General features: G+C 67.8%; 59 protein-coding genes, 1 tRNA gene and 1 pseudogene (2 of these 61 running past the window's edge). 26 read left to right on the forward strand and 35 right to left on the reverse strand.

Features of this window, described 5'->3' with window-relative positions:
- Positions 1-508: the 5' end (the start) of a gamma-glutamyltransferase gene (ggt, locus tag DM480_RS10895; RefSeq protein WP_405053270.1), read on the reverse strand. It extends 1250 nt beyond the left edge of the window; the window shows 508 of its 1758 coding nt (coding positions 1-508); the start codon lies at positions 506-508; its stop codon lies beyond the left edge, outside the window.
- A 188-nt stretch (positions 509-696) separates the two neighbouring features.
- Positions 697-1749, reverse strand: coding sequence for a quinone-dependent dihydroorotate dehydrogenase (locus tag DM480_RS10900; RefSeq protein WP_115378964.1), 1053 nt, complete (start codon positions 1747-1749; stop codon positions 697-699).
- Positions 1750-1916: 167 nt separating this feature from the next.
- On the opposite strand from DM480_RS10900, the gene DM480_RS10905 reads away from it, so the two are divergent.
- From DM480_RS10905 to DM480_RS10945, 8 genes are all read left to right on the forward strand, one after another.
- The gene (locus DM480_RS10905; protein WP_115378966.1) at positions 1917-2372 is read left to right on the forward strand and encodes an SUF system Fe-S cluster assembly regulator; all 456 of its coding nucleotides are present in this window, start codon (positions 1917-1919) and stop codon (positions 2370-2372) included.
- 1 nt (position 2373) lies between these two features.
- Positions 2374-3837, forward strand: a complete 1464-nt coding sequence (sufB, locus tag DM480_RS10910) for a Fe-S cluster assembly protein SufB (protein ID WP_115378968.1) — start codon at positions 2374-2376, stop codon at positions 3835-3837.
- Between the two features lie 237 nt (positions 3838-4074).
- Positions 4075-4914 carry a Fe-S cluster assembly ATPase SufC gene (gene sufC / locus DM480_RS10920; RefSeq protein WP_115378972.1) on the forward strand — a complete coding sequence of 280 codons (840 nt, stop codon included), beginning with the start codon at positions 4075-4077 and terminating at the stop codon, positions 4912-4914.
- Entirely contained in the window at positions 4911-5288 is a 378-nt protein-coding gene (locus DM480_RS10925) for a hypothetical protein (RefSeq protein ID WP_115378974.1), read from the forward strand. Before sufC ends, DM480_RS10925 begins: the two co-directional genes overlap by 4 nt.
- On the forward strand, positions 5285-6346 hold the full coding sequence (locus tag DM480_RS10930) for a SufB/SufD family protein (protein WP_115378976.1): 1062 nt from the start codon (positions 5285-5287) through the stop codon (positions 6344-6346). The genes DM480_RS10925 and DM480_RS10930 overlap by 4 nt, the downstream gene beginning before the upstream one ends.
- A gap of 169 nt (positions 6347-6515) precedes the next feature.
- Positions 6516-7724 (forward strand): aminotransferase class V-fold PLP-dependent enzyme, encoded by a 1209-nt coding sequence (locus DM480_RS10935; RefSeq protein ID WP_115378978.1) that lies wholly within the window; start codon positions 6516-6518, stop codon positions 7722-7724.
- Between the two features lie 9 nt (positions 7725-7733).
- Entirely contained in the window at positions 7734-8189 is a 456-nt protein-coding gene (locus DM480_RS10940) for an SUF system Fe-S cluster assembly protein (RefSeq protein ID WP_115378980.1), read from the forward strand.
- Between the two features lie 118 nt (positions 8190-8307).
- Positions 8308-8658 carry a HesB/IscA family protein gene (locus tag DM480_RS10945; RefSeq protein WP_115378982.1) on the forward strand — a complete coding sequence of 117 codons (351 nt, stop codon included), beginning with the start codon at positions 8308-8310 and terminating at the stop codon, positions 8656-8658.
- 103 nt (positions 8659-8761) lie between these two features.
- Here DM480_RS10945 and DM480_RS10950 read toward each other — a convergent pair whose 3' ends face one another.
- Positions 8762-9916, reverse strand: a complete 1155-nt coding sequence (locus tag DM480_RS10950) for an N-acetyltransferase (protein ID WP_115378984.1) — start codon at positions 9914-9916, stop codon at positions 8762-8764.
- A gap of 155 nt (positions 9917-10071) precedes the next feature.
- On the opposite strand from DM480_RS10950, the gene DM480_RS10955 reads away from it, so the two are divergent.
- On the forward strand, positions 10072-11166 hold the full coding sequence (locus DM480_RS10955; protein WP_115381197.1) for a fatty acid desaturase family protein: 1095 nt from the start codon (positions 10072-10074) through the stop codon (positions 11164-11166).
- Positions 11167-11234: 68 nt separating this feature from the next.
- Positions 11235-11780: a hypothetical protein gene (locus DM480_RS10960; protein ID WP_115378986.1), complete on the forward strand. Its 546-nt coding sequence runs from the start codon at positions 11235-11237 to the stop codon at positions 11778-11780.
- Positions 11781-11784: 4 nt separating this feature from the next.
- On the opposite strand, the gene lptG is transcribed toward DM480_RS10960, so the two are convergent.
- The 14 genes from lptG to hspQ form a co-directional block, all read right to left on the reverse strand.
- The gene (gene lptG / locus DM480_RS10965; RefSeq protein WP_115378988.1) at positions 11785-12876 is read right to left on the reverse strand and encodes an LPS export ABC transporter permease LptG; all 1092 of its coding nucleotides are present in this window, start codon (positions 12874-12876) and stop codon (positions 11785-11787) included.
- Positions 12873-14066: an LPS export ABC transporter permease LptF gene (gene lptF / locus DM480_RS10970; protein ID WP_198665802.1), complete on the reverse strand. Its 1194-nt coding sequence runs from the start codon at positions 14064-14066 to the stop codon at positions 12873-12875. The genes lptG and lptF overlap by 4 nt, the downstream gene beginning before the upstream one ends.
- Before the next feature lie 169 nt (positions 14067-14235).
- Positions 14236-16110, reverse strand: coding sequence for an ATP-binding protein (locus DM480_RS10975; protein ID WP_115381201.1), 1875 nt, complete (start codon positions 16108-16110; stop codon positions 14236-14238).
- Positions 16111-16233: 123 nt separating this feature from the next.
- On the reverse strand, positions 16234-17490 hold the full coding sequence (gene spt, locus DM480_RS10980) for a serine palmitoyltransferase (protein ID WP_115378990.1): 1257 nt from the start codon (positions 17488-17490) through the stop codon (positions 16234-16236).
- The gene (locus DM480_RS10985) at positions 17487-17738 is read right to left on the reverse strand and encodes an acyl carrier protein (RefSeq protein WP_115381203.1); all 252 of its coding nucleotides are present in this window, start codon (positions 17736-17738) and stop codon (positions 17487-17489) included. The genes spt and DM480_RS10985 overlap by 4 nt, the downstream gene beginning before the upstream one ends.
- Before the next feature lie 43 nt (positions 17739-17781).
- Complete coding sequence (locus DM480_RS10990) at positions 17782-18681, reverse strand: NAD(P)H-binding protein (protein WP_232833968.1); 900 nt, start codon at positions 18679-18681, stop codon at positions 17782-17784.
- A 139-nt stretch (positions 18682-18820) separates the two neighbouring features.
- A complete protein-coding gene (gene proB, locus DM480_RS10995) occupies positions 18821-19921 on the reverse strand; it encodes a glutamate 5-kinase (RefSeq protein ID WP_115378994.1) in 1101 nt (366 codons plus the stop codon).
- Positions 19922-19988: 67 nt separating this feature from the next.
- Positions 19989-20165: a hypothetical protein gene (locus tag DM480_RS18095; protein ID WP_157968787.1), complete on the reverse strand. Its 177-nt coding sequence runs from the start codon at positions 20163-20165 to the stop codon at positions 19989-19991.
- A 117-nt stretch (positions 20166-20282) separates the two neighbouring features.
- On the reverse strand, positions 20283-21329 hold the full coding sequence (gene obgE / locus DM480_RS11000; RefSeq protein ID WP_115378996.1) for a GTPase ObgE: 1047 nt from the start codon (positions 21327-21329) through the stop codon (positions 20283-20285).
- A gap of 58 nt (positions 21330-21387) precedes the next feature.
- Positions 21388-21981, reverse strand: a complete 594-nt coding sequence (locus DM480_RS11005) for a helix-turn-helix domain-containing protein (RefSeq protein ID WP_232833969.1) — start codon at positions 21979-21981, stop codon at positions 21388-21390.
- 76 nt (positions 21982-22057) lie between these two features.
- Positions 22058-22606 carry a GNAT family N-acetyltransferase gene (locus tag DM480_RS11010; RefSeq protein WP_198665803.1) on the reverse strand — a complete coding sequence of 183 codons (549 nt, stop codon included), beginning with the start codon at positions 22604-22606 and terminating at the stop codon, positions 22058-22060.
- Between the two features lie 176 nt (positions 22607-22782).
- Positions 22783-23052, reverse strand: coding sequence for a 50S ribosomal protein L27 (gene rpmA / locus DM480_RS11015; protein WP_115379001.1), 270 nt, complete (start codon positions 23050-23052; stop codon positions 22783-22785).
- A 30-nt stretch (positions 23053-23082) separates the two neighbouring features.
- The gene (gene rplU, locus DM480_RS11020; protein WP_115379003.1) at positions 23083-23379 is read right to left on the reverse strand and encodes a 50S ribosomal protein L21; all 297 of its coding nucleotides are present in this window, start codon (positions 23377-23379) and stop codon (positions 23083-23085) included.
- Between the two features lie 140 nt (positions 23380-23519).
- Complete coding sequence (gene hspQ / locus DM480_RS11025) at positions 23520-23900, reverse strand: heat shock protein HspQ (RefSeq protein ID WP_115379005.1); 381 nt, start codon at positions 23898-23900, stop codon at positions 23520-23522.
- A gap of 128 nt (positions 23901-24028) precedes the next feature.
- On the opposite strand from hspQ, the gene DM480_RS11030 reads away from it, so the two are divergent.
- Positions 24029-24118 (forward strand) — tRNA-Ser (locus DM480_RS11030).
- A gap of 79 nt (positions 24119-24197) precedes the next feature.
- Here DM480_RS11030 and DM480_RS18525 read toward each other — a convergent pair.
- Positions 24198-24838: pseudogene (locus DM480_RS18525) on the reverse strand (IS6 family transposase).
- Between the two features lie 183 nt (positions 24839-25021).
- On the opposite strand from DM480_RS18525, the gene DM480_RS11040 reads away from it, so the two are divergent.
- Positions 25022-25798, forward strand: a complete 777-nt coding sequence (locus DM480_RS11040; protein WP_115379007.1) for an IS5 family transposase — start codon at positions 25022-25024, stop codon at positions 25796-25798.
- A gap of 90 nt (positions 25799-25888) precedes the next feature.
- Here DM480_RS11040 and DM480_RS11045 read toward each other — a convergent pair whose 3' ends face one another.
- The 5 genes from DM480_RS11045 to DM480_RS11065 form a co-directional block, all read right to left on the reverse strand.
- Complete coding sequence (locus DM480_RS11045; RefSeq protein ID WP_232833970.1) at positions 25889-26722, reverse strand: phosphate/phosphite/phosphonate ABC transporter substrate-binding protein; 834 nt, start codon at positions 26720-26722, stop codon at positions 25889-25891.
- A complete protein-coding gene (locus DM480_RS11050) occupies positions 26719-27621 on the reverse strand; it encodes a fatty acid desaturase (RefSeq protein WP_115379009.1) in 903 nt (300 codons plus the stop codon). The genes DM480_RS11045 and DM480_RS11050 overlap by 4 nt, the downstream gene beginning before the upstream one ends.
- Before the next feature lie 113 nt (positions 27622-27734).
- Positions 27735-28964: a dicarboxylate/amino acid:cation symporter gene (locus DM480_RS11055; RefSeq protein ID WP_115379011.1), complete on the reverse strand. Its 1230-nt coding sequence runs from the start codon at positions 28962-28964 to the stop codon at positions 27735-27737.
- On the reverse strand, positions 28961-30001 hold the full coding sequence (locus DM480_RS11060; RefSeq protein WP_115379013.1) for an LLM class flavin-dependent oxidoreductase: 1041 nt from the start codon (positions 29999-30001) through the stop codon (positions 28961-28963). Before DM480_RS11060 ends, DM480_RS11055 begins: the two co-directional genes overlap by 4 nt.
- On the reverse strand, positions 30001-30909 hold the full coding sequence (locus DM480_RS11065; protein WP_115379015.1) for an ATP-grasp domain-containing protein: 909 nt from the start codon (positions 30907-30909) through the stop codon (positions 30001-30003). The genes DM480_RS11060 and DM480_RS11065 overlap by 1 nt, the downstream gene beginning before the upstream one ends.
- Before the next feature lie 294 nt (positions 30910-31203).
- On the opposite strand from DM480_RS11065, the gene DM480_RS18530 reads away from it, so the two are divergent.
- Positions 31204-31335, forward strand: a complete 132-nt coding sequence (locus tag DM480_RS18530) for a hypothetical protein (protein ID WP_405053269.1) — start codon at positions 31204-31206, stop codon at positions 31333-31335.
- Between the two features lie 57 nt (positions 31336-31392).
- Here the strand turns inward: DM480_RS18530 and DM480_RS11070 are convergent, their stop codons facing one another.
- The 3 genes from DM480_RS11070 to DM480_RS18265 all read right to left on the reverse strand — a co-directional run bounded on the left by DM480_RS11070 (position 31393) and on the right by DM480_RS18265 (position 34823).
- A complete protein-coding gene (locus DM480_RS11070; protein ID WP_115379017.1) occupies positions 31393-32037 on the reverse strand; it encodes a TetR/AcrR family transcriptional regulator in 645 nt (214 codons plus the stop codon).
- 64 nt (positions 32038-32101) lie between these two features.
- Positions 32102-34054: a TonB-dependent receptor gene (locus tag DM480_RS11075; RefSeq protein ID WP_157968788.1), complete on the reverse strand. Its 1953-nt coding sequence runs from the start codon at positions 34052-34054 to the stop codon at positions 32102-32104.
- 418 nt (positions 34055-34472) lie between these two features.
- Complete coding sequence (locus DM480_RS18265) at positions 34473-34823, reverse strand: hypothetical protein (RefSeq protein ID WP_198665804.1); 351 nt, start codon at positions 34821-34823, stop codon at positions 34473-34475.
- An 11-nt stretch (positions 34824-34834) separates the two neighbouring features.
- Here DM480_RS18265 and DM480_RS18270 point away from each other — a divergent pair, with 11 nt between their 5' ends.
- The 5 genes from DM480_RS18270 (at position 34835) to DM480_RS11105 (ending at position 39185) form a co-directional block, all read left to right on the forward strand.
- Positions 34835-35041 carry a glycoside hydrolase family 3 N-terminal domain-containing protein gene (locus tag DM480_RS18270; RefSeq protein ID WP_198665805.1) on the forward strand — a complete coding sequence of 69 codons (207 nt, stop codon included), beginning with the start codon at positions 34835-34837 and terminating at the stop codon, positions 35039-35041.
- A gap of 685 nt (positions 35042-35726) precedes the next feature.
- Complete coding sequence (locus DM480_RS11090; RefSeq protein WP_157968789.1) at positions 35727-36812, forward strand: glycoside hydrolase family 3 C-terminal domain-containing protein; 1086 nt, start codon at positions 35727-35729, stop codon at positions 36810-36812.
- A 23-nt stretch (positions 36813-36835) separates the two neighbouring features.
- Positions 36836-37750, forward strand: coding sequence for an alpha/beta hydrolase (locus DM480_RS11095; protein WP_125471501.1), 915 nt, complete (start codon positions 36836-36838; stop codon positions 37748-37750).
- A gap of 51 nt (positions 37751-37801) precedes the next feature.
- Positions 37802-38758 (forward strand): hypothetical protein, encoded by a 957-nt coding sequence (locus DM480_RS11100; RefSeq protein WP_115379027.1) that lies wholly within the window; start codon positions 37802-37804, stop codon positions 38756-38758.
- A gap of 28 nt (positions 38759-38786) precedes the next feature.
- A complete protein-coding gene (locus DM480_RS11105; RefSeq protein WP_125471503.1) occupies positions 38787-39185 on the forward strand; it encodes a hypothetical protein in 399 nt (132 codons plus the stop codon).
- A 170-nt stretch (positions 39186-39355) separates the two neighbouring features.
- Here DM480_RS11105 and DM480_RS11110 read toward each other — a convergent pair whose 3' ends face one another.
- On the reverse strand, positions 39356-40297 hold the full coding sequence (locus tag DM480_RS11110; protein WP_115379031.1) for a GlxA family transcriptional regulator: 942 nt from the start codon (positions 40295-40297) through the stop codon (positions 39356-39358).
- A gap of 114 nt (positions 40298-40411) precedes the next feature.
- On the opposite strand from DM480_RS11110, the gene DM480_RS11115 reads away from it, so the two are divergent.
- Positions 40412-41209 carry an SDR family NAD(P)-dependent oxidoreductase gene (locus DM480_RS11115; RefSeq protein WP_115379033.1) on the forward strand — a complete coding sequence of 266 codons (798 nt, stop codon included), beginning with the start codon at positions 40412-40414 and terminating at the stop codon, positions 41207-41209.
- Between the two features lie 224 nt (positions 41210-41433).
- On the opposite strand, the gene DM480_RS11120 is transcribed toward DM480_RS11115, so the two are convergent.
- The 3 genes from DM480_RS11120 to DM480_RS11130 all read right to left on the reverse strand — a co-directional run bounded on the left by DM480_RS11120 (position 41434) and on the right by DM480_RS11130 (position 43761).
- Complete coding sequence (locus tag DM480_RS11120; protein ID WP_198665807.1) at positions 41434-41880, reverse strand: MarR family winged helix-turn-helix transcriptional regulator; 447 nt, start codon at positions 41878-41880, stop codon at positions 41434-41436.
- Positions 41873-42301 (reverse strand): ester cyclase, encoded by a 429-nt coding sequence (locus DM480_RS11125; RefSeq protein ID WP_115379037.1) that lies wholly within the window; start codon positions 42299-42301, stop codon positions 41873-41875. Before DM480_RS11125 ends, DM480_RS11120 begins: the two co-directional genes overlap by 8 nt.
- A 674-nt stretch (positions 42302-42975) precedes the next feature.
- Positions 42976-43761, reverse strand: a complete 786-nt coding sequence (locus tag DM480_RS11130) for a BPL-N domain-containing protein (protein WP_198665808.1) — start codon at positions 43759-43761, stop codon at positions 42976-42978.
- Between the two features lie 221 nt (positions 43762-43982).
- On the opposite strand from DM480_RS11130, the gene DM480_RS11135 reads away from it, so the two are divergent.
- Positions 43983-45503, forward strand: coding sequence for a L,D-transpeptidase family protein (locus tag DM480_RS11135; RefSeq protein ID WP_198665809.1), 1521 nt, complete (start codon positions 43983-43985; stop codon positions 45501-45503).
- 20 nt (positions 45504-45523) lie between these two features.
- Positions 45524-45892, forward strand: coding sequence for a hypothetical protein (locus tag DM480_RS11140; protein WP_125471505.1), 369 nt, complete (start codon positions 45524-45526; stop codon positions 45890-45892).
- Positions 45893-45896: 4 nt separating this feature from the next.
- On the opposite strand, the gene DM480_RS11145 is transcribed toward DM480_RS11140, so the two are convergent.
- The 4 genes from DM480_RS11145 to DM480_RS11160 all read right to left on the reverse strand — a co-directional run bounded on the left by DM480_RS11145 (position 45897) and on the right by DM480_RS11160 (position 49621).
- Positions 45897-46481, reverse strand: a complete 585-nt coding sequence (locus DM480_RS11145) for a hypothetical protein (RefSeq protein WP_232833972.1) — start codon at positions 46479-46481, stop codon at positions 45897-45899.
- Positions 46482-46541: 60 nt separating this feature from the next.
- Positions 46542-47498, reverse strand: a complete 957-nt coding sequence (locus DM480_RS11150) for a 50S ribosomal protein L11 methyltransferase (RefSeq protein ID WP_115379043.1) — start codon at positions 47496-47498, stop codon at positions 46542-46544.
- Positions 47488-48183, reverse strand: a complete 696-nt coding sequence (locus DM480_RS11155) for an SDR family NAD(P)-dependent oxidoreductase (protein WP_115379045.1) — start codon at positions 48181-48183, stop codon at positions 47488-47490. Before DM480_RS11155 ends, DM480_RS11150 begins: the two co-directional genes overlap by 11 nt.
- Positions 48184-48259: 76 nt before the next feature.
- Entirely contained in the window at positions 48260-49621 is a 1362-nt protein-coding gene (locus DM480_RS11160; protein ID WP_232833973.1) for a methyl-accepting chemotaxis protein, read from the reverse strand.
- A 172-nt stretch (positions 49622-49793) separates the two neighbouring features.
- Here DM480_RS11160 and sdhC point away from each other — a divergent pair, with 172 nt between their 5' ends.
- From sdhC to DM480_RS11180, 4 genes are all read left to right on the forward strand, one after another.
- Positions 49794-50234, forward strand: coding sequence for a succinate dehydrogenase, cytochrome b556 subunit (sdhC, locus tag DM480_RS11165; protein WP_115379049.1), 441 nt, complete (start codon positions 49794-49796; stop codon positions 50232-50234).
- Positions 50234-50617 (forward strand): succinate dehydrogenase, hydrophobic membrane anchor protein, encoded by a 384-nt coding sequence (gene sdhD, locus DM480_RS11170; RefSeq protein ID WP_115379051.1) that lies wholly within the window; start codon positions 50234-50236, stop codon positions 50615-50617. The genes sdhC and sdhD overlap by 1 nt, the downstream gene beginning before the upstream one ends.
- Positions 50617-52419 (forward strand): succinate dehydrogenase flavoprotein subunit, encoded by a 1803-nt coding sequence (sdhA, locus tag DM480_RS11175; protein ID WP_115379053.1) that lies wholly within the window; start codon positions 50617-50619, stop codon positions 52417-52419. The genes sdhD and sdhA overlap by 1 nt, the downstream gene beginning before the upstream one ends.
- Before the next feature lie 171 nt (positions 52420-52590).
- On the forward strand, positions 52591-53505 hold the full coding sequence (locus DM480_RS11180) for a glycoside hydrolase (RefSeq protein ID WP_232833974.1): 915 nt from the start codon (positions 52591-52593) through the stop codon (positions 53503-53505).
- Between the two features lie 2 nt (positions 53506-53507).
- Here DM480_RS11180 and DM480_RS11185 read toward each other — a convergent pair whose 3' ends face one another.
- Positions 53508-53777, reverse strand: coding sequence for a hypothetical protein (locus DM480_RS11185; RefSeq protein WP_115381213.1), 270 nt, complete (start codon positions 53775-53777; stop codon positions 53508-53510).
- Between the two features lie 150 nt (positions 53778-53927).
- On the opposite strand from DM480_RS11185, the gene DM480_RS11190 reads away from it, so the two are divergent.
- Positions 53928-54709: the 5' portion of a succinate dehydrogenase iron-sulfur subunit gene (locus DM480_RS11190; RefSeq protein WP_115379055.1), read on the forward strand. The gene runs 4 nt beyond the window's last position; 782 of the gene's 786 nt are visible here — the first part of the coding sequence; it begins with the start codon at positions 53928-53930; its stop codon lies beyond the right edge, outside the window.

Here is a 54709-nt window from a genome sequence, read left to right on the forward strand (position 1 = left end):
CGTAGCGCGGGCTCGCTTGGAACCCGTCGCGCGCCAGCCGGATCGCCGGTTCGAACAGCTTCGCCCAAGGCAGCTTGCCGCCGCTGCGATGCGCCAGCGCCATGCCGCGGATCGCGCCGGGGACGCCGACGCTGCGGCCGCCGGGGACGGCGGCGTCATGGCTCAGCGGGGTGCCGTCGGCGGCGTAGAACCAGGTCGGGCCGGCGGCGGCGGGCGCCGTCTCGCGCGCGTCGATCGCGTCGACCTTGCCGGTACGCGCGCTGTGCCGCACCCAATAGCTGCCGCCGCCCAGCCCCGAACTCTGCGGCTCGACGACGCCGAGCGCGAGCATCGTCGCGATCGCGGCGTCGGTGGCGGTCCCGCCCGCCTTCAGGATCGCCGCCCCCGCCGCCGCGGCGCGGGGATCGGCGGCGCTGACCATGCCCTGTACGGTCGGCGTTGACTTGGCGGGGGAGGCGGCGGGAAGCAGCGCGGCGGAGGCGGCAAGCGCGGTCAGGAGCGTCTTCATCGCACCAAACCGTAGCGGCATGACGGGGGAGGGCAAGGGCGGAAGTTGCCGTCTTCACCAGCCGCCGTCACCACCCTCCGGTACCGTCATCCCCGCGAAGGCGGGGATCCATACACGCTGTGGCGCATGATCCGCGCAACCTGCGCGTCTGGATGCCCGCCTTCGCGGGCATGACGGATGAGGCTTCATCAGGCGGCCGTGCCCACCGCCGCCGCGGCGCTCGCGAAACCGTCGCGGGCGAGCAACGCGTCGAGGTCGCGCAGGATGCGCGCCGGCAGGCCGGGGCCCTCATAGACCAGCGCGCTATACACCTGCACCAGGCTCGCGCCGGCGCGGATGCGGGCATAGGCCTCCGCCCCGCTGTCGATCCCGCCCGCGGCGATCAGCGGCAGCGCCGCCCCCGTCGCGGCGCGAAAATCGGCGAGCCGCGCCCTCGCGAGCGGTGCGAGCGGTGCGCCCGACAGGCCGCCCGTCTCGCCCTTGCCGGGGGAGGACAGGGGCGGGCGGCCGGTCGTCGTGTTGCCGATGATGATCGCATCGACGCCGTGATCGATCGCCGCGCGCGCGACCCCGTCGATGCCCGCGGCATCGAGGTCGGGCGCGACCTTCAGGAACAAGGGCGTCGCGCGCTTCACACCCGCGCAGGCGGCCAGCAGTTCGGCGAGCGCCGCGCCATGCTGCAGATCGCGCAGGCCCGGCGTGTTGGGGCTCGACACGTTGATCGTGACATAGTCGGCGTGGCGCGCGGCTGTGGTGACGCCCGCGACGTAATCGGCGACGCGGTCGCCCGCATCCTTGTTCGCGCCGACGTTGATGCCGATCAGCGCCGGGACCCGCCGCCCCTTCCCCCGCCGCCTCGCCGCCCGGACGTTGGCGAGCCCGGCGGCGAGACCATCGTTGTTGAACCCCATGCGGTTGATGACGCCGCGGTCGGCGACCAGCCGGAACAGCCGCGGGCGCGGATTGCCCGCCTGCGGCAGGGGGGTGAGCGTCCCGATCTCGACGCTGCCGAAGCCGAGCGCGGCGAGACCGTCGATCGCCTCGCCGTTCTTGTCGAGACCGGCGGCAAGGCCCACGGGATTGGGAAAAGCGAGACCCGCGACACGCGTCGCCAGCCGCGGAAAGGCGTCCGCGCGCACCCCGCCGGGCAACCGGCCGCGCAAGCGTAGCGCTGCGATCGTCAGGCCATGGGCGCGCTCCGGATCGAGCTTGAACAGCAGCGGGCGAGCGGCATAGGTCATGGCCACGCGCCTTCGCATCGCGTCCGGGCCGGTTCAAGCGTTTCGCACGTGCCATCCCGTCCACGCTGATCGGTTTTTCCGCGGTTGACCTGTGGCCCCGAACGCCTATCTGGCCAATCGGAACGATTTTGTCCGATTTGCGACGCGTTCGCAACTGGAAAGGAACGATGCGGCTCTCCAGCCTCGCCGATTATGCGGTCGTGTTGATGACCGCCGCCGCGCGCCTGTCGGACGCGGGGCGGCTCAACGCGACGCGCCTGGCGGAGGAGACGGGGGTGCCGTTGCCCACCGCGCAGAAACTGGTCAGCCGGCTGTCGGCGGCGGGGCTGCTCGCCAGCGCGCGCGGCACCGGCGGCGGCGTCGCGCTGGCGCGGCCGGCGGCGGCGATCAGCCTTGCCGACATCGTCGAGGCGGTGGAGGGCCCGATCCAGATGACCGCCTGCGTTGACGGCGCCGCGCTGGATTGCGCGATCGACCATCAGTGCCACGTCAAGCCGCATTGGGGCGTCGTCAACGCCGCGGTGCGCGGCGCATTGGCCAACGTCTCGCTGGCCTCGCTCAGCGGCGCAGCCTCCCCTTCGGCTTCCAACAGGACCCCGGCCTTCGCCGGGGCGGATGAGTGATATGGCGACCAAGAATGCCGAGGCCTATGAGGCCGTTTCGAAAAAGTACGAGTGGGGCTTCGCCACCGACATCGAACAGGACTTCGCGCCCAAGGGGCTGAGCGAGGACACCGTCCGCTACATCAGCGCCAAGAAGAACGAGCCCGAATGGATGCTCGACTGGCGGCTGAAGGCGTTCCGCCTGTGGCAGACGCTGGAGGCGCCGGACTGGGCGAAGCTCGACGTCCCGCCGATCGATTACCAGGACGCCTATTATTACGCCGAGCCCAAGGCGAAGGCGACGATCGCCAGCCTCGACGAGCTCGATCCGGAAATCCGGCGGACGTACGAGAAGCTCGGCATCCCGATCGCCGAGCAGGAAGTGCTCGCCGGCGTCGAGGGCGCGCGCCGCGTCGCGGTCGACGCGGTGTTCGACAGCGTCTCGGTCGCCACCACCTTCCGCAAGGAGCTGGAAGCCGCGGGGGTCATCTTCCGCTCGATCAGCGAGGCGATCCGCGAATATCCCGACCTCGTGAAGAAGTGGCTCGGCAAGGTCGTGCCGCAGCGCGACAATTACTTCGCGACATTGAACAGCGCGGTCTTCAGCGACGGCACCTTCGTCTACATTCCGGAGGGCGTGCGCTGCCCGATGGAGCTGAGCACCTATTTCCGCATCAACGCCGAAAACACCGGTCAGTTCGAACGGACTTTGATCGTCGCCGACAAGGGCGCGTACGTCTCGTACCTCGAAGGCTGCACCGCCCCGATGCGCGACGAGAACCAGCTGCACGCCGCGGTCGTCGAACTCGTCGCGCTCGACGATGCCGAGATCAAATACTCGACCGTCCAGAATTGGTACCCCGGCGACGAGAACGGCAAGGGCGGCATCTACAACTTCGTCACCAAGCGTGCGCTGTGCCAGGGCAAGAACAGCAAGGTGTCGTGGACGCAGGTCGAAACCGGCAGCGCGATCACCTGGAAATACCCGAGCTGCGTGCTCGCGGGCGACGGCTCGGTCGGCGAATTCTACTCTGTCGCCGTCACCAACAACCGCCAGCAGGCCGACACCGGCACCAAGATGATCCACCTCGGCAAGAACACGAAGTCGACCATCGTGTCGAAGGGGATCAGCGCCGGCCGCTCCGACAACACCTATCGCGGCTTGGTGCGCGTCGCGCCGACCGCGGAGAACGTCCGCAACTTCACCCAGTGCGACAGCCTGCTTTTGGGCGACCAGTGCGGCGCCCACACCGTGCCGTACATCGAGGTCAGGAACCCCAGCGCGCAGATCGAGCACGAGGCGACGACGTCGAAGATCAGCGAGGACCAATTGTTCTACGCGATGAGCCGCGGTCTGGATCAGGAAGCCGCGGTCGCGTTGATCGTCAACGGCTTCGCCCGCGAAGTGCTGCAACAGCTCCCGATGGAATTCGCGGTGGAAGCGCAGAAGCTGTTGGGGATTTCGCTGGAAGGCAGCGTTGGGTGATTGAGGCTGCTCTCTACATTTTGTTCTTCGCCGCGGTGGCGAGCTTTATGTGGTGGCGCTTCTACGTGTCAGTCCGGGATAAGATCGCAATTGTTAAATGGGCGAGATACTCTCGGTCCGACGAGCCGATTGTTTATTGGTTTTCGACGTCGATGATGATGATAGGAGCTTTGCTCACGTCATTGATCGCAGTGATTTTTGGATATGGCCTGTTCGCGGGCTTCATCGGATAAGAAGATGCTCAAGATTGAAAACCTCCACGCCGAGATCGACGGCAAGCCAATTCTCAAGGGCCTCAGCCTCACCGTCAACGCGGGCGAGATCCATGCGATCATGGGCCCGAACGGCGCGGGCAAGTCGACGCTTGGCTACGTCCTCGGTGGCCGTCCCGGCTATGAGGTGACCGAGGGCTCGATCCTCTTCCGCCCCACCGCCGTCACCCCGGCCTTGAGCCGGGGTCCCGCTTCTTCGGGCGCGGGCGAGGAAAGCGGGACCCCGGATCAAGTCCGGGGTGACGATGAATGGATCGACCTGCTCGCCCTCGAACCCAATGAACGCGCCGCCGCCGGCCTGTTCCTCGGCTTCCAATACCCGGTCGAAATCCCCGGCGTCAGCAACGTCCAGTTCCTGCGCGAGGCGCTCAACGCCCAGCGCGCGACCCGCGACGAAAAGCCGCTGTCGGGCGCCGAATTCCTGAAGCTCGCCCGCGCGCAGGCGGCGTCCCTGGAGATGGACGCCGAGATGCTCAAGCGCCCGGTCAACGTCGGCTTCTCCGGCGGCGAGAAGAAGCGCAACGAGATGGTCCAGATGGGCATCATCGACCCCAAGTTCGCGATCCTCGACGAGACGGATTCCGGCCTCGACATCGACGCGCTGCGCATCGTCGGCGACGGCATCAACCGCATCATGCGCAAAGCCGACAAGGCGGTGCTGCTCATCACCCACTATCAGCGCCTGCTCGACTACGTGCGGCCCGATTTCGTCCACGTCCTCGCCGACGGCCGCATCGTCCGCTCGGGCGGCCCCGACCTGGCGCGCGAATTGGAACGCGAAGGCTATGCGGGGGTCGTTGCGTGATCTTGCTCGCGCTTGCGATCCAGGCGGTGACGCCCGCACCCGCGCCTGAGAGCGACATCGTCGTCATTGGGCGCAAGCTCGACGCGTGGCGGTCGAAGCTAACCTCCGAGAAGGGGCGCGTGACCTGCGTCACAAAGGTATCGACCGGCGACGCCGAGATCGACGCGATCGGCTGCACCGTGATGACCGAATGCTTTCCTAAGTCGCGGTCTGCGTTCGAAGCAACCACTGCGAAGGGCCTTTCGCGCGGTGAGCGCAAGCGGCTGATGACGGTCGCCGAGCAGGCGATGCTTGCCTGTGTGATGCCGCGCCGCGACGAACTGGTCGGCGATTTGGTGGCGCGTCGCCGTGCGGTGGAAGGGCGGGGGGCATGAGCCTGATGGAATTTCCCACCACCCGTGACGAGGCGTTCCGCTGGGCCGACATGCCCGCGCTGGAGGCGGCGCGCGCGCTGCCGTCGACGACCGCACCGATCCCGGAGCCGATCCTCACCGACGCCGTCCGGCTGGTCTTCGTCGACAGTTTTCTGGTCGACGAGCCGGCCGGCCTCGGCATCGCGGCCACGACGCTTGCCAGCGATCATCCGCTCGCGCGCCACGCGGCGGGGCAGGGCTATGCGATCACGCTTCCTCCCCGCAGCGTCACCCGGATCGAGATCGTCCGCGCCAATGCGGGCGGCGACAGCCATACGCCCATCAGCATCACGATCGGCGAGGATGCCGTCCTCACTTTGGTCGAGACGTTCACCGGCGCCGGCTGGACCAACACGCTGACCCGGTTCGATCTGGGCACGGGCGCACGCGCGATGCGCGCGGTGCGGATCGTGCAGGACGCCGGCTTCGTCTCGACACGCGACGAGGTGACGATCGCGCGGGCCGCCAGCTTCGTCTCGGTCGCGCTCGGCGCCACGGCGGCGGGCACGCGGCTCGACGCGGCGCTGACGCTCAACGGCGACGGCGCCTATGCCGAACTCGGCGGCGCGCTGCTGACCCGGGGCGACCAGCGCCAGGAATGCGCAGTGCGCGTCCGCCACGCCGCGCCCAACGGGCAGAGCCACCAACTGTGGCGCGCGGTCGCGGCGGATCGTTCCACCGCCAGCCTCGTCGCCGCGGTCGAGGTCGCGCGCGACGCGCAGAAGACCGATGGCGAGCAGAGCCTGCGCGGCCTGCTGCTGCAACGCTCGGCGACGGTGAATTTGAAGCCTGAACTGGAGATTTTCGCCGACGACGTGAAGTGCGCGCACGGCGCGACGGTCGGCGAACTCGACGCCCGCGCGCTCTTTTATATGCAGAGCCGCGGCATCCCAGCAGCCCGCGCCAAGGCGCTGCTGACGCGCGCCTTCGTCGCCGACGCGCTCGATCGCATTGCGGACCAGGCGGTGCGCGAGGTGTTCGCGGCGGATGCGGATGCGTGGCTGGAGCAGGCGTTGTGATGGTGGGCGCAACAAAGCCCCTCCCCCTTAGGGGAGGGGTAGGGGTGGGGGCCGCCGCTGCCGGTCTCGGTGAGACACGCCCCACCCCTTCCCCCTCCCCTAAAGGGGAGGGGCTTGAAGAGCTACGTACCTTCCACTTCGTCCACTTCCGCGGTGCCGGAGCCCTCGCATGACCGCCGCCGAAGCCCCGCTCGACGCACTCGCCGACTTCCCCGCCATCCCGCAGGGCTGGGCGTATCTCGACACCGCCGCGACCGCGCAGAAACCGCAGGTCGTCGTCGACGCGATCGCGCGCGCCTATGGCGAGACCTACGCGACGGTGCACCGCGGGGTGTACCAGCGTTCCGCCGACATGACGGTCGCCTATGAGGCGGCGCGGCGGAAGGTCGCGGACTTCATCGGCGCCGGTTCGCCGGACGAGATCGTCTTCGTGCGCGGCGCGACGGAGGGGATCAACCTCGTCGCGCAATGCTGGGCGGCGACGCAGCTCAAGGCGGGCGACCGCATCCTGCTTTCCGCGCTGGAGCATCACAGCAACATCGTGCCGTGGCAGATGGTGGCCGAGCGCATCGGCGCGGGCATCGACGTCGTGCCGCTAACCACGGATCATCGTATCGACCTCGACGCGATGGCGCGCATGCTGACGCCGCAGCACAAGCTCGTCGCGCTGGCGCACGTCTCCAACGTGCTCGGCTCCGTCCTCGACGTGACGCGCGCGACGCAGCTGGCGCATGATGTCGGCGCGAAAATCCTGCTCGACGGGTGCCAGGCGGCGGCGCGCATCGCGCTCGACGTCGCGGCGATCGGCTGCGACTTCTACGTCTTTTCCGGCCACAAGCTCTACGGCCCGACCGGCATCGGCGTGCTGTGGGCGCGGCCCGAACTGCTCGATGCGATGCCGCCGTGGCAGGGCGGCGGGTCGATGATCGACCGCGTCACCTTCGCGCGCACCACCTACGCGCCGCCGCCGGGGCGGTTCGAGGCGGGGACACCGCATATCGTCGGTGCGCTCGGCCTCGCCGCCGCGATCGATTATGTCGAGGGGATCGGGCTTACCCGCATCCACGCGCACGAAACGGCGCTGGTCCGCGATGCCCGCGCGGCGCTGTCGTCGCTCAATTCGGTCCGCCTGGTCGGGCCGGAGGATGCGGCGGGCATCGTCTCCTTCACGGTCGAGGGGGTGCATCCGCACGACGTCGGCACCATATTGGATGAAGGCCGGGTGGCGATCCGCGCGGGGCATCATTGCGCGCAGCCGCTGATGGAGACGCTGGGCGTCGAGGCGACCGCGCGCGCCAGCTTCGGCGTCTACAATGGGCCGCAGGATATCGCGGCATTGGTGCGCGGCATCGAACGCGTCACGCGGATTTTTGGGTAGGAACGACGAATGAGCGACACGATCCGGGTCGAAGAGGTGGAGGCGGTGTCGCCGCCGCCGCGCGCGCGCGTCGAGGATGCGGCCGGCGAACCGCGCCAGCGCGATTACCTGAGCGGCTTCCTCCAGCAGCAGCCCGCGGGCGACGCGGCGCACGAGCCCGGCGGCGCGCTGTACGAAAGCGTGATCGACGCGCTGAAGGAAATCTACGACCCCGAAATCCCGGTCAACATCTACGACCTCGGGCTGATCTACGGCGTCGAAATCACCGCCGACGGCCATGCCGCGGTGATGATGACGCTGACCACGCCGCACTGCCCGGTCGCCGAATCGATGCCGGGCGAGGTCGAGTTGCGCGTCGGATCGGTCCCCGGCATCGCGATCGCGGACGTCAACCTCGTCTGGGACCCGCCCTGGGACCCGCAGAAGATGTCGGACGACGCGAAGCTCGAACTCGGGATGCTGTAACGAACAAGCCCCTCCCCTTCAGGGGAGGGGTCGGGGTGGGGGCGCCGCAAGCGACATGCTCTGCAAGGCTCTTCCCACCCGCTGCGCCCCGGAGGAAGGGGCCTGGAGAAGAGACGAGATGACCACGCTACGTCAGCGGCCCGCGCCGCTCATTCTGACCCCGAACGCCGAGGCGCGGATCGCCGCGCTGATGGCCCGCGCCCCTGAAGGCGCGACGGGCGTCAAGCTGTCGACCCCGCGCCGCGGCTGTTCGGGCCTCGCCTATTCGGTCGATTACGTCACCGACGCCAAGCCGTTCGACGAGAAGATCGAGACGCCGGGCGGTACGCTCTACGTCGACGGCGGGTCGATCCTCTATCTCGTCGGATCGACGATGGACTGGGTCGAGGACGATTTCACCGCGGGCTTCGTCTTCGCCAACCCCAATGCCAAGGGCGCGTGCGGGTGCGGGGAGAGCTTTACGGTCTAGGCGCGCTCACCCTCACCCTTCCGGCGCTTCGCGCCTCCCTCCCTCTCCCGCTGGGAGAGGAAAGGGGCCCATCGCCGAAGGCGATGGGAAGGGTGAGGGTGGCCTACAGCGCCTTCTCGTACACCACGTACGTCTTGTTGACCCGGCTCTGGATCGTCTCGGCGATCGATCGCATCCCCTGATTGTCCTCGAGAATCCAGCCGATCTCGCCGCGGCTCGCGCCGTAATGCGTCACCGAGGCGCGGCGGATGTATTCGATCATCATGAAGGCGAGCTGGCTCGCCATCCGCGACGATTGCAGCTCCTTGACCACGCCCATCAGCGGCACGCGCATCGTGCGCACCTTGGGCCTGCGCAGCCACAAAAGCAGCTTCGCCCAGCCGAAGGGCAAAAGGCTGCCGTTCAGCGGCTTCAGCGGCTCGTTGAGGTCGGGCAGCGTGATCATGAACGCGACCGGCTTGCCGTCCAGTTCGGCGATGCGGATCAGGTCGTTGAACACGATCGGCTTCAGCTTGACGCCAACGTCCTTGATCTCCGGCGGGGTGAGGGGCACGAAACCCCAGTTCGCTTCCCAGGCATCGTTCAGGATCGACAGGATGATCGCCGCCTCTTCCTCGAACTTGGTCTTGTCGACCTCGCGGATCCGGATGCGCGGATTGCTTTCGCCCGACTTGATGATCCGCTTGACGATCGGCGGGAACTCCTGCGTGATGTCCAGCTCGTACGTGTAGAGCGTCTTGGCCGCGGCATAGCCCGCGCGCTCGATCCACCCCTGATATTCCGGGCGCGCATGGCCCATCATGATCGTCGGCGGATGGTCGAACCCCTGCACAAGCAGGCCCGGCTCTTCCCAGATCGATTGCGAGATCGGGCCGAGCGCGCGCGTCATGCCCTGCTCGCGCAGCCAGCCTTCCGCCCTGGCGAGCAGCGCGACGAAGATGTCCTCGCGTTCCGCATCCATCAGCCCCCACTGGCCGGTGCCGGGGCCGAAGCCCTGTTCGGCGGGCATGGCCAGCGCCAGCGTGTCGATATGCGCGGAGATGCGCCCGACGACGCGGCCCTCCTGCTCGGCGAGGAACAATTGCGCCTTGGCATGGCTGTACCAGCCGTTCTTTTCCGGCGTGATTAGGCCGAGCGCCTCGCCCTTCAGCGGCGGCACCCAGTTGGGATCGTCGCGGTACAGACGGAAGGGCAGGTCGACGAAGGCCTTGCGGTCCTTCTTCGTCACCACGGGCCTGATCGTGAAGTCGTTCGCCATTATGTCCTCCCTCCGGCGCGTCAGCCTCTAGCATCGCAGGCCGATTTGACGAGTGACTATTGCGTCATCACTGATCGGAAAACTCGCGGATGCCGCCGGTTTCGCGCCTGTAAATGCCACGCTGTCGCCACTATCTGCAGGCAATGGACAAGGTCATGGACAGCAGTCTTTCCCTTTCGCGCGGTGTCGCGCCGGCGGCGACGCCCGCGCGCGCGACGACGATCCGCATCGCCGACGACAAGGCGATGCTGCGCACCGCGGCGGAACTGACGCGCGACCTGATCGCGCCCAGCCCGCGCATCTATTGGGCCGACCTGATCGCGTCCGCCGCGATCGGCTACGGCGCGCTCGCCGCGGCGGTGACGGTCAGCGGCACCGGTTGGGTCGTGCTGTTCGCGGTGATATCCGCGCTCGCCCTGTATCGCGCGCTGAGCTTCATCCATGAAGTCAGCCACATGAAGCACAGCGCGCTGCCGCGGTTCCGCGGCGGCTGGAACGCGCTGGTCGGCGTGCCGATGCTGACGCCCAGCTTCATGTATGAGGGCGTGCACAATCTGCATCACGCCAAGACGCGGTACGGCACCGTGGAGGATCCGGAATATCTGCCGCTCGCGCTGATGAAGCCGTGGACGCTGCCCGCGTTCGTGCTGATCTCGGCGCTCGCGCCCATCGGCCTGCTGATCCGCTACGCCGTCCTGTCGCCGCTCTCGCTGCTGTCGCCCAAGCTGCGGGCGATCGTCATGGAGCGCTATTCGGCGCTGGCGATCAATCCGCAATTCCGCCGTCGCGCGCCGGAGGGCGAGGCGCGTGTCCTGTGGAACCGGGTCGAGGCGGCGGCGAGCCTGTGGGCGATCGCGATCGTCGTGCTCACCGCGACCGGTGTCTTTCCGCTGCGCGGCGTGTTGATCGCGCTGGCGATCGGCTCCGGTGTCGCGGTGGTCAACCAGGTGCGCACGCTCGTCGCGCATCTGTGGGAAAATGACGGCGAGCCGATGAGCGTCACCGGCCAGTATCTCGATTCGGTAAACGTGCCGCCGCCGGCGCTGCTGCCTGCGCTGTGGGCGCCGGTCGGCCTGCGCTACCACGCGCTGCATCACCTGATCCCGGCCTTGCCCTATCACTCGCTGGGCGAGGCCCACCGCCGCATCACCGCCGCGCTGGAGGCGGGCTCGCCCTATCACAAGGCGAGCTATACGGGGCTGCCGGGGCTGGTGAACAAGATTTTCCGCAGTACCCTCATCCGGCGATAGGCGCGGGCCGCGTGCCGTCCTAGGATCGCGCGATCCCGCCATGCCGGCGGACGACGAGGGACACGGCGATGGCGGCGACGATGATAGGGATCGGCCTGGCGCTGGCAGCGCAGGGGGTGCCGGATACCGCCCCGACGGGATCGGGAACGATCACCGTCGCCGTTGCGCAGGACAGCGGCCTCGCCACCCCGGTCGCGCAGGCGCTGGCGGAGGGCGTCGGGGACGCCTTGGCCGAGCGGGCCTTTCTCGTCCTCCCCGGCCAGGGCGTCGGGCGCTATACCGCGATCGTCACGCTTCAGCGTCGCGCGCAAGGATCGGTCGCCGCGCCGGGGTCGAGCGTCGCATCGACCGATACGGGAGTCGGCAACTGGGGGGCGAGCGCGCGCGTGACGCTGCCGACGCGCAAGGAGGGTATCCATGCGCTGATGCTGTCGACGCTGACGCTGCGGATCGTCACGCGCGCCGACGGCCATGACGTGTGGACCGGCAGCGCGCTGACCGCGCAGGTCGACGGCAGCGCGGCCGACGCACCGAATGCGCTGGGTCTATCGCTGACGCGGGCGTTGCTGTTGCGCTACCCGCAGCCCGTCGAGGGCATCGTCTCGGTGCCCTGAGCGGCTATTCCTCGGTACGGATCAGCACCGCCTCGCCGATCAGCAGGAACAGCAGGAAGGGCGCCCAGGCGGCGAGGAAGGGCGGGTAGGCGCCCAGATTGCCCATCGCCAACGCGAAATTGTCCGCGACGAAATAGGCGAAGCCCAGCGCCATGCCGATGACCGCGCGGACGAACAACTGGCCCGACCGCGCGATGCCGAAGGCGGCGACGGCGCCCAGCAGCGGCATCAGCACCGCCGACAGCGGCCCCGACAATTTGTGCCAGAGCGTGCTTTCGAGCGATTTGGTCGGCCGGCCGGCGTCGCGCAGGTCGCCGATCGCCGCGTCCAGCGCGGAAAAGGAAAGACCATCGGGATTGACGTCGCCGAGCGTGAACTGGTCCGGGCGCACGCCGGGGGCGACCACCACGTTGCCAATCGCCTGCTGGCGCGCGGTGGCGACGTCGAACCGTGTCGCAGGGCCGATCTGCCAGCCCTTGCCGACATAGCGACCGCGCGGTGCGGTGGTGATCGCGACCAGGTTGCCGCCCGCGCGATCGTAGATGGTGACGTCGCCCAAGACGACCGCCTTGCCTTTGCCGCGTACCTGACCGACCGCGATCAGATCGTCGCCGTCGCGGACCCAGACGTTGGACCGATCGCCGCGATCGATCGGCAACGTGCCGTAATCGACCGCCTTCCATTGGTCGAGCGTGGCGGTAGCGCGTGCGACGACGCGCTCGTTGAACGCGAAACTGACCACCGCGACGCCGAAGCTCGCCACCAACAGCGGTGCGAGCACCTGATGCGCGGACAGGCCCGCCGCCTTCAGCGCGATGATCTCGCTGTTCTGGTTCATCGTGAAGAAGGTCGCGATCGCGCCGAGCAGCACCGAAAACGGCAGCAGGAACGCGATGATCTGCGGCGCGCGCAGCGTGACGTAGGTCCACACCTGGTCCTGCGTGTTGCCGGGATGCGCAAGGATCGCGCCCGATTCACCGAGCAGGTCGAGCGTCTGCAGGATCAGCACCAGCGCGGCGAGCAGGCCGAAGGTCCGCGTCAGGAACAGTCGCGCCATGTACCAGGACACGACGCGCGACGGAAAGAAGGCCTTCATGCGACGCCCTTCTTGCGGCCACGGCCGGGGATATAGCGGACGATCAGCTTGCCGAGCTTGCCGAACGCGCGCTCGATCGCGCCGATCGGCTGGCCGCCGGGGACGTAGGCGATCGTATAGTACATCCAGATGATGATCCCTGCGAACAGCAGGAACGGCGTCCACAGGGCGATCAGCGGGTCGATCCTGCCGAGCTCGCCGATCGACGCGGCATATTCGTTGACCTTGTGATAGGCGACGATCATCACGATCGCGAGGAACACGCCGACGCCGGACGAAGATCGCTTCGGCGGCACGCCCAGCGCAATGGCGAGCAGCGGCAGCAGGAACATCGTCGCCACCTCGACGAGGCGGAAGTGGAACTCGCTGCGGCTGCTGTCGCGCTGTTCCTCGCTCGGCGCGCGATGGCCGAGTTTTGCGAGCTCGGGCAACGTGAATTCGAGGTTGCGGCCGCCGCGGCGGCGGAAGCTTTCGTATTTGGGCAGCGGGATCGGCAGATCGTGCGACGTGAAGGTCAGCACGCGCGGCACCTTGAACTCCGGCGCCTTGTGGATCAGCGTGCCGTTGGTCAGACGGAAGATGATCGTGTTGGGGTCGTCGGTCGCGAGGAACTGGCCGCTCTGTGCGGTCACCGAATAGCTCGTGCCCTTGTTTTCGAAATGCACGAAGATGCCGTCGAGCTGGCGGCCGCGGTCGTGGCTCTGCTCGATCCGCAGCGTCATCTGCTTGCCGAAATGCGTGAACTCGCCGACCTTGATCGACGCACCCAGCGCGCCGGTGCGCAGTTCGAACCGCAATTGTTCGTAATAATAGCGTGCCTGCGGCTGGACGAAGCCGACGATCGCGATGTTGAGCGCGGCGAGTACGATCGCGTACATGTAGGGGACGCGCAGCAATCGCGTGTAGCTGACGCCCACCGCGCGCAGTACGTCGAGTTCCGAATTGGCGGCGAGCCGGCGGAAGGCGAGCAGGATGCCGAGCAGCAGGCCGATCGGGATACCGAGGCCCAGATATTCGGGCAGCAGGTTGGCGAGCATCCGCCACACGACGCTGATCGGCCCGCCTTGCGTCGCGACGAAATCGAACAGGCGGCGGATGCGGTCGAGCACCAGCAGCATGGCCGCGATCGTCAGCGTCGAGAACAACGGCAACGCGATCAGCCGGGCCATGTAGCGGTCGATGGATGTCATACGGTGAAGGCTGCTCGGCCGGAACGGGAAAGGCAGGCGTATAGGATCGCTGGCCGGACGCGCCAGCTAAAAATAGGGCTCCGGTTCGCATGGGCCGCGCGCAATGCCGTATCGGCAGCCGGCGTGACGGGAAAGGCCCGCTACCGCTGATCCCGCAGACCCGCCGCCGCTATTCGGCGGCGATCTGCTGCGGCGGGGCGGGGCGATCGCGCGCCATCGCCTGCGCGATCGCGCGTTCGAGACCGGAAAGCGTGAACGGCTTGCGCAGCACGTGGTGGTCGCCGAATTCCGCGGCATTCGCCTCGCCCGCGAAGCCGGTGACGAACAATACCGCGACGTGCGGCACGGTCGGCGAAAGCGCGGCGATCATTTCCGGCCCCGTCTGGCCGGGCATCAGCACGTCGGAGATGATGAGGTCGATACCGGGATTGGCGTCGAGCAGCGCGGCGGCCTTGTCCGGCGCGTCGCAGGGAATCGCCATATGGCCCAGCTCGTCGATCGCGCCGACGGTCGCCATCAGCACGCGCGGGTCGTCCTCGACCACCAGCACCGCGAGCTTTTGCGGCTCCGCCGGCACGGGTGCCGGGCCGGGCGCGGGCAGGGGCGCGGGGGTGGCCGCACGCGTATCGCGCGGCAGGTAGAGCGTCACGGTCGTGCCGGCATCGACGACGCTGTCGATCGCCATCGCGCCGCCCAGCTGGCGGACCAGGCCGAAGATCTGGCTGAGGCCGAGGCCGGTGCCCTTGCCCGCCTCCTTGGTGGTGAAAAAGGGTTCGTAGACGCGATCGAGGATGGCGGCGGGGATGCCGCAGCCGGTGTCGGCGACCGCGATCGAGACATGCTCGCCCGCCGCGCATTCGCCGACCTCCTGCGCGGCGAGCACCGCCGTCCCCGTGGCGATGGTCAGCGTGCCGCGCCCGTTCATCGCGTCGCGCGCATTGACCGCGAGGTTCAGCACCGCATTTTCGAGCTGCACCCGGTCGGCATGGACGCGCCAGCCCTGCGCCATGTCCCGCGTCGTGACGGTGATCGCATCGCCCAGCGTGCGGTCGAGTAGTTCGGACATGCCCGCGACGAGCGCGGCGGCGTCGAGCGGTTCGGGCTTCAGCGATTCCTCGCGGCTGAACGCGAGCAGGCGGCGGGTGAGGGCGGCGGCGCGGTTCGCGCCCTCCGTCGCATTGTCCAGATGGCGCGCGCACGTCGCCGGATCGCCGCCGACCGCGCGCTTCGCCAGTTCCAGCCCGCCGAGCACGACCGCGAGCATATTGTTGAAATCGTGTGCGATGCCGCCGGTCAACTGGCCCACCGCCTCCATCTTCTGACCCTGGCGCAGCTTGGCTTCCTGCACGCGCAGGTCGGCGGTCGCGCGCGCGACCGCGGCGGCGAGTTCGTCCGCGCGCTCCTGCGCCGCATCGGCATCCGCGCGCGCGATGGCGCGTTCGCCGATCGCGCGGATGATGAACCAGCCGAGCAGCAGCGCCCCGACGACGATCAGCGCGCCGAACATCGCCAGCACCGCGGCGTAGCGATTGGACCGCTGCACGGTACGCATCGCCTCCGCGGTGCGTGCGTCGAGCAATGCGCGCTCGCCCGTAATCAGCCGGTCGAGCGTGCGGTCGATATCGTCGAGACTGGGCGACTGGCGCGCCTTGTAGAAGCGGGCGAGTGCCTGCGCGTTCTTCTTGTACGTGGTGCTGAGCGCGATCAGCGACAGCTCGCTACCACGCGCCTCATATGCATCGCGCAGATGCTCGACGCGGCGGCCCTGCGTCCGGTTGGGCGCGACCAGCGCGTCGAGCCGGTCGAGCTGCGTGCCCGCGAGGCGCCATTTGTCGTAATAGATCTGGCCCAGCTTGGCATCGCCGCTGATCACGTAGCGGCTGAGCGCGGCCTCGGACTGGGCGATCGAGCCGGCCAGCGTGCGGGCGAGCACCATCACGTCGTAGCTGTGCGCCTGCAGCCGTAGCGCGCGGTCGCGCTGGCGGTTGGCGTTGCCGAGCGTGATGACGAGCGCGACGAGCACGGCCGCGCCCAGCAGCCCCATCACGACGAGCGTGATGGTCCGCCAGGCGGCTTGGCCCCCCCGGGCCAGCGGTTCGGCCTCGTCCCGCGTCACGACAGTGATGCTATCCTGTTCGCCGGCCGCTGGGAAGTCGAAGCCGGGCGTTCAGCCGATGGCGCCCACGGCCCGGCCCGCCGCCTCGAACGTGGCGAGGACGGTGTCGATCTGCGCGTCGCGATGCTCGGCGCACAGCGAGCAGCGCAGCAGGAACGTGCCCGCCGGCGTCGCGGGCGGACGCGCCATGTTGACGTAGACGCCCGCCTCCAGCAGCCCCTGCCACATCGCGACCGCCTGGTTCTGGTCGTCGAGGATCACCGCGACGATCGCGCTGTCCGGATTGTCGGTGCCGAGGCGGAAGCCCATCGCCTTCAGCCCGCCGTGCAGGCGGCGCGCGTTGGACCACAGCTGCGCGCGCTTGGCATGCGCGGTCATCAGCTTGCGGATCGACGCTTCCGCGGTCGCCACCACCGACGGCGGCAGGCTGGCGGTGAAGATGTACGGGCGGCAGGCGAGGCGGATCGCTTCGAACTTGGGATGGTTCGACACGCAGAAACCGCCGACGGTACCGACCGATTTCGAAAAAGTGCCGACGACGAAATCGACGTCGCCCTCGAGCCCCTGGTCCTCGTAGACGCCGCGGCCGTTGGGGCCGAAGAAGCCCATCGAATGCGCTTCGTCGCTCAGCACCATCGCATTGTGCTTCTTGGCGACCGCCACCATTTCTTTGAGTGGCGCGATGTCGCCGAGCATCGAATAGACGCCCTCGAGCACGACGAGCTTGCCCGCCTCCTTGGGCAAGCGACCGAGACGCTTGTCGAGATCAGCGACGTCGTTGTGGCGGAAGCGGACGATCTCCGCACTACCCTGCTTGCAGCCGTCGTAGATCGACGCGTGGCTGTCGGCGTCGAGGATGACGTAGTCGCCCTTGCCCGCCAGCGTCGAGATCATGCCGAGATTGGCCATGTACCCGGTCGAGAAGACGATCGCGCCCGACACGTCGTAGAAGTCGCGCAGCGCCTGTTCGACCGCCATATGATCGCGGAAGGTGCCGTTGAGCATGCGGCTGCCGTTGGTGCCCGATCCGAACTGATCGAGCGCGGCGTGGCCGGCGGCGAGGACGTCGGGGTCGAACGTCATGCCCATGTAATTGTAGGTGCCGAGCAGAATCGTGTCGCGACCGGCGATTACCGCCTCGGTCGGCGACTTCACCTCGTCCATCACGATCGCGAACGGATCGGTGACGCCGGTGTCGATCAGCGCCTGGCGCTCGGCGATCAGGCCGTCGAACTTGCTCATCAAATCCCGGTCGCCATCGGCGACAGGCAGCGCCGGCGCCTCCGGCTGCAGGCCCGTTTCGGTCATGCCTGATCGGCCTTCAGCTTGGCGACCGCATCGGCGAGCTGGCCGATATTCTCGATCTCCGCCTGCATGTTCATCGTGATGATGATGTCGAATTCGTCCTCGATCGCAGCGACGAAATCCATCACGGTCAGGCTGTCCCATTCCAGATCGCCCTGAAAGGTGGTGGCCTCGGTCAGCGCGACGCCCTTCTTGTTGAAGGGTTCGATCTGCGCCTTGATCGTGTCGAGAATCTGAGTGCGGTCGGTCATGATGCGGCTTCCGTTGACAGGCAATTGCGGCAGGGTTGCGGCGCTATAGCAGGCGATGGGCGCGATACCACCGGGCCGTGTCCGCAAGCCCCTGCGCGGTGGGAATAGCGGGCGTCCACACGGCGGCGGGCGGGCGGCGGGCCGGATCGGCGGTCCAGTCGTCGTGGCACAGATAGCCGACGCGGTCCGCGGTCAGCTTTGCGCCCGCGCGACGAAACCGCCGGTCGAGCACGGCGCCGAGCCGCAGCGCGGCGGCGGGCAGGTGGATCGGCAACACACGCCGCCCGACCGCCCGGCCGATCTGCCGTGCGAGGTCGGCATGGGTCAGCACGTTGCCGTCGTCCGCCTCCAGCACGGCGCGCGGCCCGTCGGTCCCGGCCAGCGCGAGCAGCAGGCGGGCAAGATCGTCGACCGCGATCAGTGAGACCCGGCCTGGCGGCGGCAGCAGCGCGAGGCCGAACCGCGCGAGGCGGAACATGTCGCGCATCTCCATGTCGCCCGGGCCATAGACGCCGGTCGGCCGCACGATCGTCCAGGCAAGGGGGGACGCCGCCACCAGCGCCTCGCTCTCGCGCTTCGACCAGCCGTAGTTGGACAATTGCGGCTCGCGGGCGGAAAGCGACGAGACGTGAACGAAACGTGTGACGCCGGCGCCTTGCGCTGCGGCGAGGATATTGGCGGTGCCCTCAATGTTGCCCGCGATAAAGCCCGCGCGGTCGGGCGCGTTGACAACGCCCGCGACGTGGACCACCGCGTCGCTGCCCGCCACCAGCGCGGCGAGCGTGTCGAGTCGGTCGAGCGCCCCCTCGACCCAGATCACGCCGGCGCGCGGCGGTTGCTGGCGGCGGGTGAGCGCGCGGACGTGGTGGCCGGCTTCGGTCGCACGGGCAAGGAGGGCGGCGCCGACGAAGCCGGTCGCGCCGGTGATGGCGAGGGTAGTCACGCGCCGCACCCCGCTATGCGGCCACCCCCGCGTAAGCGGGTCGCGAGCTCCTCTGGTGGCAGCGCCAGAAGCGCGAAGCCGGCCGGCCCGTGTCCCCGCCAGTCCGGGGATGACGTCACGGGCACGGGGCAGCGGCTCCTCACAACAGCGCCAGATGGTTGCGGTGGACGAGCGCCGCGCGCGGCGCATAGCCGAGGATTTCGGCCTGCTCCTCTGTCCGGCGACCGAGCAACCGTGCCGCCTCGTCCGCATCATATTCGGCGAGCCCGCGGGCGAGGCGCCCCGAAGGGCCTTCGATCGTCACCAGGTCTCCGCGCGCAAAATGACCCTCGACGCGCGTCGCGCCTGCGGCGAGCAGGCTGCCGCCACGCGTCAACGCCGCCGCCGCGCCGGCATCGACATGGATCGCGCCCTGCGCGGTCAGGCCGCCCGCGAGCCACGCCTTGCGTGCCGGCGCGGTGCGCTCGGCGACGAACAGCGTATGGCGCACTTCGCCGTCGAGCGGATGGTCGACGCGGCCCGATGCGATGGCCAGCGCGGCGCCGGCGGCGGTAGCGATCCGCGCGGCCGCCACCTTCGACACCATGCCGCCCGATCCCATGCCGGACGCGGAGCCGCCGTCCGCCATGCCAGCGACCGCGTCGATCCGCTCCACCCGCGCGATATGGCGCGCGGACGGATGCGTGTGCGGGTTGGCGTCGTACAGGCCGTCGACGTCGGACAGCAGCACGACGCCGCTTGCCCCCGCCGCCTGTGCGATGCGCGCGGCGAGCCGGTCGTTGTCGCCGAAACGGATTTCCTCGGTCGCGACGCTGTCATTCTCGTTGATGACCGGCACGACGCCGAGGCCGAGCAGCCGGCCGAGTGTCGCGGCGGCGTTGAGATACCGGCGGCGATCCTCGAGATCGCCGAGCGTCACCAGCATCTGCGCGGCGGCAAGACCATGCGCGCCGAGCAGTTCGGCCCAGGTCTGGCTGAGCACGATCTGTCCGGTCGCGGCGGCGGCCTGCGCATCCTCGAGGCTGGCGCGTCCACCCTTCGGCAGCGCGAGCCGCCGCGCGCCGAGCGCGATCGCGCCGGAGGACACGACCGCCACCTGCTGCCCCGCCGCTACGCGCGCGGCGATGTCGGCGACCAGCGTCATCAGCCAGTCGCGCAGCACCGCGCCGTCGGCAGAAACGAGCAGTGCGGAACCGACCTTCACGACGAGACGCGGGCAGGAGGCAGCAGGAAAGAGCATCGCGACGCTGCGTTAGCGCGCGTGGGGCGTTCCTGTCACGCGCGCTGACATGGCGCGCGGGCGATGCCTATTGCAGGGCGGTGGACACCGCCGTGTCGGGTGGGATGACGAAGCCGCGCGCGTCGCAATATTCGGATGCCTCCGTAATCAGCGCGATGAGCAGGGTTTCTTCCAGCATCGTCGCGAGCGACAATGCCTGGTCGAGGTGGAGGCGCACAAGGCGGCGGGCGTCGATTTCGGTCACGGTGGATACTCGGCTTATGCCTTCAAGGCATGACTTGCCCATATCTTCGACCTACGATCGCATCCGATTCGGATCAACCTGGTGTCGAGGCCCGGACCGATACCGTACCGATGCGCGTCAGACTGGCGACCATTCCACCGTATCTTCCTCGCCGTCGTCGGTGACGGGGGCGTCGGCCGCGGGGCCGATCGCGTCGAGCAGGCGATCCAGCACCCAGTCGACGCCCGTCCCCGCCGCGCCCGACAGGGGGATCACCTCCGCGCCGCTCGCCTCGGCGAGTTCGCGGCTCAGCGCATCGATCAATTCGTCGTCGAGCGTGTCGATCTTGTTGAGCGCGACGACGTGCGGCTTGTCGACGAGGCCCGCGCCATAGGCTTCCAGCTCCTCGCGCACGATGCGATAGCTTTCGGTGACGTCGGCGTCATTGGCGTCGACCAGATGCAGCAGCACGCGGCATCGTTCGATATGCCCCAGGAACCGGTCGCCGATGCCTGCCCCGTCCGCTGCGCCTTCGATCAGGCCGGGGATGTCGGCGACGACGAACTCGCGCTGGCGATGGCGCACGACGCCGAGCTGCGGGCGCGTCGTCGTGAAGGCGTATGCGCCGACCTTCGCCTGCGCATTGGTGACCGCATTGATGAAGGTCGACTTGCCCGCGTTGGGCAGGCCGACGAGCCCGGCATCGGCGAGCAGCTTCAGCCGCAGCCACACCCATGCCTCCTGATAGGGCCAGCCGGTGCCGTGCTGGCGCGGCGCCCGGTTCGTCGAGGTCTTGTAGCTGGCATTGCCACGCCCGCCGTCGCCGCCACGCAGGAACACCTCGCGCTGGCCAACGCGGGTGAAGTCGATCAGCACCTCTTCCTTATCCTCCGACAGGACCTGCGTGCCGACGGGCACCTTGATGACGAGGTCGTCACCGCCACCGCCGGTGCGGTTGCTGCCCGATCCGCCATGGCCGCGGGGCGCGCGGAAATGCTGCGTGTAGCGGAAGTCGATCAGCGTGTTGAGGCCGGCGACCGCTTCGAACACGATGTCGCCGCCTTTGCCGCCGTTGCCGCCGTCGGGGCCGCCATATTCGATGAACTTCTCGCGCCGGAAGCTGACGGCGCCGGGACCGCCCGCGCCGGAGCGGACGAAAATCTTGGCCTGGTCGAGGAAATGCATGACGCCTCTTTAGCGTCATGGCCGCGAACGGCCACCCCCGGCGGCGCGATGCGAGGAATCAGCCGGTCGCGGCTGCGCAATCCTGCCGGTCGGCGATCAGCATCGCGACCGCAAGTTCGCGCGCGCGGCCGCGCGGCAGGCCCAGCGCGCGCGCCATCGCCGCGCCGAGTAATGCGTCGCCCAGCGCCATCAGCACGAGCTGCAGCGTTTCTTCCTGGATCGACCGCGCCGACGGGGGGGCGCCGACGGCGAGCTCGTCGACCAGCGCGTGGATCGCGGACAGGATCGGATCGAGCGCATCGCGATTGCCCGACAGGATCATCCACCCGGCCAGCGCCCCGCCGCCGCCCGAATCGAAGGCGTCGAAGATCAGGCCGACGATGTGCGCCGGATCGGGATCGCCGCCACGGTTGCGCAGCACCGCGTCGCGGATCGTGCCCGTGACGCGCCCCGCCATGCGCGCGATCAGCGCGCGCTGGAGGCCCGCCGCCGATCCAAAATGATGGAGCAGATTGGCGTGCGTGCGCCCGATCGCGGCGGCGACGGCCTTCAGCGTCAGCGCCTGCGGCCCTTCTTCGACCAGCAGCCGTCGCGCCGCCTCCAGCGCCAGATCGCGCGATTCGTCGGGGGACAGGCGTTTGCGGGCGGTCACTCCATGCCGGGTAGCGGGGGCGGCGGGGACGGTAAAGCTCTCCGCCGCCCTCAGGCGCGCACGCGTGTCGGCCGCGTCATGCCGCGATCGGCATGGGATGGTGCGCATCGTCCGACAGATCGAGGGCGTATTCGATCGACGCGGCATCGCTGGCCCGGGCGCCCGAACGCTTGACGAGCGTCCGCCCGGTCGGCTGGAAGCCGAGCTTGCGCAACACGCGCCCGGATGCCGGATTGTCGACGAAATGCCACGCCGACAGCCGCGTGAGCGGCAGCGCGTCGCGCGCCATCGCGACTACCGCGCGTCCCGCCTCGGTCGCATAACCGCGGCCCCAGGCGTCCGGGGTCAGCCAGTATCCGAGTTCGGGACCGGTTTCGTAAGGCGTGATGCCGATCCCGCCGACGAGCAGGGGCGTGGCATCGCGGTCGTGCGCGAAGATCAGGAACCGCGGTTCGCTGGCGGTGCAGGGACGGGCGAGGAAGGTCGCGGCATCGGCTTCGCCATAGGGGAAGGGAACGTGGGTCAGCATACGGGCGACGGGTTCGTGGGCGATCGCCCGCGCCAGGGCGGGGGCATCCTCCGGCCAGCCGGGCCGCAGCGTCAATCTGGGTGTTCTGGCGAACATGGTCCGTCGCTCTCCTCGTGCGCGCCGCTGCCACGCGTCTGTGACGCGGGCGCGACAGGGGGTTGAGGGAGCACGAAAAAAGGGAGCCGGGGTGACCCGCCTCCCTTGTCTGGTTGGCACCGCCTGGACGGTGCGACCGGGTCACCCTGGTGGGCAACCCGGTTGGTCGCCCGATGTTATTCAGCCGCCTCGGCCATAATCTCGACCGAGCAGAATTTACGGCCGAGCTTGCCGTCGTGGAACGACACGCGGCCGTCGACGAGCGCGAACAGCGTATGGTCCTTGCCCATGCCGACGTTGCGGCCCGGGTAGAACTTCGTGCCGCGCTGACGCACGAGGATGTTGCCGGCGATCGCTTCCTGACCGCCGAACTTCTTCACGCCGAGGCGACGACCGGCCGAATCGCGACCGTTGCGCGACGAACCGCCTGCTTTCTTATGTGCCATGCTGCTTTACTCCTGTTCGCGCGTACGGGCTCAGCCGACCGAGACGATCTTAAGGATCGTATGGTTCTGGCGATGGCCGTTGCGGCGGCGATAATTGTGACGGCGGCGCTTCTTGAAGACGATGACCTTCTCGCCCTTCGCCTGTGCGACGATCTCGGCGGCGACGGTCAGACCCTCGACGCTCTTCAGCTCGGAGCCTTCGCCCGCGAGCAGGACATCACCCAGCGTGATCGATGCGCCGGCTTCGCCGTCCAGCTTCTCGACGACGATCTTGTCTCCGGCGGCGACGCGATACTGCTTGCCGCCCGTGCGCACGACTGCGAACATGGCTCTTATCACTTCCCAAGAAATATGTGCCCGCGCAGAGCCAGGGCCCGGCGGGATGAAGCGCGGCAGCTAGGCAAGAACGACGTCGCTGTCAACCGGCAACCACGATTTTGCCGGGCGTGCCGCCGCGACGAGGCGCTTTAGTGGCGATGTTCGCGGCGCAGCGCGTATCGCCCGTCGGCGTAATCGGTGAACAGGCCCGAGATCGCGGGGTGATCGACCGGCTCGTCGCTGTCGTCGGGCACCAGATTCTGCTGGCTGACATAGGCGACATAGCTCGATTCGATATTCTCGGCGAGCAGGTGGTAAAAGGGTTGGTCCTTGCGCGGCCGCACGCTTTCCGGAATCGCCTCGTACCATTCCTCGGTGTTGGCGAAGACGGGGTCGACATCGAAGATGACGCCGCGAAAGTCGAACAGGCGATGGCGTACGACGTCGCCGATCGAAAAACGCGCATGCGCGACCGGCGGCGCGACGATCTGGTCGGCGGGGGCGGGCATGATGGTGTCGTGACGCGGCATGGCTGACAATTTAATGACGTTTGCGCAGTGCACAAGCGCACGAGGACGCTTGCCAGCCCCAATCGAAGCCGTTAGAGGCGCGCCCTCGACCGGCCCCGCTGGAGCATTCGCTCCCGGATCGTCCTCGCGGAGAGGTGGCAGAGTGGTCGAATGCACCGCACTCGAAATGCGGCGTGCCGGCAACGGTACCGAGGGTTCGAATCCCTCCCTCTCCGCCATTCATGCGTCTAACGGGTGCCGTCAGTCTAACGCGAACCGCTCTCCACGCGATGCACTTCGCCCTCTGACTCCCGCGGCTCAGCTTGCCAGCGCGACGGAGCGTCGTTCGCGGTAGGTCTTTCGGTCGGTGAGGTGGCGTTTCAGGCTGAAGTGGTTGTGGATGTTGGCGTGGACCGAGGCGAACTTCTGCAGGCTCTTCATCTGCCGGAACCGCAGCATCGCCCGCTCCCGTCGTTGGAACGGCAGGTGGCCGTTCTCCGCCCGGTTATGGGCACAGCGACGAACCTCCTGTTTCTTCCGGCAGCCAAGTTCGTCCATCGCCGCAACGTAGCTGCGCACGCCATCGGTGGCGATCGCCTCGGGTGAGCCATGGCGCTTTAGCGCCTTGCGCATGAAGATCAGTGCCACCGGCTCATCGCGGCTATGGTGACGTAACTCTCCAGCACCTCGTCTTCGTGATCAACGGCTCGCCACAGGTAGACCATATCGCCGTTGAGCTTCACGTACATCTCATCGAGATGCCAGCGCCAGTGTCGAAACCCCCGCATGCGGCTGACCCGCTGGCGACGAATGTCGCCTGCAAACAGCGGGCCGAACCTGCTCCATCACAGCCGCACCGTCTCGTGGCATACGTCGATGCCGCGCTCGAACAGCAAATCCTCAACATTGCGCAGGGATAGCGGAAAGCGCACGTACATCAGCACCACCAGCCAGATCACTTAAGGCGAGGAGTTGAAGCGGCGGAACGGACTTGGCGGCAGCGCTCTCGATTTGCGGCTCATCACCGATCGGTATCAGCCGCCTGCCACGTTGATTTGACACCGCCCTCTAGGCGCTGTCTGCATTTGGAGGATTCCATTTGAGCGGTTGTTCTGATTCAAGGTTGGGGAAGCAGCCTGACCTTGAGCAGACGCACGCTGACGGACGAGCAATGGGAGCGGATCGAGGGTCATCTCCCCGGGCGTGTGGGGACGCGGGGCCGTAGCGGCGTCGACAACCGGCTGTTCGTGGACGCCATATTGTGGATGGCCGGAAATGCGGCGCGCTGGCGCGACTTACCGGAGGTGTTCGGCAAGTGGAGCGGGGTGCATGCGCGGTTCCGCCGCTGGTCGCATGCAGGCGTTTGGGAGCGACTGTTCCATGCCATGGCCGACACACCGGACTTCGAGTACGTCCTGATCGACAGCACGATTTCGAAGGTCCACGCCGATGCGACCGGTGCAAAGGGGGGGGCTGAAGCTGCCGCGATCGGTCGCTCCCGTGGCGGCCTGACGACCAAGCTGCATGCGGCCGTCGACGCGATCGGCCTGCCGATCCGCATCCATCCCACACCTGGCCAGCATGGTGACAGCCCGCACGCCAAAGCTCTCCTGACCGGCCTTCGAGGCATCGGCCACGTCATCGCCGATGCCGCCTACGACGCCGATCCGCTACGCGCCTTCATCGCCGACGACCTCAAGGCCACTGCGCAGATCAAGACCAACCCAAGCCGCACCACCAAGCCGTCGATCGACTGGCGCCTCTACAAGGAACGCCATCAGGTCGAAGGCTTCTTCAACAAGCTCAAGCGGTTCCGCCGCATCGCCTTGCGCTGCGAGAAGACACTCCCCGCCTTCATGGGCTTCGTCCACCTCGCCTGCACCATGATCTGGCTACGCTACATGATCTGGCTACGCTAAATGCAGACAGCACCTAAAGCGCTGGGCATGCCGTTCGCCTTGGCAGAGGAATGGCCTAACCGGCCTTCGTCGCCCAGGTCCACACAGTGATCACCGTATTGCGGCCGCCACCTTCGTCGCGGAGGGATCGATGGCGCGCGCGGGCGCGCCACGCCCGAACCGCGTGAGCAGGCGGTAGCGATGGATGGACGCCGGCACGATGTCGTTGAGGAGCAGCGCGGCGCGCGCTGGCGCCAACGCCGGGTCGCGAATGACCGCGTGCAGCGCCTCCCGCAACGCGGCGACGACCGCGGGTGGTGTGTTGCGGGCGGTGACGAAGGGCAGGTTGGGGGCGCGAGGTGTTCTTGCCAGGTCGCGCAGGCCGTGCAGCGCCGCCGGATCGTCGCGGGCGATCACCGCCGCGGTGACCGCATCGATCGCGGCGATATCCGCGCGGCCGCTGGCGACCGCATCGATGCTGGCGCGGTGCGATCCGGTGACGATCGTCGTGCCGAAGAAGCCGTCGGGTGGAGCGACTTGCGCCACGGCGGCGCGCAGTAGGTTCGCGCCGGTGTTGGAAAGCGGGGCGTTGATCGCCACCCGACGGCTGGCGAGCGCCGCCAAGCTGGTAGCCGGATCGTCGGCGCGCACGAGGATACGACTGTAATGGCGGTCCGGCGGGCAGTCCGGCAGCGCATAATGCGGCATGGCGATCACGCGCAGCGCGAGCTCCGGATCGGCGACAAGCGGATAGCCGCAGCATTGGGCGAACAGCAGGTCGGGGTCGCGCCAGATCGCCTCGACCGGCCGGTCGCGGTCGAGGGTGTCGGGTGCGGCGATGCCGAGTCCGCGCAGATGCCGGACGATCGCGGACCACAGCGCGTTGTTGGCGGCGCGCTGGCCCGGATGGTCGTACATGCCGAGCGAGGCGACGGGTGTGCTCATCGCCGGTCGGGGTGCACCAGGGCGTCATGCGGCGTCAGCGCGAAGCGGCGGACGATCTCGCCATAGCTGCGATGGGCGCGCCCCGCTTGCGCGGACAGGCGCGCATGGTGGCGGCGCTGGTGGGCGGGCAGGCGATACCAGGCGAGATCCGGGCGATCGTGATGCGCGGTGTGCAGATGGTTGTTGAGATAGAGCAGGCCGAGTGGCCCGGCGCGCTCGACGGTCGCGGCGCGGCTGGGGCCAGGCAGGTCGGCGCGATGCTCGGCGAAGGAGCGCAGCAGCGTCAGCGACAGGCCGGGATACACCACCAGCAGGAGATAGCGCAGCGTGCCGAACCCCGTCCACTCGAGCCACGCGACGATCGGCACGACGAGCGCGAGGTGCGGCAGCCAGTCGCGGACGGCGCTGTCGGGCCGGCGGAGCAGTCGGCGCACCTCGTCGGCGACCAGCGCGAGCACGGCGAGGACCGGTCCGATCAGCAGTCGGCCGAGCAGCGTCGCCTGCACCCGCGCTGCGACATGGCGTGCCCCGTGGCCCGATGCGACATAGCGCGATTCCGGGTCATCGAGCGGATCAGTGATATGCGGGCTGCCGTGATGCGCGACGTGGCTGTCGCGATAGAGACCGTAGGGCAACCAGAGCGACAGCGGCACGGCGCCGATTGCCGCATTCACCGCGCGCCAGCGGGTCGGATGGCCATGGATCGTCTCGTGCTGGAGAGAGCCGTGCCAGGCGACGAGCCAGCCGCCCGCGACGACGATCACCGGTGTCGGCAGCGCCGCATGCCACCAGGTCAGCGCCAGCCAGCCGCCGTAGATCAGCATGGCGACGGCCACGGTCGGCCATTCGATCGTGATGCTGCCGTTGCGGGGCGCCGTATCTCCAAGCGTACAGGTCATCGAAGACCTCCTTCGCCGGAGATAATCCATCAACCGAATAGGAATTAAACGCTAGCAAACATCGCCTATGCGATAGCTGATCTTGTCACTGGCCCACGATGATGCCGATGCGTTCAGCCAGCCGCCAATGTCCCGTCTGCATCCTCCGTCTCGCGCTCGGTGAGAATGGTCGTGACCGCGACGTCGGCGGTGACGTTGGCCGCCGTCGCGAACATGTCGGGGATGGTATCGACTGCGAGGAACAGCGGCAGCAGTTCGATCGGGACGCCGACGGCCAGCGCCACGGGGGCGTAGGCGGCAAAGAAGCTGATCTGGTTCGGCAGCCCGGCGATCACGAGATTGTTGAGCACGGCGAGCAGCGCGACGAGGCCGAGCTGGCCGATGCCAAGCTCGATACTGTTGAGACGCGCCAGCGCGAGCGTCGCGAGGCCGATCGCGGTGGGTGCGCTGATTCGGAACAGCGCGACGGCTAGCGGCAGCACCGTGCCCACCGGCCGCGCGGGCAGGCCGAGCGTCCGCGTCGCCTCCAGCATGGCAGGCAGCGAGGCGAGCGAGGATTGCGTGCTGAACGCGACCGATTGCGCGGGCAGCACAGCGCGCAGGAACGCCGACAGCCGCGTGCGCGCGGCGACCGCGACGAGCAGCACGAACGCCGCGAGCAGGACGACACCGCCGACGACACGCGCGACGACATACCAGAGCAGCAGCGCCCCGACCGCGAAGCCGCTGCGTGCGGCGACGTCGAACGCCAGCGCGAAGACGCCGATCGGCGCGACGAGCAGGACCCAGCCGATGATGACGAGCAGCGCGTCGGCAATGCCCTGGCAGGCGTCGGCGATGGCGGCGGCGCGCGACCGGTCGATGTGGCGCAGCGCGATGGCGAAGACCAACGCGAACAGCACGACGGGCACGATCGCGCCCTGCGCTGCCGAGGCGATCGGATTGACCGGCACCAGCGCGCGCAACGTCTCGCCGAGCGGCGGCAGGTCGGGCAGCTTCGTGCCGGTCGCGCGCACCGCGTCGAGGCCGGTCACCTGCCACCCGCGGAACATGGCCGATCCGAGTGCGACGCCGAACACGGCCGAGGCGGAGAGGAACAGAACGAACGCGCCGATCGCGCGGCGCGCCACGCGGCTCGATCCGCCCGAGCCAGATCCACTGCCCAGGCCGGTCACCACCAGCGCGAAGACGAGCGGGATGATCGGCATCCGCAAGGCGTCGAGCCACACCCCGCCGATCGTCTGCAGGGTCGGCAGCGCGACGCTGTTCGGCCCCGCCAGATACCCTAGGGTCAGACCGGCGATCAGACCCGCCAATATGCGTCCAACGGCAGGAATCTTCATGCTGCGACGATGTTCGTCACGGCGGTCGTGCCCATCACCTGTGCGGCGAAGCGTTCCATCTCCTCCGCCTGTGGGCTCATCTGCAAGAGCAGCAGGTCGAGGCCCGCCGCCTCATACTCGGCGATCCGTTCCTTCAGTTGCTCGGGCGTGCCGACCAGATTGGGGCGCAACCCCCGGTTGGACACCGAATATTCCTGGAGCTTGAGTTCGCGCTCCAGTTGCGTGCCCGACAGCCATTGGTCGAAATTGGCATATCCCGCGGGCAGATCGGTGACCGTGGTAATGCGTTCGAGCTCGCGCTTCGCCTCCGCCTCGCTGTCGCGGACGATGGCATAGGCCGCCATGCCGTAGTGCATCGGCGGACCGCCGGCGGCGCGGCGGCGGCCGGCCATATCGACGATCTTCGGCGCGATCGCCGCGACGGGATCGCCGTGCATGACATAGGCGTCGCATTGTGTGGCGATCATCGTCTTGGCCGCCTCGCTCTCGCCACCGGCATAGATGGTGGGGCGTTTGACGGGCTTGGGGGCGCAGATCGCCGCGTCGGTCGTGTAGAATTGCCCGGCGAAGCTGAAACGCTCCTGCGTCCACAGGCCATCGACGACGCTGAGCCATTCGGCGGTGCGGGCGTAGCGATCGTCGTGCTGGTCGAATTGCAGACCGTATTGGCGGGCCTCGTCGGCCCACCAGCTCGACACGACGTTGAGCGACAGGCGGCCGCCGGCGATCCGGTCGATGTTCGCCGCCGCCTTGGCGAACAATGCGGGATGGTGGAAATTGGGGCGCACCGCGACCATCAGCTCCAGCCGCTCGGTCACCGCAGCGAGCGCGGCGGCGGTCGACCAGGCGTCGAGCGCGGGCTGGTCGATGCCTTTGATGTCGTTGAGGTTCAACTCGGCGATCAGCGTCAGGTCGTAACCCCAGCGCTCGGCATCCTGCGTCAGCGCCTTGGCATAGGCCCAGCTCGCATCCATGCCTTCGTCGGGGACGTTGCGCAGCCAGCCGCCGAACACCGGCATCCAGAACCCGTAGCGCATCAGCGTGCCTCCCCGATCCAGCCGACGATCCGGTCGACCAGCCGGTCGTGCGGGTCCCAGCCCAGCACGTCGAGCGGCCTGGCGACGAAGTTCGACAGCGCGTTGACGTCGTAGAAGCGGGGCGTGCCGTCGCGATCGTCGATCATCACCTCGACCCCGCCGAGATCGAGCGCGGCGGCGCGGGCGATGCGCTCCGCCGCGTCACGCAGGTGCGCGGGCGGCTCGGTCGCGGTCATGGTGATCGCGCTGCCGGGAACCTGGCAGGCGTCCGCCGGGCACAGGTCGAACGCCCCGGCGCCGGCGACGTCGATCGCGTAGAGATAGGCGCGGTCGAGCGTCTCGATCCGCGTGATCGTGCCGCCTCGCGCGGGGACATAGTCCTGCACCAGCAGCACGCCGTCGATGCTGGTCGGCATCGTGCCGTCCGCGACCGCGGCGCTGAGGGCGGCCATGTCGTCGAAGCGTACGATACCGGCGCCGGCGCCGCCGATATTGGCCTTCACCACCAGCGGAAAGCCGATCGCCGCCGCCGCGGCGGGGACATCGGCGGCGCGATGGACGACGCGGGTCGCGGGAATGGCGAGACCGAGCGAGGCGATCAGCGCTAGCTGGCGCGCCTTCGACGTGTCAATCGCGAGCGCCGCGGTGCCGTTCAGCACCCGCGCGCCGGACATCTCCCAGCGCGCAAGCAGCGACTGCGCCCAGAAGATCGGATGCTCCGCCTCGCGCAGGAACGCCGACATCGCCAGCCGGCTGAGGATCACTGGCGCGGGCGGCTGCGCCTCGGCAGGGTCGAAGGCCGTGCGCGGGGTCAGCGTATCATAGGCGACACCGCGCCGGTCCAGCGCGGCGAACAGCGGCGTAAACCATTGCGGATGTTCGTAGAGAATGGCGAGATCGGCGGTCATGGCGATATGCCATGCCGGACCTCGGGCGGGATGCAAACCGGCGTGGGCTTGGGCGGCCCCAAGAAAGGCTTTGCACGCATGTTATCGAAGCAGCGCCAGAGTAGGCTTGCTCAGGAAAGGTGGGGAGTCCCCTTAAGGTGAGAGCGGCGGTTCCCGAAGGAATTTGAGGACGAAGCGTTGCGGTTGTTGGCGACCGGCGGTCGTACGCAGCGGGAGGTGGCTATTGCAGCCAGCGCATGACGCGGGTTGCCGGATGATGGCTTCGCCATCGGGTCTTGTCGCGCGGAACGACCGATGCGCGAGAATGGCGTGCGCCGGCGGCAGAAGCGGCGGTTCAAGCGGACCACCGATAGCGAATATGGCGGGCCGATTGCGCCGAACATCATCGACCAGGACTTGACCGCAACGGCGCTCAGCCCGAAGTAGGGCGTCGACATCTACTGCGCCTGGACGGGAGACTGTCAATCCATGCGATCTACCGACCTATCTGTTTTCTGATCGTGCGGGCGAGGGAAGCAATTCCTCGAGCGTTCCGTTCGGTGCGGCGCGTTCCAGCAGTGAGCCGAGGAGGTCGACCGACTCCTCCATCGCGGCCGGATTGTCGATGAACTCGCGCCCCAGCGACATGCCCCGCATAGCCCAGACCACCAGCCGAATGGCCGAGTTGTCGGCGACATTCGTGCCAAGGCGCTCGCGGAAAGCCTTGGCGGCAAGCTCCTCGATCGCTGTCTGCACCGGCTTGATGAGCGCGGCGAGGTCGGGATCGCTGCGCGAGGCGACGAAGATCTCGAGCACCGCGACCCCCGAAGGCCGTGACAGCACCTCCCACGAGATACGGGGCCAGTCCGAGACACGCGATCCGATCTGCCTCTCGCTTTGGAGCTCGCGATAGGCGATCACCTCGGCATCGAAGACCCAGCGCACCACGTCCGCGATGAAGGCGGCGCGCGAGGCGAAATGGTGGGTGATCGCGCCGCGGCTGACCCCGGCTTCGTCGGCGATCACGGCGTTGCTGGCGCGGGTATAACCCAGTCGGCTGATCGCCCGGACCGCCGCCTCGAACAGCGCTGCGCGCGTGTCCGCCGTGCGCTGCTCCTGCGTCCGCCGCTGAATCTTTGTCCCGCTCATCCTCGCTCCCTCGACATGTGCCGAGCTTGAGCGCGTCCGGACGCGCGAGACAAGGTCCTATCCATCAGAAGCGCCACTCGAACGCCCCGCCGATGCGGCGAAAGGCGTTGTCGGGCAGCGTCTGTACGTACTGACCCGCCGAGAAATTGCCCGGATAGATTGCCGCCGCATAGCGCTTGTCGAACAGGTTGCGCACGAAGACGCTAAAGCGGGCATGATCGCCGATGTCGCCGATCCCGACCGTCGCGTTGACCAGCGAATAGCCCGGCTGGATCGTGTTGGGATCGTTGATCGCGTAATAGAAGCGGCTGCGATAGCGCCAGTCGGCGGTGACGAAGACCTTCAGGTCGTCGCCGATCGGCTGGTCGATATTGGCGGCAAGGCTGGTCGTCCATTTCGATGCGCCGACCAGCGGCGTGCCCGCGGCGTTGAAGCTCGGCCCGGCGAGCGTGCACCCCTGCGCCGCGGTCTGTCCGGTGAAGCAGGCGACGTTGTAATTGCCGTATTTGGCGTCGAGGTAGGTGACGCCGCCGTTGAAGCTGATACCGCGCGCAGGGCGGACGATCGCCTCCGCCTCGACGCCGCGCGTCTTCAGTTCGCTCGCATTGCCGGTGCGGAACGAGCCCAGACCGCCGTTCAGCGTGGGGTCGAATACCTGCGCCTGGAAATCGCGGAAGTTGTTGATGAAGCCCGCGACGTTCAGGCTGAGCTTGCGGTCGAGCAGGTCGAACTTGCCGCCGATCTCATAGGCGTCGACCGTCTCGGGATCGACGTTGAACGCGACACCGGCGGCAGAACTGATCGCCGGCCCCTTGTAGCCGCGCGTATAGGTGGCGTAGAGGTTCGCAGTCGGCGTCACGGCATATTCGATCCCCGCCCGCCCGGAAAAGCCATCGGCGTTCCGGCCCGCGACGATCGGCGCGGCGAGCGCCCCGATGCAGCGCTGGCCGCCGCTCAGCAGGAAGGTGACGAGGTTGCACACGCCCGGCACCGCGGTGACGGTGGTCGTCGATGCGATCTCATCGCGCGTGTAGCGACCGCCGGCGATCAGACGCAGCTGCGACGTCAGGTTGAAGGTCAGCTGCGCGAAGCCGGCATAGCTTTTCGTCGTATAGTTGAAGTTCGATTGTCCGTTGACCGGCGACAGGCGCACCGGGAAACTCGCGGGGAAGACGCCGAACGTGCCGTCCTGCAAGATCTGCGCGTCGATATGCTGACGGAAGAAATAGAGGCCTGCGGTATAGTCGATCGCGCCGTGGTCCGAGTTCGCGACGCGCAGCTCTTCGGACAGCTGATACGATTGCGAATTGGCGATGTTGGTGTCGAAGAACGCCACCGGCGTCTGGTCGACGTCGTTGTTCGCGCGGGCCTTCAGGTTGCGATAGGCGGTGACCGACGTGATCGCCACCGGACCCGCGTCGTAATTGACCGCAAGCTGGGCGCCGAAGCTCTTTTCGTCGCGCACGACGTCGGTGCTGCCGATCGCGGTCTTGTTGTTCGTCGGGGAGGCGACGACGCCGAGTGCCGTATTCTGGACGAAGACAAAATTGGCGGGTGCGAAGGGACGGAAGGCCGCGGGGATCGGCGTCGGATCGTTGCCGCCGAACTTGCGGATCGTCGAATAGGCTTCGATCCCGCTATTGTTCTGGTTGTCGACGATCGCATACAGGCTGAGCCGATCGGTCGGCTTCCATAGCAATTTGCCCGTGCCGAACCAGCGCCGCACCGGATCGAGCCGGCCGGGGCCGACAAGCTGCGTCGAGGGCTTCTGATACTGATAGCCACCGACGACGCGCAGCGCCGCGGTATCGCCGATCGGCACGTTCACCACCGCCTGCGACTGGACCTGGTCGCGGCTACCGGCCTGCACCCGGCCGCTGCTGCTCCACGTGCCGAGTTCTGGCCGGGCGGTGGTGATCGAGATAAGGCCCGCGGTGGTGTTCTTGCCGAACAGCAGCCCCTGCGGCCCGCGCAGCACCTCGACGCGCTCGACATCCGCCAGCGAATTGAGGGGCACGTAGCGCGGCAGCGTAATGTTGACGTCGTCGACGGCGATGCCGACCGCGGATTCGATGCCATAATCGAACGGTTGGTGCCGACGCCGCGGATCGCGATTGGCACGCCGGTGGCGTGAAGTCGGCGGTGCGCGACCGCGCTGTGCGGACGCAGCGACTGGCCGTGCGCGGTGATCGCGATCGCACGTCGCGCAGGTCCGTGCGCCGCTGCGCGGTGACGACGATGTCGCCGTCGTCGTCGTAGCATTGCCTGCGGTGTCGCGGCTTCGACCGGGAGGGCGCTTGAGGGAGGCGCCGTCTGTGCCTGCGCGTTGCCGGCCATGCCAGCACGCTCGTCCGCATCAGCCATCCAATGCGCACGTCGTTTCCTCACCGGCGCGGCCATGCCGCTTGACGCAAGCATCGTCTGCTGAACATCTGTCAGCGTGTATGTAAGTTGCGCATTTTCTGGAGGACGGGATCGACATTGGGCACCGACGCGCAGTGCGTGCGCATTCGCTGTGCACGGCCAGGTGCCAGCACGCATGCGTCACCGATCAGCGGCGCATGACGCATGTACGCGAGCGTGCGATCCGCGAAGCGGCGCGTGCATGCCGCGACGGCCGGCGCGGATCCATGCATGCGCCGCGTGGCGCGCATATCCGGATGCGGCATCGGCGTGTCGACATGCGCGCGTCGAACGCGATGCGTGCGCGCATTGCCTCGGCGACGGCATGGTCGACCTGGAACACCGACCTGATCGCCGCGCGGCGCGATGATCGCGGTGAGCACGGGCCAGGCTCATGTCGCTGCGTGCATCCCGTGCGCGATCCACGCAACGGCGCACGTTCGAGTATGGCGAGGATCCGTGCATCCGGGCTGCTCGCGGCGCGGCGGTCGACGGCGTCCAGTCGCAGCACGTGCTATCGACGGTCAAGCATTTCGCGCTTAACGCGCAGGAACGGCCGCATGCGGTCGACGGCCGGATCGCCGACGATGCTTTCGCATGAGCGATGCCGCTCGGATCGCGATCGACGCGGCGCCCGGCGCGTGATGGCGCTCAACGCGTCACGCCGCCGGCCTGCGCAGGCTCGAATCGGGTGTGGCGGGACGGCGCTCCGCGGCTTCGTGATGTCGGACGGGGTGCGGTCGGCGCTCTCGACACGGCGCTCGCCGGGCTCGACCAGCAATCGGCGCGCAGATCGACAAGCAGGTATCTTCGGTCGCCGCTGGCCGAGGCGGCGGCCCGCGATGCCGCTATGCCGCGCGGTCGCCGTATCGACAGGCGCGTCCTGCGTCGCTTACGCGGTCGGCGGATGCGCACGCCGCCGGTCGCCGATCGACTGTCGCGACGCGCCGTCGCCCGCGCGATCGACGGCGAGCGTATTGCGCTCTGCGCAACGCGGCGCGCTGCTGCCGCTGCGGATGTCGCGACGATCGTTGTGATCGGCGGCTCATGCGACGCGATCGCCGGCGGTCGCTGTCGGCGGGCGCGCAGATCGACAAGCAGGTACCGTACGCCGCTGGCCGAGGCGGCGGCCGCGATGCCGCCTATGCCGCGCGGGTCACCGATATGAACAGGCGCGTCCTGCGATCGCTCTACGCGGTCGGACTGGATGCGCACCCGCCGGTGAAGGCGCCGATCGACTTGTCGCGAACGCGGCCGTCGCCCGCGCGATCGAGGACGAGGGTATTGTGCTGCTGCGCAACCGCGGCGCGCTGCTGCCGCTGTCGAAGGATGTCGCGTCGATCGTTGTGATCGGCGCTATGCCGATGCCGGGGTGCTGTCGGGGGCGGATCGACGCAGGTCCAGCCGGCGGGTGGGCCGACGTGTCGCTGCCGATGGGGGTGAGGGGCCCCTCGCCAATACAACAACCAGACGATCGCGCGACGTTGGCACCCGGCGAGGTACGCATCGATGGCCGCTATCCGGCCGAGGCGGCGGCCGCCGCCCGCCGCGCCGACGTCGCGATCGTCTTCGCGACGCAGTGGATGACAGAGGGCGCGGACGTCCCCGACCTGTCGCTGCCCGGGGGTCAGGATGCGACGATCGCCGCGGTCGCCGCAGCCAATCCCAAGACGATCGTCGTGCTAGAGACCGGCGGCCCCGTGCTGATGCCCTGGCTCGACAAGACCGGCGCGGTGCTGGAGGCGTGGTATGGCGGCGCGAAAGGGGGTGATGCGATTGCGGCGACGCTGTTCGGCGACGTGAACCCGTCGGGTCGGTTGCCGGTGACATTCCCCGCCTCGGCCGACCAGCTGCCGCGCCCGGCGCTGCCCTATGCCGGGATGGTCGACCGCGATTTCGCCGCCGGGCTGGCCGCGGGCAAGAGCTATCCGATCGATTACGACATCGAAGGCGCGGACGTCGGCTATCGCTGGTTTGCGCGCAAGGGGGCGGTGCCGCTGTTCCCGTTCGGCTTCGGGCTCGGTTACACGACGTTCGATCATGGCGCGGTGACGGTCACCGGCGGCGCCCGGCCAAGCGCGCGCGTGACGATCCGCAACACGGGGATGCGCGCAGGCAGCGAGGTGGCCCAGCTTTACCTCGTATCGACGCCGGCAGGGCGTACGCTGCGCCTCGCCGGATTTGCCAAGGTGGTCGTGCCAACCGCCGAAGCCGTGACCGCGACCATCCCGATCGAGCCGCGCCTGCTCGCCGACAGCAAGGGCGGCCGCTGGACCATGCCGGCGGGTGCCTATGGATTCGCGCTCGGCCGGTCTGCCACCGACCTGGGCCCGGTCGTCACCGTAACCCTCCCGGCGCGCCAGTGGCGCTGACCCTCATCGCAAAGGACCGTCCGATGCCGCGCATGCCCCTCCTCGTCGCCTTGATCGCGTTCGTCTTTCCCATGTCCGCCTCCGCACAGGGCATTCCCGTCGCGCCAATGGCGACGCCGGCGCAACCGGACGCGATCCCGCTCGCCACCGGCGGCGTGCCGGGCATGCCACCGGAAAGCTGGTTCACGCTCGCCGGCCGTCCCACCGTGCGCAACGTGTCGACAGCCACGCTGCTCCCCGTGCTACCCGCGAAGGACAAGGCGACGGGCGCCGCGGCCGTCATCGCGCCCGGCGGCGGCTTTGTCATGGAATCGATGGAGGCGGAGGCGATGAAGCCCGCGCGTTGGCTCGCGGATCACGGCATCGCCGCCTTCGTCCTCAAATACCGGCTCGATCCGACGCCAGCGCCGATGGAAGCGTTCAAGCAGGCGGCGCTGGCGCGCTTCGCCGCCGCGGCGATGGCGGGCGCCAAGGGCGGCGCCGACATTCCCGCGCCTGCGCCGGCGCTTGCCGATGCACAGGCGGCGATGCGGCTGGTCCGCACACAGGCCGCACGCTGGGGCATCGATCCCAAGCGCATCGCCTATGTCGGATTTTCGGCCGGTGCTATCATGGGCGTCGATCTGGTGAAGGCCGCCGTCCCCGGGACGACTCCGGACCTGTTCGCTGCCATCTATCCTTCCATGGCGCCGGTCATCGTGGCCCCGAACGCGCCGCCACTGTTCGTCGCGGTCGCGAGCGACGACGAGCTGTTCGGCAAGCAGGGTTACGGCTTGCCGGACAGCTGGCGCCGCGCCGGCCGCCCTGTCGAGCTGCACGTCTACGAACATGGCGGCCACGGCTTCGGCTTTGACGGCAAGCCCGGCACGACCAGCGTCGGCTGGAACCAGGCGCTGCTCGGCTGGCTGAGCGCGCACGGCTGGTTCGCGAAACAATAGAACGGTCCGAAGAGGCTGCCGAGAGGATACCCCTGACGAGGAGATGGGACGATGCGTTGGTCGCTGATAGGTGCGTTGAGTGCGATGCTGCTGGCCCAGCCGGTTACGGCGGCGACATACCAGCCGAACGGGCCGATCGAGCGACGCTACGCCGCGGATGGCCCATGGGCGACGACGACCATCGTGTCGAACGGCGCGTGCGACCGCGAGGGCAACGTCTGCGACATCTGGTATCCCTCGAACCTCGGGGCCAACCCGCTGAAACGGATGGCGGATGGCTTCCGGCACCCCGTGATCGTCTTTGCCAATGGCACTGCCGACACCGTGCCCGCCGACAAGAACGCCTATTTCCTGCGGCATCTGGCCAGTTGGGGGTTCATCGTCATCCGCTCGCGCGATGGCTCTACGGGGCAGGGTGACACGGTGGCCGATGCAGCGAAATACCTGCTCGGCCTTTCGCGCGATCCGCAAAGCGTCTTCTACGGCAAGGTCGATGCCGACAATATTGGACTTGCGGGCCATTCCCAAGGTGCCGCGACCGCGACGTTGCTATTTTCGCGTAACGACACGCTGTTCAAGACCTACGTGCCGATCGAGACGCCGCTGCGGGTAGTGTGCGTGGTGGCCAATTGCACGATCGACCTCGGCGCCCTGCCGCAGGTGACGCGGGGTTCGATCTTCTACGTCGGCGGCGATGCCGACGTCATCTCCAGCCTACCGACCAACCTTGGCTATTACACGCCCACATCGGACGCGGTGGACAAGGTGATGGGGATGATCGCGCTCGGCGGCCATACCGAGATCGAGGGCAGCCCCGACTGCGCGCCCGGCGGAATTCCGGGATCGTGCAATATCGGCGTCTACCCGTTGCTCGGCTATCCCACCGCATGGTTCATGTGGAAGCTGCAAGGCGCGGCCGACGGCCCGGCGGCATTCGGCGCTGACGGCGAACTGGCGCACGCATCCCCCGAATGGCTCGGCGTGCTCAGCAATGTCCGCCCGCGCTGACCGTCTTCGCTGGCGGTGGGCGCTGGCGGTGATCGGCGTCGCGGCGCTGATATCGGCGGTGGTCGTCCCGCGGCTGCCGTCGCCCACAACCGTGCCTGCCGCGTCGCCCACCGATCGTGTCAGGGTCGTATCGTCGCTGGCGCAAGCCCCCCGTTCCGTTCAGCGCGTCGATCCGCCGCCTGTCTCGTCCGCGTGGACAGGGCCCGAACGAGGCGCGATCTTGGCGGCGCTTCACCTGTCGACCCGGGCCCGGCTGGATGACGTGACGGGTACGGAGGTGCCCCGACAGGTCCTTTGCGGCCGGGTCCAAGTCTCATCGGATCAGCCCTTCCGACGCTTCGCCTATGTGAAGACCGCGAAGCTGGGTACGATCGATGATGGGGGAGCCGAGTTCGCACAGGCGTTCGCGCAATTATGCGGGCAATAAACGGGAAGTAGGTACGGAAGTTGCTGAAGTCCGGACCGGCACATCAATACCTTCCTGCCTGTCTACATGGTTCGCAGCCGCACCGGCAGCATGGCTGATCTCGCCGTTCGCGCGCGCATGACGTTAGGATTGAACGGCTCGACATCACGTACCCCGATCAAATCGCTGCCTTAAGCCGAGCTCAGTCTCGCGTTTCGGCGAAGAACTTGCGGTGGTTGTCCAAACGCCCGCAGAAATGCGCGACGCATATGGTCACGGTCACTGAAGCCGGTCTGGCGCGCCACCACGTCAATCGGGTGGCGACTTTGCTCCATGAGGCCGCGAGCGCTTTCGACCCGTAGATTCTCGATCGCCTTGGCCGGCGACTGGCCGGTCTCGGCGTGGAATGCGCGGCTAAACTGGCGCGGGCTGAGATGTGCCGCCTCGGCCAGGTCGGGCACGCTCAGCCGCTTGTGCAGGTTCTCGCGCGCATAGGCAAGCGCCGCCTGGATGCGGTCAGACTTGGGTGACAGCTCCAGCAGCGTCGAGAACTGCGACTGCCCGCCGCCGCGACGGTGATAAAGTACGAGCTTGCGCGCGACCGCCTTGGCCGGCTCCGGCCCAAGATCGCTCTCGATCAGCGCAAGCCCGAGATCAATGCCTGCGGTCATCCCCGCCGACGTCCAGACCGGGCCGTCGTTGATAAAGATCCGGTCTGCTTCAACCTTGGCAGCCGGATGGTCGAGCTGGAGTTCGCGCGCGTGAAGCCAGTGGGTCGTCGCGCGGCGACCGTCCAGCAGCCCGGCCTCGGCCAGCACGAAGGCTCCGGTGCATACCGCCGCCACCCGGCGATGGCGCTTGAACGCATCGCGCATGAACCCGATCACGCCGGGGGTGGACGGCGCCAAGACCGTCGCGCCGCCGACCACCAAAGTGTCGAACGGCTTCTGCGTAAACGCTTCGGTCTGGAGCATCGCCCCCGCCGAGGTCCGCACCGGGCCGCCCGTCTCTGAGATGAAGTGCAGGTCGTAGAAAGGACCGCCCTCCAGGTCGTTCACGACTTCGAAGCCCGCCACCATTGCCAGGGCCATCAACGAATAGCCGGGGTAGACGAGAAAGGCGATGTCACGCACGACAGGTGTCCCCGATGTCTTGAATCGTCGTGTATATGACATTTGAGCCGGATGCTGGCAAATCTATGTGTCTCTCCGCTGGCTCACACCAGAACCTCAGCACGGAGAACATTCATGAGCTTCCCATCAACCCGCGGCGTCGCTGTCATCACCGGTGCATCCGCCGGTATCGGGGCCATCTATGCCGATCGTCTGGCCCGGCGCGGCTACGACCTGGTCCTCGTCGCCCGCAACGCGGAACGGCTTGACGCGCTGGCGGCCAAGCTGCGCCACGAGACGGGCCGCGAGGTCAACACGCTCGTCGCAGACCTCAGTGACAAGGCAGGGATGGCCAAGGTCGAGGCGGTGCTTCGCGAGAACGCCGACATCACCATGCTGGTCAACAACGCCGGCGTCGGCTCGGTCGCGTCGATCCTGCAGGCGGATGTCGACACTATGACCGCGATGATCGACCTCAACGTCACCGCACTCACTCGACTATCCTACGCCGCCGCGCCGGCGTTCGTTGCGCGCGGCGCCGGCACGATCGTCAACATCTCTTCGGCCGTGGCGATCGCGGTCGAGGCGCTGAACGGCGTCTACAGCGCGTCCAAGGCCTATGTACTCGCCTTCGGCCATTCGCTGCAGAAGGACCTCGCCGATAAAGGCGTGCAGGTCCAGACGGTGCTGCCGGCGGCCACCGCTACCGAGTTCTGGGACGTCGCGGGCTACGCTCCGCAAAAGACGGCCGAGAGCACGATGAGTGCCGAAGACCTCGTCGACGCGGCACTTGCTGGGCTCGACAATGGCGAGATCGTGACCATCCCGGCGCTGCACGACAACGACGCGTGGACGCGTTGGGAGCAGGACCGTCGCCAGCTCGCCTCCAAGATCCGCAATCCCAGGCCAGCGCCGCGCTACGAGTTCAACTGATCAGGAGCTAGCGCGTCCGCCCGCCTGCAGGCGGGCCGCTAGCGACCTAGTGTCCAGAGACTAACCAATGTCCGGTCCTTCCAAGCCGCTCGAAGCAGATGAGTTCCGGCATTGGGTTTCATCCAACCTATGGTCTGCTCGGCCATCACAGTCTGCTGACTCGTTTCGGTCTTGCTCGCCAGACCTTGTCCGGCCCCACCGACGTGGCACCCAGCTAAGGGGTGCTATTTGGGCTCACCCGACAGCCGATCGAGGATGGGGATCGCGGCCTTCAATTGTTTGCGCTCCTCGGGAGACAGCAAGCCGCGGATCGCATCGGCGATATGCACGGCACGATTGGCCCTCGCTTGAAAAAGTGCGAGCCGTCCCTCGGATGTGATCGACACGAGCTTGCTGCGGCGGTCCGCGGGATCAGCAAGCTGTCGCACCGACCCTTGCGCTTCGAGCCCTGCGACTATCAGGCGCATGGTCTGGTGCGTGACGCCGCGTCGGTCGGCCAGAGCAGCGACGTTCATTGATCCAAGGTTTTCGAGAAGATCGAGTGTCTCGGACTGCGCTGACTTCACTGTGCCCGTCCGATTTCCGACGGCACGGACAAACGCGCTTACGCTTTGCCGTAGACCCTCGGCCAGTTCAGCCACATCGTCCGACGCCTCGTCGGCCTCACCCATCTGACGGCTCATCCCGTCGCAGACTCTCCAGCACAGAGGGGAGTGTATTGATGCCCCAGTGTTCTGCATAGCAGCCGTTCTCTACCCGTACGATGTCGATAACTTCGATACGTATCGGTTTTCCTGTGGGCTCGATGCCCAGCAGGGGGCCATCATGGCTCCCCGCTATGGTCTTACGGGTGGTGACCTTATCACCCTCCTGGATCTGATCGTGAATGGTGACGGTGAGACCTGCGATCGCAGGGCGCAGAACCCGATTGAAGGTGTTCCACATGCTCTCGCCATCCGAAGCAGCGCCAGGGGGCGCTGATCGATTGATGAACGTCGGCGCCATCAACGCTTCGAACGCGTCCCGATCGCCCTGCTCGATGACGTCTCGATTGAAGCGGAGAACCACCGCTTTCGCACTGTCGATAACCAAAGCGCCTGCTCCAGAGATAAATATACAGTATTGCTGTATATATTGTGTGCGTGTCGACGGTCAACCCGCGATCTGCGGCTGTTCTATTCGCGATTCGATCGTTTTTGGGAAAGGCGGCATCGTGTCGAACTTGCCCTTGCCCGAGCGGGTTAGGGCAAGGGCGGGCTATCGAGGACAGGCGATGATGATCCGCTGTCGGCGCGACGTGGCCCCTCAGTGCAAGTCGCGGGACATTACCCGTCTATGTCGTGCCCCCAATGCCCGTAAAACCAAGGATGTGCACACGGCGGATGATGGCAATGAACAGGTTGCCGCAGGCGCAAATGACATCGACATCTGCCACGGGACGGCGCGGTTGTGGCGGAACGGGTTCGGCCCGTTGTTTGCGGGGAACAGCTGCTGCCAATAGCTAAGGCCTCTGCGCGGCTTTCGTCATTGGCGCTGAAATCTCGACGGAACATACGTGAAGCTCAACGGCGAAATGGGGTCCGGTCAGCGCAGACGCACGGGCTGGCGATTGGGGGGCGGGGTGGCTAGTGGTCGCACCGGCCGAGTGGCAGAGTCCCGCTAGCTAGGCTGCAGCCAGAGCCCGAAGCGCATCATATGAAGAGCGGTTCGCGTCGGACTGACATCGCTACTCACCCCTTACCGGCGGACCGTTCGCAGCGCCGAGCTCAGCCCTGCAGCGCGTCGAGCAGCACGCGGATCGGCTGGCCAGCGGGCATCAGGGTCCGATCGATCTCTGCCTCGTCGAACCAAGACGCGTCCGCTTCGGGATGCGGACCGCTGAGCACGACGACCCCGGCGCCGCGGCGATAGCGCGCCGCAGCGATGTCGCCGTTGGCGTAGCTGGCGATGGGACGGAAACCGGCGGCTTCGGCGTCGGGCAGGAACGGGCCGTCCTGGTAATAGAGAGTCGCCGCGTGGCCGCCCCATCGCACCGGCACGATCGTATCGTCCTCGCTCGTTGCGGCGGAGCCGGGGCGCCCGACTTCTGAATCGAGGTCGGCATCGATCAACCCCAGGTTCGACCGGTCGGCGAGATAGGCGCCCATGCACAGCCCGAGGTAGCGACCGCCATGCGCCACGAAGTCACGGATCGCCCGCGCGCGGGCCGCCCCGAGCGCGCGACGTGCCGCGGCGATGTCCTGCCCGCCGCCGGGCTGGATGTAGATGGCATAGTCGCGCAAGGTCGCGGGCGTCACATCGGTCCGTTCGGCCGGGCCGACGAAATCGACATGGTAGCGCGGATCGAGCGCCCCGATCGCACGCTGCAACGCTTCGGCGCAATCCTCGCACGCCGCCGGGCCGCGATAGATAGCGACGCGCACGACCCGGTCGGTGGCGTGGGTCGCGAACGCGGACGACGACGCGGTGACGAACGCCAGCAGCGCCGCAAGGACGGTGATCAGTTTCATTTCCAAGGCTCGCTCGACGGGGCGGTCATCGATCGCGGACACTGGCGGTTGCCATGTCCATGGGTCCGAAAGATTTTATCCGCGGATTGTTCCCCAGGCGCCCATCGCATGGCGCACGCGGATTTGTTGAGCGCGCCGATCCCGCGCGCTTTCGCCGATCCCGAAAAACCTTGCGCCGCCGTCTGTCGGTTCAGCGTGGCGTAGGCTAGGGACGCGCAAGGGGGTTTCGTTACACGGCATCGCAAGAGGGCCATCACACCGATATGATCGCATCGCCTTTCCCCGTTTCCGCCCGTCGTGCCGCGCGGTTGATCGCAGCGCTCGCCGGCGGGTCGCTGGTTGCCGGACCGCTGGCGGCGCAGGTCGCGTCGTCCGGTACGCCGATGCCGCAAGCACGTGTCGCACCGCCCGCGGTGGTCCAGACGGTCACGCCGCCCGCCGCAACGGCGGCCGCGCTGCCGACGCTGAGCGTGGAACAGGCGCGCCAGCTCGCGACGCTGATCGCGCGGGCGGAGGTCGCGCAGGGACTGCGGCAGGGGCCGGCGCGCGATCTGTCGACGCTGTCGCCCGCCGCACTCGCCCGCGTCGCGCTCGATTATGCGCATGCGGTGCACGTAGGGCGCCTCGATACCGCCGATTTCATCAAGGACTGGGGCATCCGGCCGCAGCCGTACGATCCGCTGCCCGGCTTTTCGGAGGCGGTGCGGCAGGATCGGCTGGCGGCCTGGGTCGCCGCGCTGCCGCCGCCCTATGCGGGCTATGACGCGCTGGTGAAGGGGCTGGCGCGCTATCGCGACATCACGGCGGCGGGCGGCTGGGGCAGCCTGCCTGCAAACGCGAGCATCCCGTTCCAGTCGAGCGGACCGCTGGTCACGCAGTTGCGCAAGCGGCTGGCGATGGAGGACCCCGCGGTCAGCACGACCGGCGCAACCTTCGACGACGCGCTGCTCGCGGCCGTGCGCCGGGCGCAGCGCCGCTATGGCCTGAACCCGGTCGGCACGGTCGGCGTGCAGACGATCGCCATGCTCAACGTGCCGGTCGGGCAACGTACCCGCCAGATCATGGCCAATCTGGAACGCTGGCGCTGGCTGCCGACGCAATTGGCGGCGAAGCGCGTCCAGGTGAACATCGCCGCGGCGGTGCTGACCGTGTTCGACGGCGACAATCCGGTGCTGTCGATGAAGGCGGTGACCGGGCGGCCGGGCAACGAGACGCCGATGCTGGTGTCTGAAATCCACAGCATCGTCATCAATCCGCCGTGGAACGTGCCCAGTTCGATCGCCAACAAGGAATTGTGGCCCAAGGAGCGCGCCAACCCCGGCTATCTGAAGCGCAACGGCTTTCGCGTGATCGATGCGGGCAATGGCGAGAAACGGTTGCAGCAATCGTCGGAAAAGAGCGCACTCGGCCGGTTCAAGTTCGATTTTCCCAACGATTTCGCGGTGTATCTCCACGATACGCCCGCCCAGTCGGGCTTCTCCAGGTTCGACCGGCTGGCGAGCCACGGCTGCGTCCGGCTGGAGAAGCCGGCGGACCTTGCCGCGCTGATGCTGAAGACGACGCCGGAATGGCAACCCGCCGCGGTCGACGCCGCGCTGGCGTCGGGCAAGACGGTGCGCGCGGCGATGGCGGAGCCGGTCGCGGTCTATCTGATGTACTGGACGGCCTTTGCCGGGTCGGACGGGCAGGTCGGCTTTCGCGAGGACCCCTATGGCTGGGACTCGCTGCTCGCCGGCAAGATCGAGGCGCGCTCCGCCGAGCGCGCCGCCGCCACGCAGCAATGATCGCATCACGGGGAATGAGCATGACCAAGACGTTTCGCATCCGCGCACTGGGTCTGATCGCGGCGGGGCTGGTCCTGCCGACGCTGGCGGGCTGTTCGCGCTCACCCTCCGAAGAAGCGCCCGCGGAGACGGTGCAGAACGACGCAACGGTGACCGAGGTCGCGCCGAACGAGACGATGCCGGCGATGGCCAATGCCGCCGAGCCTGTGCCGGCGGGCAATGCGATGGCGGCGGAGGCGCCGCCGCCCCCGCCGCCGGCGCGCGGCGAGGATCAGCAGATGCTGGACGACGCGTCGATCACCGGCATGACCGCACGTGTCCAGCGCGACGCCGCGCCCAGCGATGCGCCGTCGCCGACGGACGCCGCACCGGCGGGCAACGCCGAGTAACGGCCTATTGCGCCGCCTTTGCGAGCCGCGCTTGCTGCGCGGCCAGCGTGGGCACGCCGAGCGCGGTACGCAGCGTGTCGGGCACAAGCGTGGTGTCATAGGGTTCCATCGTCAGCGGCGTGTCCCGCTTCCTGGTATCTTGCGTGCCGTAAATCTGCTTTTGCCCGATCGCCTGTAGATAGCGGTCGAGCGTCGCGGCAGCGATCCATGTCGCATCCGCCCTGCCGCGCGCGACCCCGGCGAGCGCGAGGCTGTGGGCGAGCAGGTAATCGTTCGGCGTGCTGCCATGCTGGAAGATGAATGCCGCCGCATAATAGTCCGCGCCGGTGTGCAGCGCGCCGCGGTCGAGCAACGCGCGCGCGGCCGTGCGACGTTCGAGGTCGTCGGCGATCATCTTCGTTACAAAGGCGCGGTCCGCGCCCTGCGCGGGCGTCAGCGCGGCGCGGACAGCCTGATCGGCAGCGAACAGCGACTGGATCGTCGGGTTGTCGGCGACCCCTGCAGAATGGGCGCCGGTCTGCGCGACGACGGATGGAGCGACGCTGATCGACAGCAGCAGGAGAATCGGGGCGGTGTGACGGACGTTCATGCCAGCTCCTTCATTACGGAGCCCGTATGACTACATATGTAGTCGAAGCTGGTCCAGCGCCTATCGTCCGTCGGTCGCCCAGTCGCCGCGACGGCTGGCGTCGGTGCCGGTGGGTGCGACGCGGTCGGTCGCGGCCTGGAGATGCAGGATCGTCCAGTCGCCGCGCACGTCGCGCGCGATCTCGCGCGCACCCTGCGCGACATAGGCGTCGACGACCTTTGCGGCCTGGTTGGACAACAGGCCGGCGAGGACGATCGTCCCGCCCAGGGCGGCGATGCCCGCGACTTCAGGCGCCATCGCGATCAACGGCCCGGCGAGGATGTTGGCGATGACGAGGTCGTAGGGCGCCTGGTCGGCGATAGCCGGATCGCGCGTGCCGTCCGCGACGACCAGGCGCACGTCGGCGACCGCGTTCAGCGCCATATTGTCGCGCGTCACGTCGATCGCGATCGGGTCGATGTCCGTCCCCGTCACCGCCGCGGCAGGCCACAGATGGCGCGCGGCGAAGGCGAGCAGACCGGTGCCGGTGCCGAGGTCGATGACGCGATGATAGTCCCGCCCTTCGCGCGCGAGGCCGTCGAGCATCGCGAGGCAGCCGCTGGTCGTGCCGTGATGACCGGTGCCGAACGCCTGGCCGGCATTGATCAGGAACGCGCGCTCTCCTGCTGCGGCATCGACGTTCGCCGGATGCGCGCTCGTATGGACGACGAAGCGGCCCTCGCGGATCGGCTCCAGCCCCTGCTGGCTGAGCGCGACCCAATCCTCGTCGCTCAGCGCCTCGACCACGGGCGCGCGGCCGCTGGCGCTGGGGACGAGCGCATGGATCGCGGCGATCGTCGCGGCATCGGGTTCCCGGTCCACATAGGCGTCGAGCCGCCAGCGCTCGACGTCGTCCTCCACCTCCTCGGTGGTCATCAGCACCGCTTCGATCGCGAGGTCGGACGCGGCGTCGATCGCCTCCGCCTCCGCGCGGGTGCAGGGCAGGGTGATCTTCCAGCTGGTGGGTTCAGCGGACATAGCTTGCTCCGTTGACGTCGATCACCGCGCCCGTCATCGATGCGGGCGCCTCCAGCGCGCAATAGCGGGCGACGCTCGCCACCTCGTCGGGGCTCGCGACGCGGCCGAGCGGGATGTCGGCGAGCAGCGTGTCGCCGCCGCGGCTGGCGAGATAATCCTCCGCCATCCCCGTCATCGTGAAGCCGGGGCAGATCGCGAAGGCGAGGATGCCCTCGCTGGCGTAGCCGCGCGCGATCGTCTTCGTCATCGCGACCATGCCCGCCTTGGCGGCGGCATAATGCCAGTGAGCGGGGCTGTCGCCGCGATAGGCGGCGCGGCTGGCGATGTTGACGATCCGGCCTCCGGTGCCACGCTCCTGCCAGTGGCGGACCGCGAGGCGGCTCAGTTCGGCGGTGGCGGTGAGATTGATGCGCAGCGTCCGTTCCCAGTCGGCGACCCAATCGTCATGGTCGCGCGACAGCGCGTTCGCCTCGAACACGCCGGCGTTGTTGACGAGCACGTCGATCGTGCCGCCCGCCTGGTCCAGTGCAGCCTCCCACAGCGCGCGGGGGGCGGCGGGATCAGCGAAGTCGGCGGCGATGCCGCTGCGCGTGCCCTGGCCGATTACCGCGGCGCCGGCGGTGGTCAGCGTGGTATGGATCGCCGCGCCGATGCCGCGGCTCGATCCGGTGAGAAGGATGGTCATGCCCCTGCCTTACGGGCGGGGCGGGGGACGGGCAACCGGGTGCTCCCCTCCCGCTGGCGGGAAAGGACAAGACGCCTTACGCGGCGACCTTGGCGACGAATTCGCCCGCGCTGCCCTTCAACGTCGCGAGGCGGCCGTCGAGCCGGTCGAAACCGCGGCCGACGCTGTCGATCTCGGTCGCCACCGTCTCCGTGTCCTCGCGGATCGCGGCGATCGTCGAGGACATCGAATCGGCGGCGAGCGCGGTTTCGTCGACCGCGGCGGTGATTGCGGTCACCGTCTGCGCCTGCGCTTCCATCGCGTAGCGGATGCGGTCGGCGGATTCCTGCACCTCGGTCACCGTGGTCTTGATCGAGGCGTTGGTGTCGACGGTCGAGCGTGTCGCGGCCTGGATCGAGGCGATCTTGGCGGCGATGTCGTCGGTCGCGCGCGCGGTCTGGTTGGCGAGGCTCTTCACCTCCTGCGCGACGACGGCGAAGCCGCGGCCGGCATCGCCGGCGCGCGCCGCCTCGATCGTCGCGTTGAGCGCGAGCAAATTGGTCTGTCCCGCGATGTCGCGGATCAGGCCCAGGATCGATTCGATCGATTTGGCATGGTCGGACAGCGCCTCGGACATGCCGACCGCATCGCTCGCCTGGATGCTGGCGCGCTGGGCGATCTCGGCCGCCGCCTCGACCTCGGTCCGCGCATCCTCGATCGCACGGATCAGCCCGGCGGCGGTCTGCGCCGCCTCGCGCATCGCGACGGCGGATTGTTCGGCCGCCGCGGCGACCTCGCTCGCCTTGCCGAGCATGCCGCGCGCCGAGCCGGAGCTGCGTTCCGCCTGCGCGCGCAATGCCTGGCCCTCGACCGACGCGGTTTCGACCGCGCTGGCGATGCCGTCGCGGAATTCGCCTGCCAGCTGGTCGCGCGCCTTGCGCTCGCTATACGCATGGAAGCCGGCGAACAGTTCGACGGTCAGTTCGGTTTCCATGCCGAACAGGCGCATCAGGACGTCGACCAGCACCGGGCGGCGGGCGTCGTCGGGCGACATGCGCGTCATCAGCGCCTTGAGCGCGGCGCGATCGGACGCGCAGGACATCGCCAGTACCTCCATCGTCGAGATGCCGGCCGCATAGGCCGATGCCACCGCCCGCTCGAGCGACTCGATCCAGTCGCGACCGTTGAGGTTGCAGAACCGGTTGCGCAGATAGGTGATGCCGATCGCGATCCGGCGTTCCTTTTCATGGATCGACCATTCCGGCGCCCCCGGATTGTGGACGCGCCAGTGACCCCAATAGGCCTCGACCACCTCGGCGGCATCGGGCTCGATGATCGACCAGAGTTCCGCCGCGCGCGACACCAACGTGTTCTCGCCGCCGTCGAACGCCTTGATCCGACTGGTAAGGTCGATGCCGGCGGCGATCGTCGTGGGCTGGGGAAGGGCGATATCGGGCAAGACGGACTCCTGGTGGCCAGGGAACTGGACGATGACCCGCATCGCTACCCGCGATTGGTTAAGGCTCGGTTAGAAAGGGGCGGCTTGCGGATCGCGCCAGGGCCGTCGTGCGACTTGCATCCCGCCGCCCGCTGCCTAATAGGCAGACGCAATCGTCACCCGAGGACCGTTCATGGCATCCCGCACCCCGGCCCGTACTCCGGCCCGCCCGAAAAGCCCGCACCTCTTCGCGGGCTTCATGAAGCTTCACTATGCCTGGGGGCCGCACATGCTGGTCTCCATCCTGCATCGCGCGACCGGTGCGGTGATGGCGACGCTGGGCACGGTGGTGCTGGTCTGGTGGCTGGGCGCGCTCGCGGCGGGGGCGGATGCCTATGCGACCTTCCTCGACGTGTTCACGACGTCGGCCGGGCATCTCAACATCGTCGGCTGGGCCGTCGGCGTGCTGCTTAGCTGGGCGTTCTTCACGCACATGCTGAACGGCGTGCGCCATCTGGTGATGGATGCAGGGGCGGCGTTCGAGCTGAAGCGCAACAAGATGTTCAGCCTGGCGGTGCTCGTCGGCGGCGTGCTGCTGACCGTGTTGTTCTGGCTCATTCAGGGGATCAAGTGATGGGTTCGGGCACCAGCATCGGCCGCGTCCGCGGCCTGGGCAGCGCCAAGGAAGGCGCGCATCACTGGTGGCGCCAGCGCGTCACCGCGGGCTCCAACCTGTTCCTCATGCTGTGGTTCGTCATCTCGATGGCGCGCCAGCCGGCGTTCGATTACGCCAGCATGCGCATGTGGCTGTCGTCGGCGTGGGTCGCGGTGCCGATGATCCTGCTCGTCGGCTCAGTGTTCTGGCACTTCCGCCTCGGCCTGCAGGTCGTGATCGAGGATTACGAGCATGACGAGCGCCGTGTCGCCGCGTTGCTCGCGCTCAACTTCTTCACGGTCGGCACCGCCGCCGTCGCCATCTTCGCGATCCTCAAGGTCGCTTTCGGAGCTGCCGCATAATGTCGGATGCGTACAAGATCATCGACCACACCTATGACGCGGTGGTCGTCGGCGCGGGTGGTTCGGGCCTGCGCGCCGTCATGGAATGCGCGCAGAACGGTCTGAAGACCGCCTGCATCACCAAGGTGTTCCCGACCCGCAGCCACACGGTGGCGGCGCAGGGCGGCATCGCCGCATCCTTAGGCAACATGGGTCCGGATCACTGGACCTGGCACATGTACGACACCGTCAAGGGCTCCGACTGGCTCGGCGACCAGGACGCGATCGAATATATGGTGCGCGAGGCGCCGGCCGCGGTCTACGAGCTCGAACATGCCGGCATGCCGTTCAGCCGGACCGATGAAGGCCGCATCTATCAGCGCCCGTTCGGCGGCATGATGCAGAACATGGGCGAAGGGCCGCCCGCGCAGCGCACCTGCGCCGCGGCGGACCGGACGGGGCATGCGATGCTCCACACGCTCTACCAGCAGTCGCTGCGCTACGACGCGGACTTCTACGTCGAATATTTCGCGCTCGACCTCATCATGGAAGACGGCGCGTGCCGCGGCGTCATCGCTTTGTGCATGGAAGACGGCTCGATCCACCGCTTCCGCAGCCACAATACGGTGCTGGCGACGGGCGGCTATGGCCGCTGCTATTTCTCCGCGACCTCGGCGCATACCTGCACCGGCGACGGCGGCGGCATGGTGCTGCGTGCGGGCCTGCCGCTGCAGGACATGGAGTTCGTGCAGTTCCACCCGACCGGCATCTATGGCGCGGGCGTGCTTATCACCGAGGGCGCGCGCGGCGAGGGCGGCTACCTCACCAATTCGGAGGGCGAGCGCTTCATGGAGCGCTACGCCCCGTCGGCGAAGGACCTCGCCAGCCGCGACGTCGTGTCGCGCTCGATGGCGATGGAGATGCGCGAAGGCCGCGGCGTCGGCCCGCACAAGGACCACATCTTCCTGCACCTCGACCACATCGATCCTAAGGTGCTGCACGAGCGGCTGCCCGGCATCACCGAAACGGGCAAGATCTTCGCGGGCGTCGACCTGACGCGCCAGCCTTTGCCCGTCACGCCGACGGTGCATTACAACATGGGCGGCATCCCGACCAACTTCCACGGCGAGGTCGTCCACCTGAAGGACGGCAATCCCGACACCGTCGTGCCCGGCCTGTTCGCGGTGGGCGAGGCGGCGTGCGTCAGCGTCCATGGCGCGAACCGCCTGGGCTCCAATTCGCTGATCGATCTCGTCGTGTTCGGGCGTGCGACCGGCAAGCGGATCGCGGACATCACCAAGCCGAACACCACGCACGACGCGCTGCCCAAGGGTTCGGAAGAGCTGGCGCTGTCGCGTCTCGACACGTTCCGCCATGCCAGCGGCAGCACGCCGACCGCGCAGATCCGGCTGGATATGCAGCGCACGATGCAAAAGCATTGCGCGGTGTTCCGCGACAATGCGCTGCTCGGCGAGGGACAGACGCTGATCCGCGGCATCTACGACAAGGTCGCCGACGTCGGCATCCAGGATCGCAGCCTGATCTGGAACACCGATCTGGTCGAGACGCTGGAGCTCGACAATCTGATCGCGCAGGCGGTGGTGACGATGGAATCGGCGGCGAACCGCAAGGAATCGCGCGGCGCCCACGTCAACGAGGATCATCCCGATCGCGACGATGCGAACTGGATGAAGCATACGATCACGACCTTCGAGGGCTGGGGCGGCAAGGGCGGCGCGACAGCGATCGATTACCGCCCGGTGCACGATTATACGCTGACCGACGACGTCGAGTACATCAAGCCGAAGAAGCGGGTCTATTGATCCGGTGACCCGCTGATCCGGCGGGGCGGTTGCGCCCCCACCGACCGACGCCGCGTGCGGGGGAAGCGATTCCCCCGCACGTTTGCTTCGGAGCCACGGCGAAGGGGCACCACGCGCTTGCCCGACGGCCGCACGCATGACATTCGTATACGATCTATGGATGGAGGCTTGATGCGCTACCGATATTCGATCCTGCTCGCGCTTCTGCCCGCGGTGGCTGCGCCGGCACAGACGCCGGTCACGCCGCGCTACACGCCGCCCGACTATGCCGCGGCGCAGGTGACCGCGCCGCCCGCCCCGCTCAAGCTCGATCCTTTCTACACGCGCTACGTCGATGCGGGCGGTATCCCTGTCGCCTCTTCGGCGAAGGTGCCGCCGGTAGCCTTGCTCTATGCGCGAGACATCATGCTCGACATGCTGCTGGACAGGCCGGACCTGCGCCACTGGATGATAGCGAAGGGCTATCGCGTCGCACTGATGGCGCCGGACGAGGGGACGATGGACCTGCCCGAGCAGCGTGGCTGGAAGAAGCCCACGCCTGACGATCCCACGCTGACCGTGTGCGAGCGCAAACATTATGCCGAGCGGATCGGCACGCTGACCGACGCGCAATACTGGAACGGCCGGGCGCGCGGCATGGGCGGGCAGCTGACGTCCGGTGCGACCGAGAATCTGCTCGCCATCCCCGGCACGCGCTATTTCGGCGAGAACATCTTCGTCCATGAATTCAGCCACGCCATCCTCGATGCCGTGCAGCAGGTCGACCCGCTTCTCTATGCGCGCGTCGAGGCGGCCTATGCCGCCGCGCTCGTCGCCGGTCGGTGGAAGGGGGAATATGCCGCCACCACCATCCAGGAATATTGGGCGGAGGGCACGCAATTCTGGTTCAATTCGAACAAGGTGGCGCGATTCGACACGGTGGTCGTCCTGTCGGACACCGACCTTGTCGGCTACGACCCCGCACTCGCCCACGTGCTGCGCGCGGTCTATGGCGAGCGCCACCGGCTGCCGACCGACGTCTTCTATCGGCACCCGGCGCGCGTGCCGCCGGGCGGCCCACCCCGATTCTCCGCGGAGGTGTGCTGAGTTCAGGCAAGGTCGTTCTCGCTGACGACGATGCGCGGCTGGGCGGGATCGCGGGCGAGTGCGGCGGTGGCGGCGATCGCCACGGCGTCGGCATGGCGCTGGAACAGTGGCACGGGGTCGGTCGGCACCTCTCCGGCCAATGCCTCCAGCACGTCATATTGCAGCGCGAAGTCGTAGGTGTCGCCGCTCGCCTCGCCGGCGAATTCGATCCGGCGATCGTCGACGTTGTCGAACACGGTGGCGGGATCGATCGTGATCTGCGTTTCGGCCATGCTTTGAGTCCCCTGACTGATGCCGGCGTCAAGCGCCCGGACGTCGCGCCGGTTCCGTTCCGCCTGCGCCGCGATCGTATGCAAGGGGGTTGCGCGTCGGCGTCGAAAGGCATAGCCGCAACCGCAGCATTTCGAAGGAGCGCTGCGGCAATGGCCGACTTCACCCTGCCCAAGAACAGCAAGGTTCGCGCCAAGGGCAAGGTCCATAAAGCGGACGCGGACGCCAAGCGCGTCAAGACCTTCAAGGTCTATCGCTACGATCCCGACACGGGCGAAAATCCGCGGTACGACACGTTCGAGATCGATCTCGACACGTGCGGTCCGATGGTCCTCGACGCCCTCATCAAGATGAAGGGGGAGCAGGACAGCTCGCTCACCTTCCGCCGCTCGTGCCGCGAAGGTATCTGCGGATCGTGCTCGATGAACATCGACGGGAGCAACGGCCTCGCCTGCACCACCGCGATCGAGGATATCAAGGGTGATGTGAAGATCACCCCGCTGCCGTCGATGGACGTCATCAAGGACCTGGTGCCCGACTTCACGCACTTCTACGCGCAATACAGCTCGATCAAGCCGTGGATGCAGACGGTCAGCCCGCCGCCCTCGGGCAAGGAGCGGCTGCAGTCGCCCGAGGACCGCGCGAAGCTGGACGGTCTGTACGAGTGCATCCTGTGCGCCTGCTGCTCGACGTCCTGCCCCAGCTATTGGTGGAATGCCGACAAGTTCTTAGGACCCGCGATCCTGCTCCAGGCCTATCGCTGGCTGGCCGACAGCCGCGACGAGATGACCGGCGAGCGGCTCGACAGCCTCGAGGATCCGTTCCGCCTGTACCGCTGCCACACGATCATGAACTGCGCGAACACCTGCCCCAAGGGTCTGAACCCCGCCAAGGCGATCGCGGAGATCAAGAAGATGGAAGCCGAGCGGATTCT

Source organism: Sphingomonas sp. FARSPH, from assembly GCF_003355005.1.
GTDB lineage: Bacteria > Pseudomonadota > Alphaproteobacteria > Sphingomonadales > Sphingomonadaceae > Sphingomonas.

What these genes read in the sequence shown, in the direction of transcription:
- DM480_RS10900 (WP_115378964.1), bottom strand. Translation starts at nt 1,749, where the DNA reads ATGACCTATGCCGCTCGCCCGCTGCTGTTCAAGCTCGATCCGGAGCGC.
- DM480_RS10905 (WP_115378966.1), top strand. Translation starts at nt 1,917, where the DNA reads ATGCGGCTCTCCAGCCTCGCCGATTATGCGGTCGTGTTGATGACCGCC.
- sufB (WP_115378968.1), top strand. Translation starts at nt 2,374, where the DNA reads ATGGCGACCAAGAATGCCGAGGCCTATGAGGCCGTTTCGAAAAAGTAC.
- sufC (WP_115378972.1), top strand. Translation starts at nt 4,075, where the DNA reads ATGCTCAAGATTGAAAACCTCCACGCCGAGATCGACGGCAAGCCAATT.
- DM480_RS10930 (WP_115378976.1), top strand. Translation starts at nt 5,285, where the DNA reads ATGAGCCTGATGGAATTTCCCACCACCCGTGACGAGGCGTTCCGCTGG.
- DM480_RS10935 (WP_115378978.1), top strand. Translation starts at nt 6,516, where the DNA reads ATGACCGCCGCCGAAGCCCCGCTCGACGCACTCGCCGACTTCCCCGCC.
- DM480_RS10940 (WP_115378980.1), top strand. Translation starts at nt 7,734, where the DNA reads ATGAGCGACACGATCCGGGTCGAAGAGGTGGAGGCGGTGTCGCCGCCG.
- DM480_RS10945 (WP_115378982.1), top strand. Translation starts at nt 8,308, where the DNA reads ATGACCACGCTACGTCAGCGGCCCGCGCCGCTCATTCTGACCCCGAAC.
- DM480_RS10950 (WP_115378984.1), bottom strand. Translation starts at nt 9,916, where the DNA reads ATGGCGAACGACTTCACGATCAGGCCCGTGGTGACGAAGAAGGACCGC.
- DM480_RS10955 (WP_115381197.1), top strand. Translation starts at nt 10,072, where the DNA reads ATGGACAGCAGTCTTTCCCTTTCGCGCGGTGTCGCGCCGGCGGCGACG.
- DM480_RS10960 (WP_115378986.1), top strand. Translation starts at nt 11,235, where the DNA reads ATGGCGGCGACGATGATAGGGATCGGCCTGGCGCTGGCAGCGCAGGGG.
- lptG (WP_115378988.1), bottom strand. Translation starts at nt 12,876, where the DNA reads ATGAAGGCCTTCTTTCCGTCGCGCGTCGTGTCCTGGTACATGGCGCGA.
- lptF (WP_198665802.1), bottom strand. Translation starts at nt 14,066, where the DNA reads ATGACATCCATCGACCGCTACATGGCCCGGCTGATCGCGTTGCCGTTG.
- DM480_RS10975 (WP_115381201.1), bottom strand. Translation starts at nt 16,110, where the DNA reads ATGGGGCTGCTGGGCGCGGCCGTGCTCGTCGCGCTCGTCATCACGCTC.
- spt (WP_115378990.1), bottom strand. Translation starts at nt 17,490, where the DNA reads ATGACCGAAACGGGCCTGCAGCCGGAGGCGCCGGCGCTGCCTGTCGCC.
- DM480_RS10985 (WP_115381203.1), bottom strand. Translation starts at nt 17,738, where the DNA reads ATGACCGACCGCACTCAGATTCTCGACACGATCAAGGCGCAGATCGAA.
- proB (WP_115378994.1), bottom strand. Translation starts at nt 19,921, where the DNA reads ATGCTCTTTCCTGCTGCCTCCTGCCCGCGTCTCGTCGTGAAGGTCGGT.
- obgE (WP_115378996.1), bottom strand. Translation starts at nt 21,329, where the DNA reads ATGCATTTCCTCGACCAGGCCAAGATTTTCGTCCGCTCCGGCGCGGGC.
- DM480_RS11010 (WP_198665803.1), bottom strand. Translation starts at nt 22,606, where the DNA reads ATGTTCGCCAGAACACCCAGATTGACGCTGCGGCCCGGCTGGCCGGAG.
- rpmA (WP_115379001.1), bottom strand. Translation starts at nt 23,052, where the DNA reads ATGGCACATAAGAAAGCAGGCGGTTCGTCGCGCAACGGTCGCGATTCG.
- rplU (WP_115379003.1), bottom strand. Translation starts at nt 23,379, where the DNA reads ATGTTCGCAGTCGTGCGCACGGGCGGCAAGCAGTATCGCGTCGCCGCC.
- hspQ (WP_115379005.1), bottom strand. Translation starts at nt 23,900, where the DNA reads ATGCCGCGTCACGACACCATCATGCCCGCCCCCGCCGACCAGATCGTC.
- DM480_RS11045 (WP_232833970.1), bottom strand. Translation starts at nt 26,722, where the DNA reads ATGAGCACACCCGTCGCCTCGCTCGGCATGTACGACCATCCGGGCCAG.
- DM480_RS11050 (WP_115379009.1), bottom strand. Translation starts at nt 27,621, where the DNA reads ATGACCTGTACGCTTGGAGATACGGCGCCCCGCAACGGCAGCATCACG.
- DM480_RS11055 (WP_115379011.1), bottom strand. Translation starts at nt 28,964, where the DNA reads ATGAAGATTCCTGCCGTTGGACGCATATTGGCGGGTCTGATCGCCGGT.
- DM480_RS11060 (WP_115379013.1), bottom strand. Translation starts at nt 30,001, where the DNA reads ATGCGCTACGGGTTCTGGATGCCGGTGTTCGGCGGCTGGCTGCGCAAC.
- DM480_RS11065 (WP_115379015.1), bottom strand. Translation starts at nt 30,909, where the DNA reads ATGACCGCCGATCTCGCCATTCTCTACGAACATCCGCAATGGTTTACG.
- DM480_RS18530 (WP_405053269.1), top strand. Translation starts at nt 31,204, where the DNA reads ATGCGCGAGAATGGCGTGCGCCGGCGGCAGAAGCGGCGGTTCAAGCGG.
- DM480_RS11070 (WP_115379017.1), bottom strand. Translation starts at nt 32,037, where the DNA reads ATGAGCGGGACAAAGATTCAGCGGCGGACGCAGGAGCAGCGCACGGCG.
- DM480_RS18270 (WP_198665805.1), top strand. Translation starts at nt 34,835, where the DNA reads ATGTCGCTGCGTGCATCCCGTGCGCGATCCACGCAACGGCGCACGTTC.
- DM480_RS11095 (WP_125471501.1), top strand. Translation starts at nt 36,836, where the DNA reads ATGCCGCGCATGCCCCTCCTCGTCGCCTTGATCGCGTTCGTCTTTCCC.
- DM480_RS11100 (WP_115379027.1), top strand. Translation starts at nt 37,802, where the DNA reads ATGCGTTGGTCGCTGATAGGTGCGTTGAGTGCGATGCTGCTGGCCCAG.
- DM480_RS11115 (WP_115379033.1), top strand. Translation starts at nt 40,412, where the DNA reads ATGAGCTTCCCATCAACCCGCGGCGTCGCTGTCATCACCGGTGCATCC.
- DM480_RS11120 (WP_198665807.1), bottom strand. Translation starts at nt 41,880, where the DNA reads ATGGGTGAGGCCGACGAGGCGTCGGACGATGTGGCTGAACTGGCCGAG.
- DM480_RS11135 (WP_198665809.1), top strand. Translation starts at nt 43,983, where the DNA reads ATGATCGCATCGCCTTTCCCCGTTTCCGCCCGTCGTGCCGCGCGGTTG.
- DM480_RS11140 (WP_125471505.1), top strand. Translation starts at nt 45,524, where the DNA reads ATGACCAAGACGTTTCGCATCCGCGCACTGGGTCTGATCGCGGCGGGG.
- DM480_RS11145 (WP_232833972.1), bottom strand. Translation starts at nt 46,481, where the DNA reads ATGAACGTCCGTCACACCGCCCCGATTCTCCTGCTGCTGTCGATCAGC.
- DM480_RS11150 (WP_115379043.1), bottom strand. Translation starts at nt 47,498, where the DNA reads ATGTCCGCTGAACCCACCAGCTGGAAGATCACCCTGCCCTGCACCCGC.
- DM480_RS11155 (WP_115379045.1), bottom strand. Translation starts at nt 48,183, where the DNA reads ATGACCATCCTTCTCACCGGATCGAGCCGCGGCATCGGCGCGGCGATC.
- sdhC (WP_115379049.1), top strand. Translation starts at nt 49,794, where the DNA reads ATGGCATCCCGCACCCCGGCCCGTACTCCGGCCCGCCCGAAAAGCCCG.
- sdhD (WP_115379051.1), top strand. Translation starts at nt 50,234, where the DNA reads ATGGGTTCGGGCACCAGCATCGGCCGCGTCCGCGGCCTGGGCAGCGCC.
- sdhA (WP_115379053.1), top strand. Translation starts at nt 50,617, where the DNA reads ATGTCGGATGCGTACAAGATCATCGACCACACCTATGACGCGGTGGTC.
- DM480_RS11180 (WP_232833974.1), top strand. Translation starts at nt 52,591, where the DNA reads ATGCGCTACCGATATTCGATCCTGCTCGCGCTTCTGCCCGCGGTGGCT.
- DM480_RS11185 (WP_115381213.1), bottom strand. Translation starts at nt 53,777, where the DNA reads ATGGCCGAAACGCAGATCACGATCGATCCCGCCACCGTGTTCGACAAC.